The following is a 57671-nucleotide window of genomic DNA, read 5'->3' as shown; positions in this document are numbered from 1 at the left end:
GAATAGAATCAAAAATTTTAGAAGCCTCTTCAAGAGTTGGTGGAAGAATTCAAACCAAAAAAGGAACATTAGAAACACCTTTAGAGTTGGGAGCAACCTGGTTTTCGGATATGCACCAGAATTTATTGGCGCTTATAAATGAATTGGGTTTAGAAAAATATCCGCAATTTTCAAAAGGCACTTCCCTATTTCAAACTAAATCATTTGAACCACCGCAACAGTTTTTTGTTCCAGAATCAGAAAGTCCATCATACCGTTTAAAAGGAGGAACACAAAACCTAATAGATACATTAGCTCAAAAATTACCTTCTGAAAATATACGTCTGAATACAAAAGTTGTTGGTATTACTGAATTTGATAGCGAAATAATAGTTGAAATTTCCAATGGAGAAAAACTTTATGCAGATAAAGTTATACTCTGTTTACCACCACAATTAATAAGTTCCAACATTATTTTTTCACCTAAATTACCTGATGCTGTTTCGCTTATTTTACCAACGGTTCAAACTTGGATGGCAGGTGCTATAAAATTTGTGTTAGAATATGAAGCGCCTTTTTGGAGAAATAATGGGTTTTCTGGAATGTTGTACAGTCATTCAGGAATTGTTTCAGAAATGTACGATCACACCAATTTTGAAGAAAATAAATTTGGGTTTACCGGATTTTTGAATGGTGGAGCTACAACTTATTCACAAGAAGTAAGAAAAGAATTCGTACTAAAGCAATTAGCAGAACTTTTAGGAGCAGAAGCGTCAAATCCAGTAAATTATTTTGACAAAATTTGGACGGACGAATTTATAATAAGCGGAAATCAAATGATACAAAGACCGCATCAAAACAATGGGCATTCCGTTTTACAAAATAGTTATATGAATGGAAGAGTATTATTTTCAGGAACAGAAACAGCCACAGAATTTGGAGGTTATATGGAAGGTGCTGTTATTTCTGCTTTGAGAATTGCAGATGGATTTTAATATTTTAGTTTAATGTGCAGATATGCTATCATTTTAGTCCTTTAGTTGTTCTTTTAAGTAGATTTTGCCTAACCGACGTAAATCAGAAAAACTCACAATAACTCTGAAAAATATACATTTTTGAAAGTTCCAAAATTAGCTTGAATTTAACCTACTATAAATTATTACATTTAATGCTTTATATTTGCAGCCTATTTTTAAACAAAAAATAAAATTGCATCCCTCTACAATAAAACACCACTCGACCAATGATTTAGTTAGATTAATAGGCGATTTACCACAGGAATCAGAGGGGTTGCATGTGTATATTTCGAAAAACGAATTCAACGAAATTCCGGTTAGTTATCCCTTTCGAACAGACAATCATACTTTCCTATTAATCCTTAAAGGCGAAATTCACATTCAGCTGAATCTGATTCACTATGTGTTGGGTGCAAATGAAATGGTGGTTATAAAACCGCACACTGTAATGCATATTTTAAAAATGAGCACCGACTTAAAGTTGGTAGGCTTTAGTTTTTCGAATGAATTCATTCTTCAAAATAACTTTAAAAAGACAGATTATGATGCTTTGAATTTCTTCACAGCAAGCAATATACCGAAATTAAAATTATCTAAGGAAGAAAGAGTGGCTAACCTTTCGTTAGCTAAACTATTGGCAAAAAATAACAAAACAACAGAGATTGCTTTGCCTTTTCGAAAAGAAATAATTCGGCATGGATTTATCACCTTAATGTATCATTTAGCAGCAATATTCAGAACCACTCATCCTAATCTTGAAGCTGAATTTTCTCGACAAGAAGATCTTACGCTACGTTTTCTAGCTATTTTGAATCTTAATTTCAAAAAAGAACGCACCGTGCAATTTTATGCCGATGAACTTGCAGTGACTACTGGTCATTTATCCAAAGTGTTGAAAGATGTTTCTGGAAAAACAGCAAGCCAACTGATTGAGGACGCCGTAATTATGGAAGCCCGACTTTTATTGGAAAATCCCTCTATGACTATTGCGCAAGTAGCAGACGAATTGCAGTTTAGCGATCAGTCGTTTTTTGGGAAATATTTCAAAAAGCAAACCGGTTTTTCTCCATCTAAATATAAAAACATAGCCTAAAACTATTTTTAGACCAACCAAACACTTTAAAAACGCAATTTAAAGCAATTTTTGGAATATTACAAATTCTAAAAATAATCGATATTGACCAAAAACACCCTTCTTTAGACCTTTTTTAAAAGTTAGCATTGTATCAATTTTGCAGAGTAATTTTTTTTAAAACAAATACTCACATAATTGCCACTATGAAACAATTAGCTCTCTTAGCCACTTTTATTTTTTTACTAAATAGTTGTGCCGATAAAGAAGAAACAAAACAAGAAGAAACCGCTGCCAAGGTTAGCGTAAAAGAAATCACCACTACCTCTGAAAATGAAACGCTTAAATACAGCGGAACCATCGAAGCAGACAATACTGTTTCGATAGGGTTTGCCGTTGCAGGACGAATCTCATACGTAGTGGTTGATGAAGGACAAAGAGTGCAAAAAGGACAACTACTAGCATCAATTGATGCAACTACTTACCAAAATGCATTTGATATTGCCAATGCAGGCTTAGAACTAGCCAATGATAATTTTAAGAGATTAAATGGTCTATTCCAAAAAGGAAGTTTGCCAGAACGCGATTTTATCACAGTTAAAGTTGTTGTAGCGCAAGCAAACGCCAATAGAAATTTAGCAGCTAAGAATCTATCAGACACAAAATTATACGCGCCATTTTCTGGAATTATCACTGCAAAACAGACTGAAATTGGAGCGACAGCAGCTCCCGGTATTCCAGCATTTACCATTATGAAAACAGATAAAGTCTATGCTAAAGCTTCTATTACTGAGTCTGAAATCTCAAAGTTAAAAATCGGAACTCCTGCAACGGTAGAAATTGCTTCAATGGGTGAAACTTTTAATGGTCAAGTGGCTATTGTGAATCCAGTTGCTGACGCTTTAACAAGAACATTTAATGTAAAAGTTAGATTAAATAATTCTCAGAACAAATTGCTCCCAGGGATGATTAGTGATATCAAAATTGAAACGAATAATAAACAAAATATAATTGCAATACCAGCTGGCTCTATAATTAGAGATGCCAATAATATTAACTATGTGTTTGTCGCACAAAACAATAAAGCGATTAAAAAAAGAGTATCTCTTGGTGGTTTTAGTGGTAATGAAGTCATTGTTACAGATGGTTTAACAGCACTAGAACATCTTATAATTTCAGGACATAGAACTTTAAAAGACGGACAAACGATAAAACTGTCATCTAAATAAAATCCCATTTTAAAATGAAGAGCGTAAAAATAAATTTTATAGAGGCGGCAATGAAATACCGACAGGTAACCATTGTTTTGACTACATTATTAATGCTGTTAGGAATATATTCTTTAGCAACGATGGCCCGTAGTGAAGATCCGCATATTACGGTTCGTAAGGGATTGGTTATCGCTGCTTTCCCAGGAGCAGATGAAGAACAAGTCGAAAAACAATTAACCGATCAATTAGAACAATATTTATTTAGTTTTGAAGAAATAAGAAAAGAAAAAACAATTTCTGAAACTAAAGAAGGTCAAGTAATTATAACAGCTGAGCTAAATGAAAATGTAAAAGATACGGATCGTTTTTGGGCAACACTTCAACATGGCTTAAATACCACATTCAGACAAGATTTTGCAGTTCCACAAGGGATTGTTGGTCCTATGGTAAATAGTGATTTTGGAGATGTTGTGGCGCAGATGATTACAGTTTCGGCACCAGGCCGTAGTTATGCTGAAATAGAATCGTATTTAGATGTGTTAGAAGATGGGCTAAAAACCATAAATGAAACTTCTAAAATAAAACGATATGGCGGACAAAAACAACAAATATATGTGACGGTATTAGATGAAAAACTAAAACAATATGGTTTCGATTTTTCAACAATTGCCCAAGTCATACAAATGCAAAATAATACGGGCTACTCTGGCGGAATTACATTAAAAAATTCCGAAGTATCCGTTTTTACAAAAAACCAATATAAAAACGAAGCCGATTTAGGAAACCAAATTATATACAGTAACCCAGATGGTAAAGTAGTACGTTTAAAAGATGTGGCTATAATTGAACGTCGTTATGAAGAAACGTCGAGTTTCATTCAAGTGGACAACGATAAAGTAATGATGCTTACGGTAGAAATACAGCCGGGAAATAACATCGTTCAGTTTGGAGAAAAGCTTACCGAAAAAATAGACTTTATAAAAAAGCAATTACCACAAGATGTATCCATCAATACTATTGTAGATCAACCTGCAGTTGTAAAAGGTAGTATCAGCCACTTTATGCTGGAATTTATCATTGCTATTTTAGCAGTAATAATTGTAGTTATTATACTACTACCCTTCAGAGTTGCTTTTGTTTCTGCTATCGCCTGTCCTATAGCCATAGTGATCACCTTTGGCATACTAAATATGATTGGTATTGAAATACACCAAGTAACGCTTGCCGCATTAATTATTGTTTTGGGAATGGTTGTAGATAATGCTATTGTGGTAGTGGATAATTATATAGAAAAATTAGATGAGGGCTTAGATCGTTGGACAGCCGCATGGCAAAGTGCTACACAATTAATGGTGCCCATTTTTACAGCAACCATGGCAATTATTTTTGCTTTTTTACCATTGGCTTTTTTCTTAAATGGTATCGCTAAGGAGTTTATTCAAGCACTACCAATTGCTGTGGCAGTTGCCTTATTTGCATCTTTACTTGTGGCGTTATTATTAACGCCCTACATGTGCTATGTATTTATTAAAAAGGGATTAAAACATAAAGTAAGCAATCATCTAGAAAATAAATCATTGCTAGATAGATTGCAAACTGTATTTAACAAAGCGTTAGACTTTAGCTTTAGATATCCAAAAACTACATTACTAGTAGGCTTATCTTCGGTTGTATTAGCTTTTGGTCTTGCTACAGGCTTGGAACAAGAATTGTTTCCAACAGCCGAAAGAAATCAATTTAATATAGAAGTTTGGTTGCCAAATGGTGGAAGTTTAGAACAAACAGAAGCTGCTGTTAATCGCATTGAAAAAGAAATTAAAGGAGATAAAAGAGTCTTGGGTGTTGCTAGTTTTGTTGGCACCAGTTCACCTCGTTTTCATTCTACGTACGCGCCAGAATTTCCACGTAAAAACTTTGCACAAATTTTCATAACCACTACAGGAAAAGAAGCAACGCAAGAATTAGCAGATGCCTATCTAAAAAAGTTTGATGGCTTTATACCCGATGGTTATATTAGAATTAGACAATTGTCTATGAAAGATACACCTGCACCAATAGAAGTGCGTATTGTGGGAGAGGATTTAACCAAGCAAAAACAAGTTGCAGAACAAGTAACTTCTATATTAAATAATGAAGAAGGTACAAACTGGGTGAGATCTTCATATCAGGATGATTATTATGGTGTTAATGTCAATTTAAAAGATGATAAAGCAAATAGACTAGGCGTTACTAATACTATGGTTTCACAAACATTAGGTGCAGGATTAAAGGGGTATCCAGTTTCCACATTATATGAAGGTGATAAAGCAGTCGATATTGTATTGCGTTACAATGCCAATAATCGTGAAAATATAAGTGATTTGGGTGCACTTTCTATTTCTACTATGTTCGGTACTAAAGTGCCTTTAAAAGAAGTGGCAACCATTACACCAGAATGGCATACAGGAGTTATTACACATCGCAATGGTTTAAGAACATTAACTGTTCTTGCCGAAACGCAAATGGGATTAAAGGCTGCTACGGTTCAAAAGGATATTATGCCAAAAATTGCCAATTTAAAATTACCAGATGGTATAACTATTAATTATGGTGGCGAATATGAAAGCACCAACGAAACGGCTCCAGGCATGATGATGTCCTTAAGCATTAGTTTAGTATTAATATTCTTGGTATTACTATTTCAATTTAAAGATTTCACCAAAGTATTGGTTATACTAGCTACATTTCCGTTAAGTCTCTTAGGAGCCTTTTCAGGGTTGATTTTAACAAATAACCCGCTTGGTTTCACCGCATTTATGGGAATTATAAGCTTAATCGGTATTGTGGTAAGAAACGGAATTATACTGGTAGATTATGCAGATGAATTGGTGTTACAACATGGCTATACTATAAAAGCAGCGGCTAAAGCTTCTGGTAAAAGACATATGCGTCCTATATTCTTAACTTCTATTGCTGCTGCCGTGGGAGTCGTGCCAATGATTGTTGGCAAATCTCCGCTTTGGGCTCCTTTAGGAAGTGTATTAGCAGTTGGTTTAATTGTCTCTATGATTTTAACCTTATTTATTGTGCCTGTTTTGTATTATAAGTTTGTGAAACCTAAACCTGATGCTATACATCCACATTCAGAAATTAATGAATTTGAACCTATACTTTACAAACCTAAGAAAAGTAGAACATCAAGAAAAATAGGGGTCTTACAACACAAATTCAAAAAACGATTTAAATAAAAAAACCGCCGACTACCGCTTCCTTTCTTCATAGCAATTTTAGCCTAAAAGTGAAGTGGTAGGCACTATATTTTAAAAATTAATAATGAAAACATATAAATACATCCTTTCTTTTGTTTTTCTATTGCTTATCACATTTCAAAGCTTACAAGCACAAGATCAAATATTAACCTTGGAACAAGCCAAAACCTTAGCAAAAACAAATAATAAAAAGACAAAACGTGCGTCACAAAATATAGCCGCAGCAGAAGCGGCAAAAGCTTCGGTTTATGCATCAGATAAACCATTTATAGACGCTAGTGCTTTGGGTTTGCACGTAGGCGAACCTTTAAGCGCCTTGTTGCCAGCATACAATGCCAATATATCTTTGGGGATAACCCAAGTGATCTATGCCGGTGGAAAAATAAATACTGCAAAAAAAATCAGTACGACAGCTGTAGATTTATACACCTCGCAAAAGGAACTCACCGAAGCCGAAGTTTTATTAGATGTAGAAACAACCTACTGGCAAATCATTAATACCAAAGGAAAAATTGAGCTTTCTTCCAAATACAATGCAATGTTGAATCAATTATTGAAGGATTTAAACAACACGTACAATGCAGGAATCATCTACAAAAATGATGTTTTGCGTGTACAAGTACAACTCAATCAAGCGCAATTAGATTTATGGAAAGCCAAAGATGCTTTGACTATTTTAAATTTAAAAATGGCGCAATTAATTGGTTCGAAAGAAACAGAATTTACCATTGAAGATGCTGAGATCGAGATTAATGCTATCGAAAGTCAGCTTTCACAGGAAAACGAGATTGCTAATCGTCCAGAAATTAAAATGTTGCAAAAAGCGGTTTCTATAGAAGAATTGAAATCAAAACTACTTGAAGGAGACAGAAAACCAACAGTCGCTTTGAATGTAAGTGGATTATATGGCCTGGGTAAAGGAATTAATTTTGCTACGGGCGATAATAACTTTGGTTCCTACTATGCCATGTTGAGCGTAAATGTACCCGTTTTTGATTGGGGAGGTCGCAAACAAAAAGTAAAAGAACAAGATTTTAAAGTAGAAGCACAAAAATTTGAATTGGAACAAACCCAAGAATTTGTAGCTATCGAAATTGCAAATGCAAAACTAGAAATGCTTCGTGCTAAAGAACGGATAGAAATCACCCGAAAATCATTGGCACAAGCAGATGAAAACTTACGCTTAAACAACGACCGTTTTGATGCCGGAACGGTAATAGGAAAAGATGTTCTAGAAGCACAAGTTTTATGGCAAACCGCTTTCTCTGATGTAATAGATGCCAAAGCATCGTTCAAAATTAGCGAAGCCAATTACAAAAAAGCGACTTCAAGTTTAGAATAACATAAAAACAGTTGGAATGAAAAACAAAACCAAAAATCTAATATCGAAAACCCTGCTGTACTTTTTTGTAGCAGCGCAATCAATCATTTAAAAAAGAAATCATTTGAGTTTGTAAGTTCCTTATTTCTCTATGGATTGGTGACACAAGTGGGATTGGATTATTTGCAAATACTATTGCCTTAGTTCCTATTAAACAAAAAAACAACTATATTTATAGGTGTCTAAAGGGTGCACGGATATCTTTTTTATCCGTTGTAGTCATTGGAGTACTGTAAAATGCTATTTATTAAAGAGTTCAAAATTAAAGAAGATGACAGAAAACAGTAAAATAACGTCAATAGTAGTAACTGATTTTGAAGAAAACGAAATATACTTAATGGCAAAGTACAAAGGTAAAAATCTGTTACTTATCATTTACCGAAATCAATGTTTGGGCTGCTCGGGAAGAGCCATTCCATTAGCCTATGTCTTACAAAAAGAGTTTAAGGATTTACAAGTTATTAGCATTCATACCAATTTTGGAAACACAAAAACTACTAAAGAAGAAATTCATAGCATTTTTACAATTGATGAACTGCCTTTTCCTATTTACATTGATGAAAAGCACCAAGTTTACGATCAGTTCAATTCAGAAGGAACACCGCAATGGTTAATTATAAATCATGAAGGTATTCTTTTTCGATCGTTGTTTGGCTCGCAAGAAGGAGCACAAATTAGGTTAAAGTATGCTTTGGAGGCCTTAATGAATTTTAAGTCTAATTTATAAAAGGAAAAGGATCATTTCACAATCCTTGCACTTATTATAGGTTGTAACTAATGTTAAAAGAGGTGTCGTTTACTGTTGCTCGAATCCCTTGGGTCAAAAATTAGCTACCAACAAGCTTCATTTCTCAGATTGGTGTTTCAGCAGAACATTTAAGTTGTATACGAAAAGAAATACATGATGCAATATGAAAGAAATACTTTCCCCGTCAGAAGCACAAAAGCTAGTGCTGCTCTCTCAACGCGTTTTGCCAGATATAGTAAACGGAACTGCTATAGATACTACGCTGGTTAGTATTGAACATCTTGGTTATGTGCAAATAGATACCATATCTGCTATTCAGCGTGCCCATCACCATACGCTATGGAATAGAAATCCTGAATACGAACTATCTCATATTGATACCTTAATTGAATCTAAACAGCTATTCGAATATTGGTCGCATGCTGCTGCATATCTGCCCATGCGCGACTATAAGTTTTCGCTTCCCCGTAAAGAGGCTATTCTGAAAAACGAACAAAGTCATTGGTTTCAGAAAGATGTCAAACTAATGGATTCTATACTAAAACGCATAGAAAACGAAGGGCCTTTAATGGCAAAAGACTTTGAACACAAGGCTAAATTGGGAGAATGGCAAAGCAAACCGGCAAAACAAGCATTGGAGAATTTGTTTATGCAAGGGGATTTGATGATTTCGAGTCGGAAGAATTTTCATAAAGTGTATGACCTAACGGAACGTGTCCTACCCAACAACATTGATACTACTTGTCCTAGTCAGCAACAACATATCCGGTTTTTAATTAGTAGCTATTTAAGGTCCAATGGTATTGGTCAAGCGAGTGAAATCGCCTATTTACTTAAAAACACCAAAACACTTGTCGCTTCCGAATTAAAGGAGATGCATGAAAGCAATGAAGTAGTGCAATTAAGCGTAAACGGACAACTATATTACGCCTTTCCTGATACTTTGAATTTGGTAAATACCCCTATCAAAAGTCAGCTGAAAATTCTTTCTCCTTTTGATAATTTATTGATTCAGCGCAAACGCATGCAGCACTTATTTGATTTTGAATACAAAATTGAAAGTTACACTCCCGAAGCGAAACGTAAATACGGCTATTTTTCATTACCCATTCTTTGGGAAGGTAAATTAGTGGCCAGAATGGATTGTAAGGCTGATAGAAAGAGTGCAATGCTTCATATTCATCATTTGTTTTTTGAAGAAAATTTTTCTTTTAATGATGCGTTTAAAGTTACCTTTTCAAAAGAGATAGCAGCATTCAAACGTTTTAATGATTGCTCAGAGGTAAAAATTCACAAAACGACACCAAGCGCGTTACTTCATACGATGCAATCCATTTCTTAGCAAATTGCAACGTTTATTTTCTTCCACTTGAACTATCTTTACATCAAATTTAAATATAGAATTGCAATGGAAAATAAAGTTTTTAATTTGAAACAATTTGTTATTATCACTCTAATAACCAGCATTTGGATAAATATTGCAGAAGTAGCAAGAGCGATGTTTGTTACCTTCCCGTTGATGGAAAAATTCTTTGCAGGCAGAATACCAATTGGCGCAATGGAAGTGAGTAATGCTTGATTTGGGGAATTTGGGATACTTTATTGTCTGCAGTTTTAGTATTTATATTTTGGCTTTGTTCCGTTGCTTTTGGGAATAACTTAAAATCAATTATTATTTCAGGTACAACTACTGCTTTTGCAACCATTGGTATTTTCTGGATTGCCAGTGTCAATACAGGTTTGGGGGTGTGGAGTACGGCTGCAATTTTATTTCCCATCGCTTGGGCTGAGATGATTATTGGAGCTTTTATAGCGTCAAAACTGTATTGAAAAACAAATAAAAATGGCTGTTTCAAAGGATTTTACACAATTTGTTCTGGACCAATTATCGGGTTGGAGTAATGTGCATATCAATAAAATGTTTGGTTGTGTTGCATTGTATCAGGATGATTTAGCTTTTGGAATTATTGCAAACGATATGGTTTATCTGAAAGTAGATGACACCAATAAGGCTAAATTTATTGAATCTGGTTCGGTTCCATTAAAACCTTTTAAAAGTAATGCAACCGTGCTTTCATTTTACAGTATTCCAGCTGCTATATTAGAAGATTCTGAGGCGTTTATTAGATGGGCAAAAGAATCATTGGAAATTCAAAAAAAACGAAACAAATAAAGTCGAATAATAGGGAAAATTAAACCTATTGTGGCTTAGTAAGGATAAGGATAGCTTTATTTTTGTTGTGGCATTGTAAGTGATTATTCAGTGGTTTGAATTGTAAACTAAAAAAAATTCTAGGATTCCCAGGATTTCTTTAGATACTTCGCTGTAGCGCTTGTATTTTATTCTATTCAAAAATTCGCCCGTTAATTAAATTACCAAGGCAAACTTTTAAGGATCTATGCTTTTATGATCTGTTCAGCTTTCAGTTGATAGTCTAGATATAAAGTTTTGTTCATTTCGAACATATCAATAAAGCCACCAACTTCGATCATTTTTAGCAAGCTAAGATTGCATTTTTGAATACGTGGAAACGCTTCGCCATTGTCAATACAAGTAATTTCATAATGACCTTTTGCGTGTAAAACTATTTTACCGTCTTGCACGTGCTGATAGATGTAGTTAAAACTTAATGAGGCTGTTGTATCATCAATAAGGGTAACTGTCATTTCAAATGGTCGGTGCGAATGTCCCCAATCTTTATTCAATTCGTTAAAGCTGTTTTCAAATGCTGCCACGCCTTCCAAGTTTCCACTCGGACTCAACCATTCAAAACCATCTTTATAAAGTAATTCACTTACCAAAGAAAAATCGGTATTCTTGCTTTCATACAATGAAAAGAAACGGTGCATCATTGCTTTGACTCTATAAATTCGCTGTTGTTCTAAAGCTTCCATATATTTTTATATTAATTTATATTCGCAAAGGAACCGTTTTTTTAAGTTAGCGGACTTGTCATTTGGCAATTAATACTAAATGATGGCAATTGATTTTCGAATTCTACTCAAAGAGAAGGGTGTTATTCCTAAAAAGGAAGCCACATGGTTTAAAGGTACTCTTTGTAAGATAGACGGATAGGTTTTTAAAAATTTTAAGTAAGAATCCTTGGCATCGAGATTAAGTAAGCTTCTTTGAAAATTGATTTTATTTACTAACGTTTCATTGACTATTTTTTGAAAAGAATTCTCCCATTCTGGTATTTCGGCACAAAATAAATCCCAAGAGGCTCTCGAAAACTGAATAACTTCGCAATTGGTTTCTGCTTGTATCGAACCCGAACTTACAGAAAATTCGAAAAAGCTAGTGATATTACTAACAAAATCGTGCTCTTTCATAAAATACGAGGTTATTTCATTTCCTTTATAATCCATAAAACAAAAACGAAAAACGCCACTTATTAAAAACGCCATTTGGTCGCATTTATCACCACTTTCAATAAAAAAATCGGAAGCTTTATAGTGATGCACTTCGGTATGATTAAGTATCAATGCGGTATTTTCATCAGATAACTTGATGTAATTACTCAGATGTTGGATTAGGTCGTTTTTCATAGTTAGCAACAAATCTTTTTAGGTAGTATAAAATCGTATGCAACCCTAAATATATTCTTTTTTGTTTAGAATAGTTAGGCAAGCGCTTATTTAAACGCTTCCTAGATCGTTATTCTTCAAAAATAAACTCTCCTTTGGTTTCTGCAGCCATAAGTCCCCATTCGATAATAAGGTTTAAAATGGGAACGAGAGTTTGACCAAATTCGGTTAAGGTATATTCTACTCGCAAAGGTGGTTTTTTGGTGAATACTTTTCTAACTACTAAACCGTCTTCTTCCAATTGTTTGAGTTGCAAACTCAAGGTTCGCTCCGTGATTCCTGGAATTTCTTTGCGTAATTCGTTGTAGCGTTTCGTGCCACTAATCAAATGAGTAAGGATTACACTTTTCCATTTCCCACCTATTAATTCCATTGCGGCACTAGTAGGACACCACGATATTTTGTCGTTGATCTTTATTTTTGGCTTTTTTTCGAAAAGTTCTTTCCTGTCCATAGCATTAGTTTTATATACATTATAAAGTGCAAAGATATAGCACTAATTATTAGTGTGCAACTATATTTTTTATAGTTAATTATTATTTTTTAAATAATTGAAATATAACTAGTTAAAAATTTATTTTATACTATACTTTATGACCGTTATTGTGTACATTATAAACTATACATACTTTTTCCACTATAAAAATGATAGTATAAATAAGTAACTAAATATAAAAATATGATTTTAAGTGACATTTTAAACAACCGTTATTCTGTAAAAGAATTTGATGCTACCAAGAAGATCTCAGAAGCAGATTTCCAACAAGTAAAAGATTTATTGCGTTTGAGTCCTTCTAGTATCAACTTACAACCTTGGCATTTTCTTATTGCAGATACAACAGAAGGTAAACAACGTATTGCAAAAGGTACTGAGGTCACTTTTCCGTTCAATACCCCTAAAGTTTTAGATGCTTCTCATGTAATTGTATATGCTGCGCGAACCAATGCAGACGAAGCCTATTTGACTAGTATTTTGGAACAAGAAGATAAAGATGGTCGTTTTGCGGCACAACAATTTAAAGACCAAATGCACGGTGGGCGTATGTTGTTTGCAGATATTCATAAATACGACCTTAAAGATTTACCACATTGGATGGAAAAACAAGTTTATTTAAATATGGGGTCACTTTTGTTAGGTGTTGCTGCATTAGGAATTGACGCTTGCCCAATGGAAGGTGTAGATGTAAAAGCTTTAGACGAAGAGTTTGGTTTACGTGAAAAAGGATATACTGCTTTAGCTGTAGTGTCTTTGGGATATAGAAAAGATACTGATTTTAATGCAAGCCTTCCAAAATCTAGATTTTCAGAGGAAGAAGTAATCACCATCTTATAAGTAATTTTTAAATCAAAAAAAAAACATCATGAAAAGCACCATAGTAAAATTCACCGCAAAACCAGAACACGCAACTAGTTTTGCAGCAACTTTAAAGGAAGCTCAAGCAGCAACACAAAAAGAAGCGGGTAATCACGAAATTAAAGTTTTTGTATCAAAAAGCGATGCCAATGTATTTTTTGTGTACGAACGTTGGTCAGACAAAGCAGCCATCGAATCTCATGACAAAGAGCCTCATACCCAAAAGTTAATGCAAATAGGTCAAACAGCCTTAGCGACCGCACCCGATTTTTACTTTTTGGGTGATACCAACCCTTTACCAGACCGTTCTAAATCTGCAAACGAAGACGACGAATTATTCATTATTTTCTTCATCTTTAAGTTCGATCCAACTTATAGAAAGCAAATTCTAACGCAATTTGAAGATCATATTACCAACACTCGAAAAGAGGAAGAAGGAAATATCCTTTTTGATTTATACACTGTTGACGGGCAAGAAGATACCTTGGCTGTTTATGAATATTGGAGAAAAGAATCTGATGTTTGGGACATTCATTTTAATCAACCGTACGCCATGAAAACAGGAAAATTGTTGGAAGAAACGGTAGATGGAGATTTGAAACAATACATGAATTTTGTAACAGAAATATAATCTTAAGCGACTTTTGCTCGAGAAATATTATTAAAATATATCATCAAGTTAAAATACAACTAACTTTAGTAGAGCGATTTAATATAAAATTAGCTTCAAAGACTACAGTTAATCAAAGCATAAAAAAATGAACATACTAAAAAAACAAATTGTCTTAATTTTTGCCTTAGGGATTAATTTACTGGCAGTAGCACAAACAACAAAAGAAGACAACTATGAAACAGGCGTAAAAATTGTAAACGAAGTTAATGGCGAAGGCGCTGCAAAAGGTCTAGAAGCGGCATTTAAAAGTGTGTCGCCAGATATGGCAGAATACATCATTCGTTATGGTTTTGGCGAAATTTACAACAGACCAGGTTTGGATTTTAAAACAAAAGAACTGCTCATCATCGCAAGTCTAACTACTCAAGCCAATGCAACATCACAATTAAAATCGCACATGAAAGCGGCTTTGAACGTAGGTGTAACTCCAAACGAGATTTCTGAAACCATGATTTTGTTAAGTCTGTACACAGGTTTTCCTGCTGCAAACAATGGGATATTTGCATTAAAAGAGGTGTTAAGCGAAGTGAATTATACCGAAACTGCAAAAACAAATGCTACCGATAAATTAACCAAAAACTGGGAACTGACAGGTTTCTCTATGCCAGAGTCCATTGTAGCATCGGCTACAGAAAATTGGTTGTATGTTTCTAATGTAAATAAAAACGAAAAAGGATACATCAGTCGAATCACAAAAGACGGAAAAGTTGATAATTACAACTGGGTTACGGGTTTAAATAATCCTGCTGGTTTGGCATTGTATCAAGACAAATTATATGTGGGTGATGGAACAGAGTTACATATAATTGATGTAAAAAAAGGCAAGATAATAGAGAGTATTGCTTCAAAAGAGGCAATGGCTTTAAATGACGTTGCAATTTCAAAAGAAGGGCAAGTTTTTGTTTCTGATATTGCTACTGGAAAAATTTTCACTCTCGAAAATAATAAGCTAGTGGTTTGGTTTCAAGCACCCGAAATTATGCATCCAAACGGACTTTTTGTAGACGGTGATTATTTAGTGATTGCCAATTTTGGTGCCGAATTATCGTTATCCTTAACTGCTGACAAATATGGAAGTATGTATAAAGTAAACCTAAAAGACAAGACATTTTCGATGCTTAAAAGTAGCTACCAACTAGGCGCTTTAGATGGATTAGCAGTTGTTAAAGAGGGATATTTGGTTACAGGTGGTACGGTTAGCGATTTGTTTTTTATAAACGACAATGCTAAAAAGTTAGTTGGAACTTTTCCAAAAGGTTTAGCAGATATAAGTATTCAAGGCAATACGCTATATGCGCCAATTCTTTTCAGTGATAAAATTGAATCTTTTTCATTGCCAAAAGACCTTAGTACTAGTAAAGTAGTTGATGAGAAGTAACAAAATGGAACCATCAAACTAACCATCTATAAATCTTTTGCCTTCGAAGATATGGCAAATGCGCATAGAGATGTAGAATTAGGAAGAACTGTTGGAAAAGTGATTGTAACTTTGTAATAGTTCAGCTTGTCCATTAGAAAATGACAGTATTATTCATCGAAAGCATCTCTATAATTATAGTTAGAGTACAAATTATTAATGCTTTAGAATATAAAAATCAGCTTAATTAATTCTGAAATTGAAAGAAAACATAAAATGGCGTTTGGATAACTATCAAACGCCATTTATTATTTAGAAAATTGATTAATAAGCATCAACAAAAAGTACTTGACCAGTGATGAAACCATCAACAGAACGCTCAAAAGCTTTCCCTACTAATCTACCAGGAACAGGTTCAAATCCAGGCATCATTTCACCATAAACATCCCAAGCTTCTTCTAAAACCGTTGGATTTATAGAGTTGATACGAATACCACGAGGCATTTCAAAAGCAACACATTTAACAAACGTATCTATTGCGCCACTTGTAGTTGCATCGGCAATTGCAAACGGAATTGGTTTTGTATTTAAAATCCCTGTAATTAGCGTGAACGAACCTTTATCAGCAATGTATTCTTGACCAATACGTACAAGATTAATTTGCCCCATCATTTTGCTCATAATGGTAGTCATCCATTGTTCTTCGGTCATTTCAGTGAAATTAGCATATTCACAAACTCCAACAGTATTTACTACGGCGTCAAAATGGCCTACATCTTTGTATAACTTTCTTAATGATTCCTCACTTGTGATGTCTACTTGAAAATCGTAGTCAGCAGCCGAACGTCCTGCAGTGATTACTTTATGTTTTCCTAAGCCGCTTAATGCTGCTTGACCCATTTTTCCTTTTGCTCCAATTAAGATTATCGTTTTCATATATTTTTTGTTTTAAAGTTATATGCAAATTTATGAAGGACGTAAAGAGTAGGACTAGGACATTTGTCTAATAAGTAATATTGGCCCTAATGCGGCTTAGATGTCTTTGGGTAATTCCTAAATAGGAAGCAATGTGTTGCAAAGGTATTTCTTGTATCAATTTGGGTTGCTTGTTCAATAAATCTAAGTAACGCTGCTGTGCCTTATCTTTTTGATGGTTGAAAATCCAACTCTCAAGATCAACATACTCTTTTTCTGCAATGATTTTTAAAAACTCCAACCATTTGGTATTTGACTTGGCTAACTCTTCCAACTTCTTTTTTGGGATCGAAATAATCTCAGAATCGGAAATAGCTTGCAAGTTTTCCTGAGATTTGTTTCCAGATATAAATGACGAGTACGCCATTAGTAAACTATTTTGAAAAGTAAAACAATAGGTAATTTGGTCGTCAGCATTCGAATAATAAAAAGACCGAAAAATTCCCGACACCACATAAGATAGATTGTCGCAAATTTCGTCTTGTTGTAAGAAAAAATTATTCTTTTTTATCGTTTTGTATTCACAAAGAGCTAAGAAGTGGGTGATTTCTTGACTGGTAAATAGATTAAAATTTTGTAGATATTCTTGCATTACAAATCGTATTATTCAGGTTTTTTATTTAAAGCTAAATTTTTTGCAAGGTACTTATTTAGTTTAGATTCACAGCTCCTTATGTAGTTGTCCTCAAATAGGTTTAAACTAAAAGTATAAAAATCAAAAAGCATACTAAAATTCAGTAATTTGCATACAACGAAAAGTAATTTGTATACAGATGCAGAATTTTATTCTTGTAATTTTGTACTTTAATAATGAATATCAAAATGTTAAAACGAATTTTAAAAAAAATAATGATAACAACACTTATAATAATTGGCCTTTTGGTACTCGCATATTTGGCATTTACCACCTTCTACCCTAGTTTTGGAGCAGATATTTCGAAAGAAAAACAGCTTACTTACCAAAACTCAGCACAATATAAAGACGGAAAATTCAACAATACCAAAGCAGTTCCGAAAGAGCTTAGTTTTAAAGAAAAATTGGATGTTGCTTATTATTTTTTCACTACCAAAGTAGAAAATGGCCGCCCAAAAGAAGATTTGAAAGTGCAAAAAATAGATTCCATTGACGTTGCCGATTATAAAGGTGAAGCACGGTTGGTCTGGTTCGGACATTCGGCTTTTTTGTTGCAAATAGACGGAAAAACAATTTTGCTAGACCCGATGTTTGGGAAAGTTGCCGCACCTCATCCTTTGCTTGGCGCAGATCGATTTAATTCGGAAATGCCGATTGCTATTGAAAAACTACCTTTTATTGATGCTGTTATTTTCTCGCACGATCATTATGACCATTTAGATTATGAAACCGTAATGAAAATTAAAGACAAAACGAAGCACTTTTATACACCTCTTGGAGTTGGAGAACACTTGAAAGCTTGGGGAATTCCAGCTTCGAAAATTTCAGAATTGGATTGGTGGCAAGAAATTAAATTCGAAACCTTAACTTTGGCTTGTACACCTGCACAGCATTTTTCGGGTAGAAAATTAAATAATGGTCAGAGCACTTTGTGGAGTTCGTGGGTAATTCAATCTAAAGAAGAAAATTTATTTTTCAGTGGAGATAGTGGTTACGCACCACATTTTAAAGAAATCGGAAATAAATATGGTCCTTTTGATTTGGCATTAATGGAATGTGGACAATACAACGATAAATGGTCGGATATTCACATGATGCCCGAAGAAACCGCGCAAGCTGGAATGGATGTTCGAGCCAAAAAAATCATGCCGATACATTGGGGAGGTTTCAAATTGGCAATGCACGATTGGAAAGACCCGATAAAGCGAGTGCAAGCAAAAGCAAAACAGTTCAATCTAGAAGTGATTACGCCAAAAATTGGACAAGAAATTTTGGTAAAAGAAAAAAAATCTTACAGCAATTGGTGGGAAAATTTATAATTTAATTCAAATGAAAGAGATCATCACCATAAACAGCATATCAGAACTGCATGACTTTTTTGGTTTAGAAAAGCCAAAGCATCCCTTGGTTTCGGTAGTTCGATTGGCAAAAGAGTTGAAAGATTTAGATATTGAAAAATTCAAATATTCTGTAGGATTATACCAAATTAGCCTAAAAGACAATTGCCCTTTTACCATCACTAATTATGGCAGAAATTCTTATGATTATCAAGAAGGTTCGATGGTTTTTATGGCGCCAAATCAGGTTTTGGAAGTCGAGAAACAAAATGTAAACCGCGAAGATACTGGTTGGAGCATCGTGTTTCATCCAGATTTAATTCGAAAATCAGAATTAGGTAAGAAAATTGGACAGTATTCTTTTTTTGAATATTCATCAAATGAAGCCTTGCATCTTTCCGACGAAGAACGTACAACGGTAACTGAAATCGCCTTGAAAATCGAACGAGAATTCAATAGCAATCTTGATGCGCACAGTCAAATTTTAATTATTTCAAACCTAGAATTGTTGCTCAACTATTGTGTGCGGTTTTATGACCGTCAGTTTTTCACTCGTACTAATCTGAATCAGGATTTTGTGAGCCAATTTGAGCAAGTAATTAAAGAATATTACAAAGCCAATAAACAAATTGAATTTGGAATACCAACAGTGCAATATTGCGGTGAAGCCATGAATATGTCGCCCAAATATTTAAGTGATTTATTGCGAAAAGAAACCGGTCAAAGTACGCAAGATCACATCCATCAATACATTATTGAAAAAGCAAAAAACCAATTGCTCAATACAACAGAAAGTGCGAGCGAAATTGCTTATGCATTGGGATTTGAATACCCGCAATACTTTAGTAAAATGTTCAAAAAGAAAACGGCAATGAGTCCGAATGAATATAGACACAGCATCAATTAACATCATCTAAAAATTAATTTAAAATGAAAAAAACAATTTTTATAACCGGCGCTTCTTCTGGTTTAGGAAAAGCAACGGCTTTACTTTTTGCTAAAAACGATTGGAACGTAATTGCAACCATGCGTAAACCAGAAAACGAAACCGACCTTACTGATGTAGAAAACGTTACGCTTCTACCTTTAGACGTTACCAATGCACAACAAATAAATGACACCATTGAAAAAGCATTGAAAATTTCAAAAATAGATGTGGTTTTTAATAATGCTGGTTACGGTTTAGCTGGACCTTTTGAAGGTGCAACTCATGAGCAAATAAGCAATCAAATCAACACCAATCTTGTGGGTGTGATGCACGTTATTCAGAAATTTCTACCTCATTTTAGAGAAAACAAAGCAGGTACATTTATTACGACTACCTCTATTGGAGGATTGGTTACTTTGCCATTTAATTCGGTTTATCACGCTACAAAATGGGCTTTAGAAGGCTTTAGCGAAAGTTTGGCTTTTGAACTTAAAGAATTTGGAATTAATGTGAAAACGGTTTCACCTGGTGGAATTGCTACTGATTTTGCGGGTCGTTCTTTGGTGATGACGCAACATCCTGCTTACCAAGAACAGATGAATAAAGTTTTATCGGTTTTTATGGATCCAGAAAGAGCCAAAGATTATTCTACTGCAGAACAAATTGCAGAAGTAGTTTATGAAGCTGCAACTGACGGAAAATCTACGCTACGATATGTTGCAGGTGCAGATGCAAAAGCGATGTATGCACAGAGATTGGAAGTTGGCGAAGAAGTTTTTAGACAAGGAATAGAACACACTTTTTATAGTAAATAAATTAAAAATGATAAGCAAACCAATACCTATGGAACCGATAATAGAATTTTTAAATAGTGAACGAAATTTGTACCTATTTGCAGGAATAATTGGTATTATTTCTTCGGTTGTTGGTTTGCTTTTCTTACTTTTCTCAAATCACAGGAGTTTTGCAATAACAATGCTTGTACTTGGCGTTTTAGAAATGGCAGTAATGTTTCCCACTTATATTAAATACCAACAAAAAATAGATGCTAAAATTACTATGTATAAAAGTGGCGTTCCAGAATTTATAAAAGTAGAAACTGTAACAACTGAAAAAGCTTTAATGTCATTCTTTAAACTAAAACTAATTTATGGAATTTTAATCATCCTACTTATTTTGGCAATGTATTTTATAAGTCCGAAGTCATTGTTTTTCGGAATATTTACAGCACTTATTTTACATTTAGCTTTGGCAATTACCATAGATAATTTTGGAGAAATCTATACCAAAAAATACTTAACCGAACTTATATTGGTGTAGAAACCTCATCTTTAATAATGATTTAAAAACCTTATTTCCGTTCTTTCTTTTAAAATTTTCCATCTTTTCAAGCGTAGAAATATATGGTCTTCCAGTAGCTATTTGGAATTGTTTGTATACTTTCTTATTGTGATTGTAGTTTACTAGCTTTTTTAGGATTAAAAGAGGATTTTCTCACAATGAGATTGGTTTTTATTTCGATAGTTTTAAAATTCAAATGGTCTTCAGATTTTATTTCTTCTATTAAATAATTTACTGCGGTCTCTCCAATTCTATTTCCGGGTTGATTGATACTGGATAAATTTGGTTTTATAATGGTGCAAAATATAGAATTACTAAAACCCACAACCGCTATTTCTGACGGAATTTTCACTTTGTTTTTTTTAAGCTCCTTTATTGCACCAACTGCAGCCAAATCTATGATGGTAAAAATTGCATCGGGTCTATTTTGCAAACTCAATAATACTTTGGTTTGCCGCTGTCCTTCTTCTATAGATAGATCTTCTGAACTCATAATAATGCTTTCATCTACTTCTATATTATGTTGGCGCAATGCTTTTAGATAACCATGATAGCGTCTTTCAGACACATTAGATTCATCCGTTTCTTTGATGATAGCAATTCTCTTTTTCCCAGTGTTTATCAAATGTTCCACTGCTTGAAAAGCAGCATCTTCATCATCAATAATTACTTGAGTACAAGCTACTTTATTAGAAATTCTATCAAATAAAATTAGTGGTACATGCTGTGTTAAATCTAGAATTTCATCTATGTTTTTGGTTTTTTTAGTTAATGATAATAAAACGCCATCCACGCCAAACTCAATCATTGTTTTTAGCTGCTCCACTTGTTTTTCGTCACTATTCATAGATTCACAGATGATGACTTTGTATCCGTTTTGCTCTGCAGTAGAAATTATACCTCTAAGCAAAGTAGCCGTAAATCTATGTTCTATATTAGGTATTACAACCCCAATTATATTGGTTTTATGAGATCTAAAACCTTTGGCAAATGCATTCGGAACGTATCTTACTTTTGCAGCGTGAGCTTTCACACGATCTTTAGTTTCTGTACTGATGTCAAAATGATCATTTAAAGCTCTAGAAACTGTAGAAATGGAAATACCTAGCTCTTTTGCCATTTTTTTTAAAGTAATATTATTGTTTTTCTTCATTTTTTGCTCAATTTTCACTAATATAATCGTAAAGTTATTGAAAAATTAATTACCGCAAACGTTTCCGCAAACGTTTGTGTCGATTTTTTGTTAATTTATGATAAAAGCAATTTGGTTTAAAGTATAGATTAGCCGATACATAAAAACAAAAATTTTTTAATAAAAATCTAATCAAAAAATTATGAAAAACTTTATCAGATTATTATTACTGGTGATTAGCACTTTTGCTTACTCACAAACTACCGTAAAAGGTACAGTAACAGATGAAAAGAACAATCCGGTGCCGCAGGCAAGTGTTGTTATTCAAAGTTCTGGAGTTGGTACTACTTCAGATGAAAACGGACAGTACGTCTTCACTACTGATGCTACTGGAAATCAAAAAATCAAAGTGAGCCTTGTTGGTTACAAAGATCAAACTAAAACTGTGAAATTAGAAGGCAGTGAAGTGAGTCTAGATTTTTCGATAAACGAAAACGTTTCTTCCTTGGATGAAATTGTATTAACCGGAACTTCGGTGAAGCGTTCACAAAAAGAGACCCCAGTTTCGGTAGTTTCTTTTACCGCAAAAGAATTAACAAAGCTAAATACAAGTAGCCAAGCGAATATCTTGAGAAGCGTACCTGGTATTACCACAGAAAATGGTGGTGGTGAAGTTGCATCCAATGTATTTGTAAGAGGTTTGCCTTCTGGAGGACAATTCCAATTTAACCCTATTCAAATAGATGGAATGCCGGTATTATCTACATTTGGATTAAATTCATCTGCGCATGATGTTTATTTCCGAACGGATATAGGAATGAAAAGTTTAGAATTTATTCGTGGTGGTTCTTCTGTATTATATGGTGCAGGTTCTGTTGCAGGTATTATCAACTATACCAGCGTAACGGGTTCAGCTACTCCAAAAAATATTTTGAAAACGGAAGTTGGAACTAATTCTAGATACAAAGCAGATTTCTTATCTAGTGGACAATTAGGAGGAAAAGATTCTAATTTATTCTATGCTCTTACAGGTTTCTATCGTTATGATGAAGGCCCAATAAAAACAGGTTTACCTACAGAAGGTTACCAAATACGTGGTAATATTAAGAAAGTGATGGACAAAAGCACCATTACATTCTCTGGACAAATGATAGATGATAAAGTACAATTCTTTTTGCCTTACCCATTGGTTGGTGGAAGCAGAACAAGACCTGTAGGAAATGATGGACAAACAATAAACACGCTACAAACAGCTGCAGTTTCTGATATTTCTTATGCTACACCAAACGGAATCTTTACATCAAATATTGCAGATGGAGTTGCTACAAAAGGTGGTTATTTCATGACTAATTTTGTTCATGATTTTTCTGACAATTTAAAAATTGACGCTACCGTTAGAAAATCTAACTATAAACATCAGTTTAATTTCTTTACAGATGGAAGCGGTGTTGCAGGTGCAAAAGCAGTAGAAACACAAGCACAATACAAAGCAGCAAGAGGAATTACTACAGGTAATTTCACAACAATAAATGGTGCAGCATTAGCAGCCAATGCACTTCTATATGAAAATAGAATTGTAGATAGAGTTCGTCCATTGGATGAATTGGTAGCTGAAATTAAAATAACCAACAAAATGGGAGTTCATACCGTTACTGCTGGTTCATTTATGTCTAGATCTTCTGCTGGAGATTTGAATATCACAACCAGTTACTTGAGCGAATATAACAACAGACCAGGTTTGGTAAATCTTTCTGGATATACTGTAAACGGTGTTACAAACACTGCAACTGGTTATTCTAATAAAAATATTACCAGTAATAAATTGGCTTTTTTCTTAACAGATCAAATCAAATTAGACAAATGGAATTTTGATATTGGTTTCCGTCATGAAACTGCTTCTGGAACAATTGAAAACGAAAAAACAAAAGAATACAATTTAGCTGGTACTCCTACTGCAACTGGTATTGCTGGAATTGACAAAGTAATTTGGGGAACTGGTGCTTACCAACGTGCAAATGTATCTACCAATGATTATGCTGTTTCTCTAGCTGCATTATACAAAGTTAGCTCTAGCTTAAGTGCTTACGCCAACTTTTCTAAAGGCTATTTCTTCCCAGAATTGCGTTCTGTGAAATTTGATGGTCTAGGAAATCCTAATACCTATTCCCCAGAAAAAATTATACAAGCTGAAGCGGGTATTAAATACGGACAAGGAAAATTATCTGGTACAGTAGCACTTTACTCTGCAAATTTATCTGATAGAAGAAACGTACAATTTATAAATGACCCAAACAATGCAGGAGCATTTATAGAAAAAGTAGATTTACAAGACACTAAATCTTATGGTGTAGAAACTACTTGGAATTATAGATTTATTGATGGTTTTGCGTTCAACGGAACATTTACTTATCAAAAACATGAGTTGACTAAATCTGAAAACAATCCAACTTTTGTAGGAAACAAATTGGCTAGACAACCAAATCTTATGACAAAATTGGGATTGGCTTATGATAAATCTAAAATTGATGCTAATTTGGATTTCAACTATGCAGGAGATAAATTTACCAATGATGCCAATACAATAGAATTACAAGGTTTTGGAATTGTAGATTTATCTGTAGGATATACCTTCACCGTAGGTTCTGAAAAAGAATCTCTTCGAATTGGTGTTCAAGGTTTCAACTTATTAAATTCTGAAGGAATCACAGAAGGTTCTCCAAGATTAGGTGATAATCAAACAGATGAGCAGTTTTTCGTAGGAAGACCTATTATTCCTAGAACTGGAGTAATGAATCTAACTTTAACTTTCTAATTAAAAAAAACAAATGCTTCTGCAATTTGTAGAAGCATTTTTTTTACCAAAAAATACATTTTATGACCACTGATTTATCTCAAGAAGCTCGGCAAATATTGAATGAAAATTTTCAAAATGGAGGTTATACTATTCCTTGCAAAGGTTTGTATCCCTTCCAATGGAAATGGGATTCTGGGTTTATAGCCCTCGGTTTTGCCCATTATGATATGGAAAAAGCTAAAACAGAAATGAAAACTCTTCTGGATGCACAATGGGAAAATGGTTTTATACCGCACATTGTTTTTCATGTAAATAGTGATACTTATTTCCCTGGTCCAGATTTTCATCAATCAGAATTGCATCCTCTATCCAACAAAAACTATCCTTCTACAGGAATGACGCAACCACCCGTTTTGGGTTTTACATTAGAAAAAATGTATCAAATTGCGGAAGATAAAGCAGATGTTCTTCAGTTTATTAAAGAAAATATAGACAAAGTTTACGATAATCATCATTATTTTTACACCAAAAGAGATCCTCAAAATGAAGGTTTAGTTTACATCTACCACAATTGGGAATCTGGAACAGATAACTCACCACTTTGGGATGATATTTGGGCAACGATGAACCCACCAACTTATACCTTCGTACGAAAAGACACCAAGCTTATTGATCCTTCGGAACGACCTTCTAATAGAGAATACGACCATTATTTGCACATCATAGATATCGCTAAAGAACATAATTATGATGACCAAAAAATTGCTGAACTTTCCCCGTTTTTGGTTCAAGATCCGCTGTTTAATGCAATGTTGATTAAATCGAATGAAGCAATGATTAATTTATACAAAATCATCGGTGGAAACGAAGATAAAATTGCACAATTGGAACAATGGCAAGCAAAAAGCAAAGCATCTTTTAATAAAAAATTATACGATGCAGAATTAGGTGCTTACATTCACTATGATTTAAGAAATGAAAAGCCGATTCGTTTTGTGAGTTCTTCTTCATTTTCGCCATTATTTGCGGGCATTCCTTCTAAAGAACAAGCAGCAACAATCATTAATACAATGATGACTAAATTTGGCGGAGACGATATGTATTTATGTGCATCTTTTGATCCTACGAACGAACGTTTCAACCCAAAAAAATATTGGAGAGGACCCGTTTGGATCAACCTCAATTGGATGTTGTATTTCGGATTAAAAGATTATGGCTACAACGAAATTGCAGAAAGAGTGAAATCTGACAGTACAGAATTATTATCAAAAGTCGGTTTTTATGAATATTTTAATCCTCTGAAATCTGCTTATGACACGGAAAACAAAGGTTATGGCGGCGGAAATTTCTCTTGGAGTGCCGCTTTGTATTTAGATTTAATAAATCAATAATTTAAAAAAAAAATTAATTATGAATTGGATAGATTATATCGTAATTATCGTTTACCTGATTGCCTTTTTAGGTTTAGGTGTTTACTTTAAAGAAAATAAAGATGCGAAAGATTATTTTTTAGGAGGCAAACAAATGGGTTGGTTTCCGTTGAGTTTATCTGCAATGGCTACCCAACTTTCTGCCATTAGTTTTATATCTGCACCCGCATTTGTTGGTTTAGCACAAGGAGGTGGAATGAAATGGCTGACTTTTGAGTTGGCAGTTCCACTAGCGATGATTGGTATTATTTTAATAATTGTACCACCATTATACAGAGCCAATATTGTAAGTATTTATGAATTTGTGGAAAGAAGATTTTCTACTTCTACACGAATAGTTTTGAGTATGGTTTTCCAAATAAGCCGTTCTTTATCTACTGGAGTTGCCGTGTACACCATTGCAATTATTTTACAATCTGTTTTGGATATTAGTTTTCACTACACCATTATTTTAATTACGGTAATCACCATTGTGTATTCTTATATGGGAGGTATGAAAGCCGTAGTTTGGGGAGATGCCATCCAAATGGTAATTTTGTTTGGAGGATTGTTAATCTGTATTTATTATGGTTGGGATTTACTAAAAGCAAATCCGAATTTTTCTGGGTTTGATAGTGAGCGATTGAAAGTAATAGATGTGCCTAATCTTGGTTTTGATGGTGGAACTTATGGACTTTTACCGATGGTTTTAGGTGGTTTGTTTCTATACATGTCTTATTATGGAACCGATCAAACTCAAGCACAAAGATTAATCTCTGCAAAAGACGAAAATGCATCCAAGAAAATACTATTAACCAAATCTGAAAGATGTAGATTTTACGGTAGTTTGCGATGTGAAAAACCCTTTATTTGGCAGCAATGGAGCCGCACATGTTTACGCCGCTCAAAAAGGTGCTTCTGTACATGAAATTGAACAACTGGATTTAGGTTTAAAAAACTTTAGCAAAAAAGTAGAACTATATCTAAATAAAAATGTTGCCAATCTACTTGGTGCAGGTGCTGCAGGAGGAATGGGAGCTGGTGCAGTTTGTTTTTTGAATGCCAAAATGCAATCTGGAATTGATTTTGTGATGGAGCAAACAGGTTTTGATGCTTTAATTAAAAATAATTTTGATTTAATAATAACCGGAGAAGGCAGCGTTGACAAGCAAACCATAGAAGGAAAAGTGATAAAAGGGGTAAGCGAAAGAGCGCATCAAAATAATATTCCTTTTTCGATAGTTTGTGGTGTTGTAAAAGATTTAGATTTAATAATTGATAATTTGAATCCAGAAAATATTCAGTCGATTATGCAGTTGGGAGTCACGGTAGAAAATGCGATGCAAAATGCGGCTGAATATTTAACTGAAATAAGCTACGAAATAATAAAATTAAATAAAACAATTGGTATTAAATGATTGATATAAATTTACCAAACGCCAGCAAAACAGAAGTTTTTGCTAGCATTACAAATTTTTTGAAAGAGAAAAATTTTAAAATAGAAAAGCAAGATACCACAAGACCATGGGGAGGTTTTTTTGTAATTGATGAAAGCCAAGCTGCAGATTTTGCAAAACTTTTTTTTCCGAATCTTGAGATGAATGATATTCAAATTACCAACAAATTAAGCCCTAAAATTCTGATAGTAGAACCAAATAAGAGATTATCTTGGCAATACCATTTTAGAAGATCTGAAATTTGGAAAGTAATTGGTGGAAAAGTAGGCGTAAAAACCAGCTTAACCGATGAAGAAGGCAAACTTCAAGAATTAGTTTCTGGTGCATTTATACAAATGGACAAAGGTGAAAGACATCGTTTGGTAGGTTTGGATTCTTGGGGAATTGTAGCCGAAATTTGGCAACACACCGATGCAGAAAATCCTTCTGATGAAGAAGATATTGTTCGATTACAAGACGATTTCGGCAGATAAACGAGCTTTACAGTAAAAAATAATAAACCCGCTATTGTTGATCAATGCGGGTTTTTTTATAGATTTTTTTTTGAACTACATTTTCTTTTTAAAATTTTCCATCATTGCAAGTGTAGAAATATGCGGTCTTCCTGCAGCTTTTTCAAAATCTGAAGGCACATCATTTGCACCGTTTTTAATGCCTGCATAAATGCCTGCAATTACGGTTCCTATAAAATCGCCTAATGCTGCTTTTCGCTCTGCTAAATAAGATTCAACGGAAACAGAATTAAAAACAAGATTTGTATTAAATTCTTGGTTGATGAAACTTACAAGTTCCGTTTGCGTAATCGCATTTCCAACTAGATTATAGGTATTTCCGTTATGTTTTTCTTCTACAAGCATTTTGGCGTAAGCAAAACCTAATTCTTCTCTACTAGTGTACGTACATTTTCCATCAGCAGCACAATTTCTAACTTCACCTTCCTTAAGATAAGTATCTATATATTCTAAATCGGGTTCGATGTAAATTCCGTTTCTGCCAATCACCCATTCTAATCCTGAAACTTTTATATCTTCTTCAGTTTGTCTATTCGTTTGCACAATCGGACTAAAAGCGTTGTTTTCTTCTGCTCCAACGATACTTGTGTACACTATTTTTTTAACACCATTTAATTTGGCTGCTTCAATTACGTTGCGGTGTTGTTGAATTCGCTTTTGAGGTTCATCCATTCCAGAAACCAATAATACGGCATCAATTCCTTTCAAGGCAAGTTCTAATTCTTGAGGATTGTTATAATCTCCTTTTCGAATTTCAACACCCAAATGAGCTGCTTTTTCTGGCGTTCGTGCAATACCAATTACATTTTTTGCTCCAATTTCGGCTATTAAATGCTTTACAATTGAAGATCCTAATTGACCACTTGCTGAGGTTACTGCTATTTTCATTTTACAATTAATTAATTTTTAAGGCACTTCTTTTTTTACGAATGCTGATGAATTTATTTTATACAATTGGTATTCTAATGATAAAACCAAGTCCGACAATGATGGCATAAATCAACCATGTTTTATCTAACAGAACGATGTGCAAAAGACTTAATAATACGATGATATAAACTAAACTTTGCAACTTTTTCCAATTCTTTTTTAGTGCGTTCATTGATTTTCTATTCGATGTAAAAAACAATGGAATCAATAGCAAAATAGCGATAAAACCTGCTACATAATTTACTTGAGTAAAGGTTTCTAAAAACCCGTCAAAAGCTAAAAATAGAATAAAATGAAGGAAACTCCAAACTGCAGTCGCAATTCCCATTGCTTGGCGAACGTAAAGTTTGGTAACTCCAAAAATAATAAAGACTGGTGTTAGCGTTAAAACTGCTGTCATCCAGCGAATAGCAAATTCACCCGAAATATGATACAGCATTTCTAAAGTAGTTTTGCCCTCCTCTCCTTTTCCTTCGATTAATGTGACAGCAAATCCATTAGAAAAATCGAAATTGAGCATATTTAGCAATATAAACATTGGCAAAATGGCTAATATTGCCACAATCATCCAACCGTAATTTATTTTCAAATAGTTCATTATCTTATAGTTAGTACATTTTGTTGCTATTCAAAGCCTCTTTCGGAATCTGCTGTATGCTATCCCAATGTTCTACTATTTTTCCATCTTCTGAAAATCTAAAAAAATCCATGGTAATATATTCATCATTATCTGGCCAAACTTGATGCGTGTGCAAAGCCACCAAATCACCTTCAGAAATGGCACGCACAAAATTGATGGTTTTTACAGGAAATTCTTCTTGCATTCTATCAAAATAATCTATAAAAGCTTGTGGTCCGTTTCCAACCATAGGATTGTGCTGAATGTATTCTTCGCCAACATATAATGCTACTGCTTTTGTGGGATTACCTTCGTACGCCATTTTGTAAAAAGCGATTGCATTTTTTTTATTTTCTTCTAAATTCATAAGCTCATTATTTAGTTTTTAATGCTTCTAATTCTTGTTCTAAAGCTTCTGCTTTGGTTTTAAATTTTTCCATCGCATTCTTTAACTGTCCTACTTTTTTAAGCAATTCATCATTTTGAATAGCTTGATAAGTAGTTTCTCCGTTGATTTCTTTTATTTTTGAACTCCCACCACAAGTTGGGCAATTGGCTACTTGACTCAAAACATTCATTTTATAAGGTACAAAGTTGCGAATTAAGGTAGAAACTTAAAAGGTTAATCTTCAGATAAAAATGGTAAATATGGGAAAACTGAAAAAAATTACGTTTTTTGTTCTCTAAATTCTTTCGGCGAAAGATGCACGTTTTTTTTAAAAAATTTAGTAAAATTAGTCACTTCATCAAAACCAGTTTCAAAGGCAATTTCTTTAAAACTTTTGTTGGTGGTAACAGTAGCTCTTTTGATTTCTAAGGTTACATAATCGTCTATGAAAGTCTTTGCCGTATTAATGGTAAATTCTTTTACAACTTGATTTAAATATTTTGTAGACACAAACATCGCATCAGCATAATCTTTTACATTTCGAGTTTCGGCGTATTTAGCTTCTACCAAATTTTTAAATTGAATAAAAACAGTATGATGTTTTGGATTTGAATTTTCCAATTTAGCTCCATTCGATTGACGTTCTAACTTCAGTAAATATAAATTCAACAATGCCGCAATTATATTTTCTCTGGCATACGTGTTTTCATTTTTTAATTCAGAAAGAAGTTGATTGATAAAGATTGAGTTTTCATTTTCTTCATTAAAAATAGGTGAAGTGATATGGTAATTATACAGATGAGAAATAATATTGATGGAAGATTGCGAAAAATGATTGAGTATAAAATCTTCGGTAAAGAGCAGTAAAAACCCTTCATATTCTGCATTTTTTTGAAAAGCATGCACTTGTCCTTTTGCAATTTTCAGCACTGTTCCAGCTTTTAATTGATAGTCTATTAAATCTACTTGATGAATTCCAGTTCCTTTTGTAACGATAAGCAAAGCAAAAAACGAAACCCTATGCGGCTGCGTTGGATTGTGATCTACTATGGTTGGTAATCTTGCAAATAGCTTTGCTAAATCTAAAAGTTCAAAAGATTGAGTGTTTTCAGAGCTTTCAAATGCGATGTTTGGTATTTTTTTCAAATCATTATTTTCAGCAGGTTCATTAAGCTATGAAATAAAAATAAGCAATCAAATGAGCTCGCCTTCAAAAAGCAAACCTCCTTTGTACATTCCCTTCAAAACGGGATGAATTTCGCTGCCTAATTTTGTTAAACTATATTCCACTCTTGGCGGAACTTCTGGAAAAACCGTTCTATTGATTAAGCCATCAAGCTCTAATTCTTTAAGCTGTTTGGTAACCATTCGCTCACTAATATCGGGCAATAATTTCACCAATTCATGGTATCTTTTATCCCCCTGAAAAAGATGCAAAATAATAGTTCCCTTTCTTTTTCCTTTGATTGTATTTATAAAGGTATCTATTGGGCAATAACTTTTTTTCATTTTTTTTATCCTTTAAAGTTTTATAAAGAGACGAAGCGGTACAAAATGTTCGTAGGTGCACAAATTGTAAGCTCTTGTACAGCAGTATATTTTCATCTAAATTTGAAGTAAATTTAAGTAATTCAATTAAAATATACACTATGAATACGCAATCTACCTACAAAGCTTTCCGAGTGGAAGAAAACGAAGGCAACTATATTTCTACAATTAAAGAGCTGGATTTTCCAGAATTATCTGAAGGCGAATTGCTCATCAAAGTAAGCTACAGTTCTTTAAACTACAAAGATGCTTTGTCTGCAACAGGAAATAAAGGCGTTACAAGGAATTTCCCACATACTCCTGGTATTGATGCAGTTGGAACCATTGTTTCCTCAAAATCTTCTAAATTTAATATTTCTGACGAAGTAATTGTAACCAGTTATGATTTGGGAATGAATACCGATGGAGGTTTTGCAGAATACGTGAAAGTTCCCGCAGATTGGGCCGTAAAACTACCACAAAATCTTTCTATGAAAGAGGCGATGATCTTTGGTACTGCTGGATTTACAGCCGGAATGTCTGTTTTGAGATTAAGCGAAAACGTGCAGCCAGAAGATGGACCCATCGTTGTTTCTGGAGCTTCTGGAGGTGTAGGTTCTGTGAGTCTTGGGATTTTACATCAATTAGGCTACAAAACTGTAGCTATCACTGGTAAAGAAAGCGAAATAGAATTTCTGAAAAATATTGGAGCAGATGAAGTAATAATGCGAGAAGATTTTGAAAAGATGGATCAAAAACCACTTCTAAAACCACTTTACGCTGGTGGAATAGATACTGTAGGTGGTGTAATCTTAGAAAATATCATCAAATCTACTTTTCCAATGGGAGCTGTAACTTGCTGTGGAAACGTGGCCTCTCCAAAATTAGATTTAACGGTATTTCCTTTCATTTTAAGAGGAGTTTCTTTGATAGGTATAGATTCCCAAAATTATCCAATGAAATATAGAGAAAAAGTTTGGGCAAAATTAGCCAAAGAATGGAAAACTCAAACATTAGCAGATACCGTTACAGAAATAACCTTAGACGAATTAGATGAAAAAATTCAACTGATGCTTAAAGGTCAATTGAAAGGTAGAACAATAGTAAATTTACTTCATTAAAACACACCGAAAATTTGGTATCCGTTTAAAAAAAGTAACGAAAGTTTTTAAATTAGTTACTAATTATTTTAAAAAATTTACTTTTAATACTGAAATTTATTGAAACAAATATTTTTTGGGCCAACCTAAAAATATATTCCTCAAAAAAAACCTTCACAAATTTGTGAAGGTTTTTTTTAGGCTAAATTTCTTTCAAAAATTCAAAATTAGCAGATATTTGCTCTATAAAATTAAAATTTAGTTTAATGTTTTATAATTAATTTAAAATTCGTTATCCCTTTTTTATTAATAAATTTCAAGAAATAAACTCCATTTGGAAAATCCTTTGTTGAAATATCTATTTCTCGTGAAGAAATAATATAAGCATACATTTTCTGACCAGCAACATTGTATATTTCAATACTAGCACTTTCAAAACTGTTTAATTTTACTTTTATAAAATCTGAGGCAGGATTTGGATAAATTGAGATATTTTCTAAAAAAATTGTAGGCTCAACGTTTAAGGTCAAATTACAATTTGCAGAAAGCGTATTTTGATTTTCAATTATAGTACCAGTAGACAATATTTTACCAGCAAAACCGCTGTAACTGGAAGGATAGAAAGTACTTTTGAAAACAGAATTCAAGCTTGGTATTGCACCTTGAGTGGTGATTCCTGCGTTGGATACGGGATTCACATATTTCCAGATTGTATTGCCACTCGTATTTACTTCGAAGAAATTTCCTGCAGGACCATCAGAAATTAATACATTTCCATTTGATAATTGTTGCGCACCAGAAATATTTTGCGAGTACAGATTGTGAGCATTTCCAGCATTATAAATATAAGAATTAGAAGTTGGTAAATAAGGTAAAGTTGCTGTATAATTGGCACCATTTACAGGCGGATTTATGATTTCTACCGTAGAATAATTGCCGCCAGTTCTGCCATTTCCATTATTAAATATCATAATTTGATTGGCAAAAGGATTTCCCGCTTTTATCCAACCAGCATCATGCTGACCAAATAATTTTTGATTGGCCACAGTTCCATTATTGTATGCTCTAGGATTGCCCCATCTGTACAATACATCTCCACCTTTTCCAGAATTTCCACCAGAATGTGATGCTGCTTGCGCTGTAGTCGTGCTGTGATCGATAATCCAAACCTCATCAAATTCATGAGCACTTACGAGAATTTGATTCAATTCTTCATTATAATCAATTGAATTTAAATGGATCCAATCCTGATTTGTCGCACTTGCTCCAAAATTCAAATTTAATAATTGTGGATTGCTGCTTATGGTTCCAAAATTAGGTTTAGTAGTATCAAAATCTTGAATTAAATGATCCCAAACGTGCCATTCCCAAACAATGTTTCCTGTTGTAGGTCCTGTTTGTTGTATTTCAATTATTTTTTCACTCCAGATTGTTGCTGGAATCAATGAAGGATTTCGGCCTTGCGAAATGGCTTCTGTATTTGTTTTAGATTCCCAAACTATGGCTAAAATATTTCCATTTGGTAGAGCTCTTACATCATGATGCTGACATTCTAATGCGCTAGAAATGGTATAATTCCAAGTTACATTCCCGTTCCAATCTATTTTTTGAATAATTCCACCCTTTCCTCCTGCTGTGAAAGTAGTGTTGTTGCTATTTCCAGATCTTAGCAATGTTCCATCTTGTAATAAATATGCAGATAATGCAGGTCTATTAGCACTTTGCCAAGTATTTATTTGTCTTCCACACTTATCTATTAAATAACTTGTGGTGCTAGATATTGGTGAAAACAATACATATCCATCATCCAAACTTCCTGCATCTTTTTGTATCAATCCTACCGTTTGAGCATTACATACATTAACAAATAATAAAAAAAATAAATATTTCATAAATTTATACTAAGTTGATAAGAGCTTAATTATTTCTCGGAAATCCAAATCTTGGATTGTACAGAAATTCTTTATCCGTTAAAGTTTTTAAAAATGCCACCAATTCTGTGCGTTCATTATCTGAAAAATTCATGGGTTTTTGCAATTCTTTGGATAGGGATTCACTTTTATTTATGGTAGAATTGTAATGTAAAATTACTTCATTTAAATTTTTAAATCTTCCATCATGCATATATGGAAAAGTGAATTGAATATTTCGCAAAGTTGGCACTTTAAACTTATACAAGTCGAGTTTGTTTTGAGATATTCGCATTCTTCCCACATCATTTAGGGTTGTATCTACGAGCAAACCATTATTTTCATACTTTCCATTGGTAAATAATGGTTCTTTATGGCATGAAGCACAATTTGTTTTAAATAATTCATAACCAGACGCTTCCATCGCATTAAAAGCTTCTTCTCTTCTCATTACTTTGTCATATTTAGAATTAGAACTGGTGAGATTGACCACAAATTGCGAGATTGCTTTTAAGGTTAATTGTCCCGTTATTTTTTCTGTACCAAAAGCTTCTTTAAATAATTTTCTATACTTCTCAGAATTTTGAAGTTTTGCAACCACATTTTCTAAAGTTTCGTCCATTTCTACTTCACTTGTTATTGGGTGAATGTATTGTACATCAAGATTGTTGATGCCACCATCCCACATAAAAGTTTTTGCCCACGCCAAATTCATTAATGTCATAGAATTTCTGGCACCAATTTTCCCATCAATTCCATGGCTCAAATCGTGATCTACATGCGTAAAACCCGTTTGTTGAAGATGGCAACTTGCGCAGGAAATCGTATTATCTCTAGAAAGAATGGGATCATAAAATAGATTTCTACCTAGTTGAAAACCTTCTTCCGTTAAGGGATTTTTTTTAAAATCATAAACTGGTTGCGGCCAATCTTTTGGTATTTCAAAAATAATAGGCGTAAAGAATATTTTTGTGAAACTAAAAATGATAAAAAACAAAATTCCGAATATCGAAATATTCAGAAAATTAGATAATTTAAAAAATTTAAATTTTCTCATGGAATAGAAAATATTTTTGTAGAATAATCAGCTATTTTCATCGCTTCTTCTCCGGGAATCATCACAGAATTAGTTTTGCTAAGGGAAATATTCTCAAATAATTTTGAAAAATCTGCATTGATATGGATGATATTATTTTTCACCTGTCCCTTTTCAACTTTTAATTCTATGGTTCTCATTGCATAATTTGGTGCTAAATAACCACCAACATGAAGGTGAAATTTATTCTTTCTGGTATTTGCACTTTTGCTTATGCCCTCTATTTTCATATTGATAAAACCACTTTGCCAAGCCCAATACATCCCTTTGGTAGCATCTAAATCGCCACTCATCGCACCAGAAACACTCGCCAAAGAATCTACACCAATATTAAATTTTATGGCTTTTATTTCTTTTTTAGAATTTACAGGAATTTTGAATATTAAACTTTCCTTATCTGATTGATCAATTAAATGATAACTATCTTTTTCAGAAAAAACCTCATCGTTTTTATAAATAATTTGAAAGGAAGAAATATAAAATCTCAAAGTTTCAAAGGATAAAGTGTCCTTCTTTTTTGAAATATAGGTTTCGCCAAAAGCAATGTCTTTTTCATTAAATTTTAAATGAAATTCCACATCGGTATTTTGTCCAAAATAGAGATTTTGAAATATTAAAACAAAAATTAAAGTGAAGAAATTTTTCATTTAAATTTGGGGAATTTAGCGCTGGGATTTCAAAGATTTTTACGAATAAAATCAATTATTTTCTACTATTCGTCTGAGTTCTATTATCTCTTTACTTATTAATTAAAACTTTAAAACTTTCAGATTCTTTTCCTGTGGATACTTTCAAAAAATACATACCATTGTAAACATCATCTGTAACTATAGTTGCCATTGTAGTACCTTGTTTTAATGTAGAAGTTTTTATCAATTTTCCAGAAACATCAATCATTTCAATTTTGAATTCTTTTTTTGCAAAATCTGCTTGAACGGTGATGAAATCTTGTGCCGGATTTGGGAAAACTTTGATGTTAGAATTTTTTATTACAGATTCATTAGTTGCCAAAACGTATGTGGTACTCGTAGGAACAGTTGTTACTTTTGCACCCGTTTTATTACCATAAAAAGTAGGACCAACTACATACGGATAAGCCGAAGATTGATCTGCATTTACTGTTGCATAATAGCAGTAAATTCCTGCAGGATATTCTGGCGTAACAGAAAATCTTCCATTATGAACATCTAAAACTGTAGGGTCAGAAGCATTGGCAACATATACATAATCTTCTCTGAAGTATCCATTGAACAAAGTTTGGTTACCAACAACTTGATTTACTGCAGGTCCGTTTGCTCTTGTGGTGTTTGTACTCAGTTGGTAGCCAGATTTCATTCTTGCAACTCCACCAGTTCCATTAGAATTGGTATATCCGTAAGCTCCATAGATTGGAAAACCATCATAAGCAAACCCTATTAACGGGGAATGTTGAGTTGTATTTATAGTATATAATCCTTCGGAATTGTAGGTATTGCAAATTGCGGAATAAGTATTAGAAGTGGTAGAATCATACTTAAAAGCACTTGGATTTTGATGGTGATGATAATTTGTGCCTGCAGGATGTCCTTTCGCACAATCAAAACCTAATCTTTCTGCAGGTATTGCATCTCTATTCCAAGCCTGTGAAGCTCCCATACCACCAGGACATGTACTTCCACCTGGTCCACCGCAAAGTGTACCAGTATTATTATTCCAAGAAACGCCATCTCTATAATCAAAGAGCGAAACACCATTAACGAAAATTCCAATATTTCCAGCAGTTGTTGCGGTTGCAGTTCCTGTATTTTGGGTCGGATTTAAAGGTAATTTGTAGATAGCATTTTGATCTCCCGCATTATTCGGATTTCCATCTCCAGAAAAAATTCCTGTTGGGTAAGCTGGAATTCCCGTCGCATTTACGTAAACATCTGTGGCAGTGTAACGCACTTGCTGGCAATTTGCTAAAATATTATTTGTAATAGCAGTCGAATTACCAGATACAAAATAAGATCCCATTACGGTGGTATTTTGCAACCATTTAGTAATAGCAGGATTGGTTTGCGCATTCATTATAAATGAAGCAAAAACAATCAATAATAGTGATAGTTTTTTCATAAGTTATTTTTGGTAACAAAAAATATTTGCAATTTAGATGTAATAAATTGCAAATAGTTAAATTATTTTTTTAAAATCTTCACGTGGTCTTTGTTATTGATTCTAATAATATACATTCCAACAGGATAATTGGTCATATCTACACCTACTTTTTTCTCTTTTTTATACGTACTTTTAAATATACTTTGAGAAGAGGTATTGAAAATCTGAACACTTTCTATTGGGCTTTCATTATTCTCCAAGTATACAATAGAAGTTGTTGGGTTTGGATATACTTTTAAGGTAGTTTTAGAATTAGCAATTTCTGTTGTTGCCAAAGATTGGTTGTTTGCATTAAAAGTTGCTGCTTGTATTACAAAATTCCCCGTTCCGTTCGGATTTCTAGCATAACTCATATCGGTAGTTTGTGCTCCAAAAATTACATTATCTACGATAGTTCCATTTGCGTAAGATAAAATACAATTTTCTCCACTTGCAGAAAATTTAAAATCTGCATGCAAACCAGCTTGCGTAAGATCTGAATCTGCCCAAACGATTAAATATGAATGTGGTGCAATGGTAGTTCCTGTAGGAAACTGCCATTTTAGTTTGTTCGTTTGTGAATCTGACGCATACAAATTATCTAAACTCAATGTATTTGCAGTATTGTTGTATAATTCAAACCAATCATCAAATTGTCCGTCTTGATCTGGTATCAATGTATTAGAAGCCATTATTTCATTTACAACCAATTGCCCTGCAGTTATGGTAGGATAAGTAGCATTAATAGTATAAAATTCGTGCTCTGCTCTTTCTGGCGAAAATTTTCCGGCATTGGTATTTTCTGCATAAATGTAGTATTGTATAGCAACATTATTCACGGGAATAGAAGCTCCATAGACATTGTCTCCTGCTACTCCATCGTTATGTGCTCCATCATCAAACATTTGAGTTTTTACAAAAATATCGTTTTTCAAGGAGCGGTAAGCCAAGGAAACAGACGAAGTAGTTGTGTTTGTTACGTTTGCAGTTATAGAAACATTTGCGCCAACTAAAGGACTCGTTGTAGAAGGTGTAACACTTGCAATGCTTGGCTGAATATTGGTAAAATCCGACAGAGCATTTAGGTATGTTTTTCTTCCATTCATCAAAGTGCTTAAACCTGGTGCCGTATTGTTCCCTACACTTGTATCGGTAGTCAAGCCATTTGCTATATTAGATTGGTAGGAAAATTTGTTTACATCTGTAGAAACTGCTGTTGCAATTAATGCTTGTAAATTTTGAGCATCTGTTAAATAGCTTCCGCTTACAAGTACTTCATTTAAAATCGTTTTGTAATGCGCCAAATATTTCTTTTTGTAGCTAGGAATTGCTAATAATTTTTGAACCAAAGGCCAAGTAGATTCTGTGGAGTGCAAAGTATGGGAAAGTTGCTGTTTTTGAGTAGATGTAAGCGATGTACTTCCACCTCCAGGTCCACCTGGTCCGCCACCAGATGTAGTAGATCCAGTATTTCCAAAAGTTCCGAAGCACATATTCAAATCCCAAACGATAGGATTGAATTGCCCATTGTTTGATTTGTATAAATAATAATTTTGCTTAAATTGGCCAATATAACTATCTAAATTTACAAAAATATTATCAAAAGCGAGCATCCACAACGTTCTATCAATATCTAAAACGCTTTCTATGCTTGCAGTGTTTGCAGAAGTTGTAGTTGATAAAGTGTTTGTTAAATTTATTAAATCATCCCAACCTGTTGTAGATTTCAAATCATACGCAGTTTCATAGCTTGTATAGTTTGTACCTAAATATTGTAATGTTGGAAGATTTGTGGAAGTTGGACCAGCTCCTGCAGGAGGACTACAATCAAAAAATGCGTTGGTTTTTGATCCAAAACGATTGTCTACAAATTTCTTAGAAATGGATTCTACATTAGTATACAAACCTATATAAACTCCGTTCACATACAATTTTGCGTAATTTGCTAAAGGAACATCCATATAATTACCCAAAACTTTGTAGGCTAAAGCTTCGCGTACAAAAGAGGGATCAAATATTACATTACTCAATTTAATATCGGTATAACCTTGGTAATTTTGATCTACATACTGATCTAATTCTAAATGCCAAGGATTTTTTACTTGATTAGCGTCGTAAGAACTATTTCCCTTGTATTTTGCACCAACATTTGGGAAAACCGTACCATTGATAGCTACAGATTGTGCAGAAATATAAGCATCTGAAGGCTCTGCAGCATCCAATAGTGCATCCCAATTGCTTTGCGCAAAGGTAATTTCTATAGTTTGGATGGTGTTTAAATCGTAAAAAGATTGCCCGAAAGAAAACGAACTAATAAAGATGAGTGAAGCGAGGAGTTTTTTCATATACATTGAATTGGTAGCTGATATTTATTAATATTTTTTTCTGCCTATTTTGTTTAGACAGCTATAAATTAAAAATCCCTTGTTTTGTTTAGTTATATTTTAAAAATTTATCTTCTTGGTGCATTTCCGCGTTCTCCTCCGTTTTGTGGTCCGCGACCTGATGGTTTCGGCATTTTTTCTAATTCTGCAAGAGTGATAAAACCATCTTCATTGCTATCTATTTTTGCAAAGTCATTGGCAAGAGGACCTTTTGCTTCATCTTTAGAGATTTTAGAATCTCCATCAGCGTCCAATTGCTTCAAAATATCTGCAGGATTTGGTTCTCCATTTCGGCGGGTACTTTCTGAAATTCTTCCTGTGTTTTCTGCACTATTTTGCGAATTGCAAGAAAATAATAATACTGTAAAGAGAATTGTAAGTGTTAAATTTTTCATTTTTAAATTATTTTATTTTAAAGTATAATTGGTGTTTTATTTACCGTAAAAGAATCAAAAGAGTTTTACTTTATTTGAATTTTGTAGTTGGAAATTGTGCTTTTTACAGCTTGTAAAAGCTTTCTCCGCTATGACAGAGTTTATTTTTTTTCAATTAAATAAACTTCTGAATCAAGGCGAAACTTTGACGCCCAATTTGAAAAGCATTTAATTTGAATCATCAAAACTCATTCTTCATTTTGGGAACGGACGGCATAAACAAGAGTAAATCGAAGGCTTTAATCGAATCTTACAAACGAAATTCATGCTGCCCAAATAATTACTATTTTCGTCCTAAAGTTCTTTTTTTAGAGTTTTAATATCTTCTACTAATTCTTTCACAGAAGTTTTATTCATACCATTGTAAATTCCGCGGATATGTCTGTTTTTATCTATGAGTACATAGTTTTCTGTATGTAAGAAATCTAAATCTGTCTTCTTTTCCCCCAAAGTTTCTTCTACGAAATAAGATTTTCTGCCCAGATTATAGATCTGCTTTTTATCTCCCGTGAGCAAATGCCAATTGGGTGACGTGATGCCTTTCGTTTTGGCGTACTCTTTCAAAACGGGAACGGTATCTGCTTCTGGCGTTACGGAATGCGACAGTATGGCAACTCCATCATCCTTAGAAAATTCTGAATCTATCAATTTCATATTTGCAGCCATAGTTGGACAAATTCCTGTGCATTTTGCAAAGAAAAAATCTACAATCACAATTTTATTTAGAAGGGTTTTTTGGGTGATAGAATCTCCATTTTGGTCTATTAAACTGAAATCTGGGATTTTATGAAAATCCTTCAAACTATCGCTATTTTGTGCAAACCAATGTGGCGTGAAAGAGGCTTCGCTGTAGTAAGGTAAATTCTCTACTCTGCTCTTATTATCCGATTTTTTGCAAGATGCCAAACTTAAGATAAGTAGGATAATTGCTGTATTTTTAATATTGTACTTTTTCATCTTCTAATTGTAAACATAATGTAGCTCTCTTTAAACCGAATATTCTTCCGTTTTTTGCCTGATAATTATTGTAAATTTTACCATTTTCCCGCCATGCTTTTTGCATACCGTCTTGCAGACCATTGGTAAAGTTCATTACTTTGAATATTTTTCCACTTTGGTAATATTGCTTTTGTTCGCCTTCTACCACTTCATTTCTATAGAAAGATTCAGAGCGCAGATTTCCATTTCCCCACCAAGATTTCGCAATTCCGTCTAGATTTCCATCTTTGTAATTGGCTTCATAACTTATTTTTCCATTGCCGAAAAATTTTTGATAAAGACCTTCTTTTCTGCCATCTCTAAATGTTGCAATTTCTGCATTGTGTAGATTTTCATATCGCAGCACAGATTTACCCGTAAAAAGTTCTTTTCTGTAATAGGTGTAATCTCCAATTGGTTGCAGCACCAAATCACTTTTAGCAACCATCAATTCTTCGGATTTTCCACAAGAAATGATGATTAACAAAAAGAGAAAAAATATTTTATTGTATCGCATTTGGCGTTCCTTGATAATTTCCTGGGAATAAAATGTAGTATTGATTTAAAAATAAATCACTCTGTATGTGGTAATGGTAAACTGGGGTTGTAGAATATTGTGTAGTTGTTGTATGACCACCAGATGCGTCTAATGCAGTAGCTTGCGCGCCTGTTGAATTACATTTTCTACCGTAAAGAAAAAATCCATCAGACATTATGCCTATCAGTTTATCATCATTGTTAGACCATGCTTTTGTTTCTAAATGGTAATGATAACTTTGCGGACCAGTATGCGCTCCTGTGTAATCCAAAGAAGAAACCGCATTATTTAAGGCAATTCCAGGACCTTCTTCATCATTATAAATCATCGCACCACTAATTGCTATTCCGATTGCGCCTAAACCTGTGGAAGAACTAGAAGTCGCTTTTGTAGGACTTGCATTAACCGTTAAAGTATAAGAACCATTAAAATTATCAATGTTTCCAGGTGCCATTTGTGCATAGTTATTATTTAAAGGTGCAACAAATAGTGGGTGATTAACCGAAGCAGCGGGTGTTGGTATTCCATCTAGAGTTCTGGCTGTTGTATTGCTCCAATATGGCGAAGTATGATTTGGTCTTCCATTTGAAACGATTTTCACTTTGCTTCCCGTTAAGGTAACGGTTACATTTGCTGCATCAAAAGCCGCAAATGCTGGGCTTAATGTTCCAGTTCCAGTGTCAATTTCTTCTGCACTATCTGTACTGCTACTTCTGCAAGAACTTGCAAGAAAAAGAGAGAATGTAATTGCTCCTAAAAAAAGCATTTTTGAATTTTTCATAACTAAAGAATTTTTTCGATTTCTCTTTAGACAATCACTTTTTAAAAATCCCTCGCTTTATTTAAAAAAAAATTCAATTAATAATAATATTCACAGCTTTATTTTTAAAATCTTGATAATATTGTATTTGATCTTTGTTTAAAATAGATTTAACTTCCTCAAAATGAGTATTGGTAAACTTAATTTTTTCTACTTCTAAGGCACAAATTTCATTTAAAAATTTTTTGTTGGAAGTAGCAAAATATTCTTCTGTTAACTTCTTTTGGTGATTTTGAATTTCTACCATTTTGTGTTGATGCGCTTTCGCAATGTTATCAAAATTACCTTCCTGATCCTTATTTAGATGAAGAATTTCGGTAGCATTAAATTTTGCACCTTCACCTCTTGGCGGACCGTGCAGAAAAAAAGGAATTGCTAATTGTACTAAATTTAAGATTAGCAGTGCGACTATAGCAATTAAATATAATCTCGTTTTTTTCATTTGGAGTTTTCTAATTTTAATTATTAAATGTAATGGGCAAACATTTTTCGTTTATTACATTCGAGTATGAAATCTGTGGTTTCATTATAAATTTTGGTATAAATTATAATTAGACAGCACATTATCTGTATTATTTATCGTCAATTTTTCACTACTATCATTGTCAGTAGAAACCGAGAGTATATTCAATCCTATCAGCAACGACGCAGCAATTGCTATCCATTTCAATTTATTAATAGGAACAATATCTGTTTCTTCGTCGATTTTCTCCATGATGGATTCAAACAAAAAATCTGGTGCTTTGGCACTTTCTATATTATTGGCAGACTGCCAAATATCTTCTGCAAATTGATCTGTTTTTTTCATTTTCTTTCGCATTATATTCTTTAGACACTATTTTTATAAAATTCCTTCGGGATAATCTGAATTTATTTTCTTTCTTAAATTTTCTTTTGCTCTTTGCAACAACCCTTCTACAGATTTTAAGGAAATTTCCATCACATCTGCTACTTCTTGCCTAGGCAAATCTTCTACCAAACTCAATATAAATGCTGTTTTCTGATTCTCTGGCAATTGATAAATAAAATCGAATAAAATTTTAGATTTTTCTTTATTTTCCAATAAAATTCCAGGATGGACAAAGTCGCTTTGAGAATCTAGGATTTTATCATCAAAATTAAAAAAAGAAAAATTTTTCTTTTTAATAGCGTTTAATGATGTGTTGACGGTAATTCTGTAAATCCACGTTCCTACTTTGGAAGTTCCTTGAAAACTATCTGCCTTCTTGAAAATTTTTAGAAATACATCTTGAGTTATTTCTTCTGCCTGTTCTCGATTTTGCGCATAACTAATCGCTGTATTATAGACTTTATCTTTATACAAGTTATAAATAGTTTGAAAAGCGAGTTTGTCGCCTTGCACTATTTTCGAAAGTAGGGCTTCTTCTATAAGTTTTCGGTTTATGGGTTTTGAATAAATTTGCTCTTTACTTTTTTTATCATCAATGAATTACTTAAATATTATTCAAAAATAGAGAATATTTAGTAGAAAATATACTAAAAAAATAATAGAATTGCCTTTAAACTAAAAAAAATACAATTAGAATTTATCGTTTTTTATTTTTAAAAAATAAATATACCAATGCAAACAATATTGCCAAAGCAATAAAACAAAAGAAAATTTGTGTACGATTAATTTTTAACTCTTGTTTCGTAATTCTTTGCCAAACCCCATCTTTAAATACTAAATTGAGCTGATAACCAACATCTTTGTTTATTTCAAAATTTCTGTTTTCTAATAAATCTTTTATGCTGAAAATAATAATAGATTGATTACTATGAATATCCTTAAAAATCTCGTTTTTTATGAAAATTGAAGTTGGGATTTTTGGGAAATTCTGTACTTCCGCAACGATTTTGGTTTCGTGACCAAGAATAACGAGTAGATTGATCAATTTTAATTCTGAACCATCAATTTTAATTTTAAAATTTTTCTGAACGTGCTTTTCTACTAATTCTTGAAATTCTTCTGGCGTGGCGTAGGAATTTTCTTTATTGTTATAATTAATTTCACTTTGAAAGGCTGTTAATGAACTGGTAATCTGTACAATTGTTTTTCCATCACCTGTTTTAGAAAAAATAATGCTCGCTATATCTATCTGGTGCGCAGATGAAAAACCACTGAATAAAACACCAAAGAATATCCAAAAAAATTTCATTTTTTTAGTAACTTTAGTTCGCATATTCACCACGTAAACCATTAATAAAATTATTATTTCCCGCTTTATCTACGTGATAATGATAACCTCGTATTGCATCATAATGTCCACGAGAAGCATCTAAATCTGCATATTCTTTTCCATTTGAGTCTTTATTTTCAAAAATTCCATAACCATCCATTGCGTAACCAATCATTGACGCGTGACCATCTTTTTGGGAAATTTTTGTAGAAACTCCAGTTGCAGCGTGGTAATGATAACCTGCAGCAAGATTAATGTGTCCACCCGCATCATCAAAAGGCGCTAAAGTATAGGCTTCCAAAATTCTATCTGTGGGAGCAGGAGCATCAAATACAACTCCATTAAAAGCTAGACCACGAGAAGAAGGCATGCTGTTTTGTGAATTGTGTCCATCTTCTGGTCTTCCACCTTCTGGTGGTGGTCCATTTGGTCTCGGTCCATTTGGTCTCGGTCCATTTGGTCCTCCTCCACCAGGTCTACCTCCAAAATTACCAAACGAATAGGCTTTAACTGCTTTTTTCGGTGAAACTGGAATGTAATAGGTGTGCGTTAAAGTAGAAACGTAGGAAGGCAAACATTCCACACAAAAATTTTTGTATTGCGGACCTACATTTGGATTGGCAGCTTCTTCACATTCTTTTTTGCTGGATGTTTTGGTTATTTTCCCAGTAGTTTTATCGTACATCATCCAACTGCTATCTTTATAAAATGTAGCTAAATTTTTCACAAAATCTCCGTCTACATCATAGACTTTACCTCCTTCCATCCAGATTCCTCCTTTAGAAGCATCATCAGAAATATTTGTAGGACACCATGGTCCCATTTGATGATCTACGGGAATAGATTTTACCACAATTTTGTAGCAATCTGCAGTAGATCCGTCTGATAAAGTTCTGGAAACAATGGTAATCGGACTAGCTAATCCGCCTTGTAGAAACAAAGATTTGTCTACAGAAATTTCTACATCATCTTTTGTTATTTTACTTTTCTGATTGTTCGAACATGAATTTATATTTAAAAATGCAAAGAGAATTGCGGTGCTAAAAATTGAGAATTTTAGATTTTTCATGTACTTTAAAAATTTTGTAATATATTTGATTTGAGCAATTATTTATTTAGACATCGTTTTTATAAAAATCCTTTGGTTTTATAATAAATTTTTGAATAAAAAAAAACGCACAATTTTGCGCGTCTTTAATTTTTTAGAATGAATGATGATTATTTCATTTTGCTCATATCGTCATTTACCTTTTTAATTTCTTTCAATTTATCTATAATTTTAGAAATTTCTGCTGGATTTGCGACCATAATTGGAACGGCAACTTTCGTTTTGTCCCAGTTAAATGTCATCATCACTTTTTCTTCAGATAGATTTTCAAAATCAATTTTAAACCATTCTTGCATTTCCATAGATTTCATTACTGGAACCATAGTAGAAGCTACATTCTTTTTTTCGTCGTAAGCGTATGCTCCCCATCCATCTGCATCTGAATTTAAAATAATTTCCCATTCGTTGCTTTTTGGTATGATAAAAAGTCCATAAGTTCCTTTTTTTACGATTTTTCCTCCGAACACGAAATCTTGGCCGAAACTTACTTTTGTAGTTCCATTTGCACCAGCTCTCCAAACTTTGTCAAAAGGTACTAATCCTCCAAAAATAGATCTGCCTTTCACAGCTGGTCTCCCATATTCTACGGTAATATTAGAAATTGAAAGTTGTTGCATTACCGTTTGTTTAGGACTTGCCGCAGGTAGATTGTAATTTTGTGCTGATAAAAGCATTCCAAAACTCATCATGCATGCTATTGCTAATTTTTTCATAAAATATTTAATTTTTTTAAAGATAATGTTTTCAAGATAAAATTTCATCTTAAAATTTAATTTGTTTAATAATTTTGATAGAATCAACCGTGATAAACCCTTGAAAATATAATTTTCCCATTCGAAAATTCTAAAACCTCCCCTATTATCATGTCATTTTCTCCATCTACTTTTCTTCTATATTCCATGAAAACTTGCTCAGAGTCTGCTGTTAATTTTTGCACTTCATATCGCAAACTTGGTAATCTTTGAAAACAATCTGCCCACCAAAATCGCAAAGCTTCTTTTCCTTTTATCAAACCATTAGTTTCAGGTTCTCTTATTTTTAATTTCGGACTGTAATGTGCTGCATTTTCATCGTATAAAGCGAGTAAATCTTCAAGATTTTGCTCATTAAATGCTTTAAACCAAAGTGTTGCAATATTTTTTAAATCTTCTGAAATCATTTTTTTTGAATTAAATTTTTATAAAAGTACAGCTTTTTCTAATGCCAAAAGTTTTTGTTTATTTTCAACACCACCGCTATAACCAGAAAGAAAACCATCATTTCTAATCACTCTATGGCAAGGAATTACAATACAAATAGGATTTTTTGAATTTGCCATAGCTACTGCTCTTGCTTTTTTTGCATCTCCCATATGTTCTGCTTGTTTTTTATAAGACCAAGTTTCTCCAAAAGGGATTTTAGAAAGCGATTGCCACACAGATTTTTGGAAATCGGTACCATTTAAAAATAAGGAAACAGAAAAATGCTTTAAATTCCCTTCGTTATAGAGAGTCATTTCTTTTTTTAAAATAGATATATGCATATTTTCCCTAAAAATTATTTTTGAACTTAGTTTTTTCGCAAAGTCCAATACTTTTAGAAGTAATTTTTTTTCTGTAGCAAATTTAATCATAGCAATACCTTCTTCATTTGCCATTACCAGCAACTCGCCCATTTTTGTATCCAGTATTTCTATAGATAGTATTTTTTCTTCGTAATGAGCAGAAGTTTCTAATGTGGCATTAAATGCAGTAATTCCATTAAATAATGATTCTTTACTTTCTGATTTTGAAAAATTCATTTTTTGAAAAATTTATTTAAAATTACAACAATTTGGAAAATTAATGATAAAATTTCTATTTTTGAATTAAAATAGAACGAAATGCGAGATATTCCTAAAAGTGAGATTTCTAAAAAAGCTAAAGAAATACATCATACATTACGAACGATTACAGATTTAATTCCCGATGACAATGAATATTTGAAAGACGTAAAGTCTCATATTCTTGAAAATATTATGATATTGCAAGCAAAGCTTTATAGCGCTGAAAGAATGAAACTTTGGGATTTGAAAATGGAAAATGCTGCCATCATCAGGAAAAATGCTAGAGAATTGATGGTGCAATACCATAGTTTGAAAATGTTTGGCTTTGAAGACGTAAAATATTACAAAATGGTTCGTGAACAGTTAGAAGAATTTCGATTATTATTCAGAGATTGGGTTTCAACTTTTAACCCTAAACATTTCATAGTAGATGAATGGGGACTTTTCAATCCACCAGGAATAGATCAAGACTACGAGCAAAGAGATGATGAACTCAACTTTTTAAATGAAGATGAAGATGAGTTCTAATCAAAAAAAAATCACTTAAACCTAAGTTTAAGTGATTCGTTAATTTTGATAAAAATTCTAAATTAAGGCATCAAAACAGTATCAATTACATGAATTACACCGTTTGATTGGTTTACATCTGCAATGGTAACTTTCGCTTTGTTACCTTTCATATCAGATACGTAAACATCTTTTCCATTCATCCAAAATGTTAATTCTTCACCTTGAACGGTTTTTGCCATGTATTTTCCACCATTTGCCTGGATCATTTTTACAAGATCTTTAGAAGATATTTTTCCTGCTACTACATGGTAAGTTAGTATAGAGGTCAATAAATCTTTGTTTTCAGGTTTTAGCACGGTTTCTATCGTTCCTTCTGGCAATTTTTCGAATGCTGCATTTGTGGGTGCAAAAACGGTGAAAGGCCCTTCACTTTGCAAAGTTTCTACCAAACCTGCAGCTTTTACAGCGGCAACCAATGTGGTATGATCTTTAGAGTTTACTGCATTTTCTACAATGTTTTTAGAAGGATACATTGCTGCACCACCAACCATTACGGTTTTTTCTTTCATTGCCATTTTTTGCGCGTTTGCATTGTTCCCGATTGCAAAAATCATTGTTAAGGCTAAAGCTGCTGTTGATAATTTTACTAAATTCATAATTAAATATTTAAGGTTTATAATTTTCTGTTACCCTTCCATATTCGAGAATGAATTGCAAATAGTTTTTGTAGTATGGAAATTTTATAAAGATTACAATTTATTATGAATACCTACTACTTTTAAAGGATAAATTAAGCTTTTTCGATGCTGAAATACCAGGAATTTAAAGCAAAATTTACTTTAAAACTGGCATATTTAATTATTTAAAAAATAAAAACCTCCAAGAATTGATCATTCTTGAAGGTTTAAAATAATTTAATCTGAAAATTCTACATCATTTCCATCTTAAAACTCATGCTTTCTATTACTTTCAAAATCGCTTCTACTGTATCCATTGATGTTAAACAAGGAACGCCATTTTCTACAGAAGTTCTTCGGATTTGGAAACCATCTCTTTCAGACTGTTTTCCTTTTGTCATGGTGTTTACAATGTATTGCACTTTTCCATTTTGAATTAAATCTATCAAATTTATTTCTGGATTTTCTTCAATTTTATAGCCAATTTTTGTGCGAACTCCGTGTTCTTCAAAATAATTGGCAGTTCCTTCTGTTGCCCAAATTTCAAAACCAATTTCTTTAAATCTTCTTGCTAATTCACAAGCTTCTTCTTTGTGTTTATCGGCTACTGTGAAGAGAATTGCGCCATGAAGTGGTACTTTTCTTCCAGATCCTATCAATCCTTTATATAAAGCTTTTTCCAAAGTGGTGTCTTTTCCCATCACTTCTCCAGTAGATTTCATTTCTGGTCCGAGAGAAATATCTACTCTCGTTAATTTAGAAAAAGAGAAAACTGGAACTTTTACAAAAACTCCATCTTTTACAGGTTGTAAACCATTTTTATAGCCTAAATCTTTTAATTTTTGACCTAAAATGGCTTTCGTTGCCAAATTTGCCATCGGAATTTCTGTAATTTTTGATAAAAAAGGAACGGTTCTACTCGATCTCGGATTTACTTCTATCACATACACATTTCCTTCAAACAAAACATATTGAATATTCATTAAACCAATAACATTCAAACCTTTCGCCAATCTTTCGGTGTAATCTACCAAAGTTACAATTTGTTCTTCACTAATATTTTGTGGTGGATAAACAGCGATTGAATCTCCAGAATGAACGCCCGCTCTTTCGATATGCTCCATAATTCCTGGAATTACAACGGTTTCGCCATCGCAAATGGCATCTACTTCTACTTCCTTTCCAGTCAAATATCGGTCGATTAAAATTGGATGTTCAGAATTTTCTTTCACCGCATTCGTCATGTAATGAGCGAGTTCCGTTTCATCATACACAATTTCCATCGCTCTTCCGCCTAAAACATAACTCGGACGAACCAAAACTGGAAAACCGATTTCGTTCGCTATTACCAGAGCTTCTTCTTTAGTGAAACAGGTTTTTCCTAAAGGTTGTGGAATTCCCATTTCTTGAAGTGCAGCTTCAAATTTATTTCTATTTTCAGCTCGATCTAAATCTTCCAATGAAGTTCCCAAAATTTGAACGCCATGAGCAGCTAATTTATCGGCTAAATTGATGGCGGTTTGTCCACCAAATTGTACAACAACGCCTTTTGGTTTTTCCAGTTCGATGATGTTCATCACATCTTCTTCCGTAATTGGCTCAAAATATAATTTATCGGATATTGAAAAATCTGTGGAAACCGTTTCAGGATTATTATTAATGATAATGGCTTCGTAACCCAATTCTTTTATCGCCCAAACTGAATGAACAGTGGCGTAATCGAATTCTACACCTTGTCCAATTCTGATAGGACCAGAACCTAAAACTATAATTTTCTCCTTGTTTGAAGGCACACTTTCATTTTCTTCTTCGTAAGTTCCGTAAAAATATGGCGTTTCACTTTCAAATTCTGCAGCGCAAGTATCTACCATTTTATAAACTGGCATTACTCCATTTTCTTTTCTAAAATTGAAAACTTCATGCTGCGAAATTCCCCAAGAATGAGAAATACTCATATCTGAAAAACCTAGTTTTTTGGCTTCTATGAGTGTTTCTAACCTTGTCAAGGTTTTGAACCTTGACAAGGTTAATTCCTCCTGCGTAGGTTTTCCATCAGCGATTACTTTTTCAAAATCGATGAGTTTTTTAATTTTCCAGATGAAGAATTTATCAATTTTGCTCCATTCAACAATTTTTTCCCAATCGTAACCTCTTCGCAAAGCATCACCAATAATGAATAAACGCTCATCATCACAAACTTTTATTCTTCTTTCAATTTCTTCATCTGTTAAAGCTGCGGCATCTTTGGTTTTTAAACCGATATGTCTTAAACCAGTTTCCAAAGAACGGATGGCTTTTTGCAAAGATTCCTCAAAATTTCTACCAATTGCCATCACTTCTCCTGTTGCTTTCATTTGGGTTGAAAGTCTTCTGTCTGCAGTTTCAAATTTATCAAAAGGAAAACGTGGAAATTTGGTTACGACATAATCTAAAGCTGGTTCAAAACACGCATAAGAAGTTCCTGTTACAGGATTCATGATTTCATCTAATGTTAAACCTACAGCAATTTTTGCGGCAATTTTCGCAATTGGATATCCTGTTGCTTTACTTGCTAAAGCCGATGAACGCGAAACTCTTGGGTTCACTTCGATGATATAATAATCAAAAGAATACGGATCCAAAGCCAATTGAACATTGCAACCACCTTCAATTCCTAAAGCTCTAATAATTTTTAATGAAGAGTTTCTCAGCATTTGATATTCTCTGTCAGAAAGAGTTTGCGAAGGCGCAACAACGATAGAATCTCCGGTGTGAACTCCTACCGCATCAATATTTTCCATATTACAAACCACAATGGCGTTGTCGTTTTTGTCGCGCATTACTTCGTACTCAATTTCTTTGAAACCAGCGATGGATTTTTCTATCAAACATTGGCGAACTGGCGAGTATTTCAATCCGAATTCTGTAATTTCTTTCAGTTGTTGTGCGTTATCTGCAATTCCACCACCAGTTCCACCCATGGTAAAAGCGGGACGAACAATTACGGGATAACCAATAGTTTCTGCAAATTCTAAAGCACTTTGTGCATTGTCAACTATGTCAGAATCTGGAACTGGTTCATTTAAATCTCGCATTAATTCGCGAAATAAGTCTCTATCTTCAGCTTGATTGATGGCGGAAAGTTTGGTTCCTAAAACCTCAACTTTACATTCCTCTAAAATTCCTGAATTTTGCAATTCTACCGCCATATTCAGTCCGGTTTGTCCGCCAAGTGTTGGCAAAAGAGCATCTGGACGTTCTTTGCGGATAATTCTGGAAACAAATTCCAGAGAAATTGGCTCGATGTAAACTTTATCGGCAATTTCTACATCCGTCATTATTGTTGCCGGATTAGAATTAATGAGTATCACACTGTAACCTTCTTCTCTCAAAGATAAGCAAGCTTGAGTTCCTGCGTAATCGAATTCTGCAGCTTGTCCGATGATGATTGGACCGGAACCGATTACTAATATTGTTTTTATGTCTGTACGTTTTGCCATCTTTAATTAGATAATTTTTTAGATTTAAATTCTTCCATCAACACAATAAATTCATCGAATAGGTAATTCGCATCTTCTGGACCTGGACTTGCTTCTGGATGATATTGTACGGAAAAACATGGGTGAATTTTGTGTTTCAAACCTTCATTTGTTTTGTCGTTTAAAGCAATATGTGTTTCTACTAAATCAGTGTTTTTTAAACTTTCTTGATCGACTGCATAACCGTGATTTTGCGAAGTAATCGCAACCTTTTGAGTTTTTAAATCTAGCACTGGATGATTTCCACCGCGATGTCCGAATTTTAATTTGAAGGTTTTTGCACCACAAGCTAAACCTATTAATTGATGCCCCAAACAAATTCCGAAAATTGGAACTTTTCCGAGTAAACCATTTATCATTTCAGATGCTCCCGCTACATCTTCTGGATCTCCTGGTCCGTTAGAAAGCATTATTCCATCAGGATTTATTAATAAAATTTCTTCTGCAGTTGTATCTTGAGAAACTACAATTACATCGCAATTTCTTTGGGTAAGTTCTCGTAAAATCCCCAATTTAGAACCGTAATCTACCAAAACCACCTTCAAACCTCGTCCTGGACTTGCATATGCGGTTTTTGTAGAAACTTGCTCCACTTGATTAATAGGGAAACTGGTATTTTTTAATGTTTCAATTACCAAATTTTCATCAGCATTTTCATTCACAATTTTCCCTTTTACAACGCCAGAATTACGAAGAATTCTTGTTAATCTTCGGGTATCAATTCCAGAAATTCCGGATAAATTTCTTTTTTTAAAAAACTCATCTAAAGACAATTGGCTTCTGAAATTGGAAGGGAAATCGCAAACTTCTTTAACGATTAAACCTTTTATTGCTGGTTCTATGCTTTCATAATCATCACGATTAATTCCGTAATTTCCGATAAGAGGATACGTCATGCACACAATTTGTCCGCAATAAGATGGATCAGAAATAAGTTCTTGATAGCCCGTCATTCCGGTATTGAAAACCACTTCTCCTTCAATCTCTTGATTAGCACCAAAACCTTTTCCGTGGAAAATTTCGCCAGATTCTAATATTAATTTTTTCTTCATTTTTACTTTTTATTCTTTAGAGTTATGAACAGAGCTTTAAAATATATATTTTAATTTCAATACCATGGTATTTATTCTTGATTCATTAAAACTCTTACTTACACTTATATCCTTTAATTTCTAACGCGCTTTTTAAAATGGCCATTCTTGCATAGACACCATTTTCCATTTGCTTAAATATTCTCGATCTTTCGCATTCTACAAGGTCTGAATCTATTTCTACACCTCTATTTATTGGTGCGGGATGCATTATTATTGAATTTTCTTTCATCATTTTTTCTCTTTCCTTTGTTAAACCAAAATTTTGAAGATATTGCGTCATATCCAAATCAGAATTTCCCTCGTGTCTTTCATGCTGAATTCTTAATAGATAAACGACGTCCATTTCTGCAATTAAATCGTCCATTGCAATATACTGTGCCTTGTTTTTTTCTTCCATCCAAATTTCTGGACCAGAAAAATAAACTTTGCTGCCCATTTTTTCTAAAGCAGATTGTAGAGAATGTGCTACTCTACTGTGCTGAATATCACCAATAATTGCTATTGTTAAATTTTCAAAGTTTCCAAACTCTTGTTGAATTGTCATTAAATCTAGCAAAGTTTGCGTGGGATGATTTCCCGTTCCATCTCCTCCATTGATGACTGGAATTTTTATATTTTCTAATTCTTTATAAAATTGATTTTTTGGATGCCGAATTACCACTGCATCTAAACCTATACTTTCCAAAGTTTTTACGGTATCATATAAAGTCTCGCCTTTACTTACAGAACTTTTAGAAACATCAAACGGAATTATTTTCATTCCTAGTCTGTGTTCAGCCATTTCAAAACTGCATTTTGTGCGGGTGCTGTTTTCAAAAAACAAATTGGCAACAAAAATATCTTTTAGAAAATTGCTGGTTTTTCCTTCTTTAAATTCATTAGCGACTTTTAAAAGTTCTAATAGTTCGGCTTTGGTATAATCTTCTGTTGTAAGCATTTCTAAATTTTAAACAAAAAAAAACGAAACTAAAAAAGTCTCGTTTATTTAAAAATATATTTGTGAACGGCAAAACCGCTTTCTCTAAAATCTGGCAATGGAAATTGTATTTTCATTGGCAGCAAAAGTAGGAAAAAATTCTGGTATTTGAAAATATTTATTAAAAATTTTGCAGAATGTGGATGTCTTCTTTGGTACCAAAAAATCAGTGAAACACAGAAATTAACCAGCAAATAGTACAATTTTGCTAATTTATTATATATTTGCTAAAAAGATATAGTTATGCCAAACTCTTGCCCAAAATGTACAGAAAAAAACGTTGTTAAAAGTGGAATTATCAACCAAAGACAACGGTTTTTATGCAAAGATTGCAACTACTATTTCACGGTGAAGAAACTGGGAAAGCAAATTGATGATTACGTAGTAACCAAAGTACTGCAACTGTACTTGGAAGGTTTGAGCTATCGTGAAATTGAAAGAATAATAGGTGTTTCTCACAACACGGTAAGCTCTTGGATCAAAAAATATAATATTACTAGACCACCGCATTCAGATTTTCATCCCGTTTACAAAGTTTTCAAGCAAAATGAACTAATTGAATATATGTCTAAAGAAGAAAATTTGAAAGGCTCTGGTTTAGTCATAACAGAATTTGGAGACAAATACATGATGATTAAATGGGAAAGGTTTAAAAAAAGTTAAGTATTTCTTTAGAACTCATTGTGTATATCTAAATTACATAAATATATATTAAATTTCTTTTATTGAATTAATAGTTTGAAATTCGTTTCATCAAAAAAACAAACTAAAAATTATTAATCTATGAAGAAAACTACATTTTTATTAGGAATCGTTTCTTCTCTTTGGTTTTCTAATCTGCTTATTGCACAGGAAGCAACAAATGCAGATTTACTAAAAAGAATAGAAGCATTAGAAGCTGAAAAGGCAAAAGTTAAAGATTGGGATGCAAGCATTTACGGTTGGGTAAGAACAGAATATAATTTTGATAGCAGACAATCTGCATACGCAAGAGAATATAATCTTAATCTCTATCCGCTTGATGAAAAATTAGATGCTAATGGAAAAGACATCAATGAAGCTGGAGCAAGCAATTTTTTAGCAATTACTACTAGAGTTGGTACCAAGTTTAGAGGTCCTGATGTTTGGGGTGCGAAAGCTTCCGCAAATATCGAAGCAGATTTTTTTGGCAACACAGAGCTTAATAAAACTTCTGGCGGCAGTGGAAGCACCGGTTTATTAAGATTAAGACATGCAACGGCAACTTTGGCTTGGCCAAAAACGGCAGTAACATTTGGACAAACATGGTATCCAGCTTTTGTACCAGAAGTTTATCCTGGTGTAGCCAATTTTAATACTGGAATTTTATTTAATCCATTTGGTTGGGCAGGACAAGTGAAAGTGGTGCAAAAATTAACACCAGAACTTAGTTTAAGTGTTGTTGCCTATAAAGACAGAGAATTTCAAACAGCAACTGCAACTGGAGCTTCTGCAAATAGTGCAACTTTCAATTCTTCTATGCCTACTTTCCATGGGCAATTACAATTTAAAAATAAAACGATAACTACTGGAGTTGGTGCAGAATACCAATCTTTAAAACCTGTGATAGAATCTGCGGGTTTGGTTTCAAATGAAACGGTAAATTCTACCATGCTTATGGGCTATTTTAAATATGCCAATGAAAAAATAATAGCAAAAGCGTATGGAATTACAGGTGGAAATCTTGCTCATATGGTTATGATTGGCGGTTTTGCAGGATATACAGAAGCAAACGGACAAGAATCTTATCAACCTACTAAAACCTCAGCATTTTGGGTAGATATCGCTAGTGCCAATACGAAAATTGCACCTGGAGTTTTCTTTGGATACACTAAAAATGATGGCGTAGATTCTGGGTACAAAAATTTATACGTTCGTGGAATCTCTGGAACACGCATTTTAGATAACATCTGGCGCGCATCTGCTAGAGTAGATTTTAAGCAAAACAAATTCGCAATCAGCCCAGAAATAGAATACACTGCTGCAAAATGGGGAGATATTAACTCAGAAGGAAAAGCCGAAAACAATCTAAAAGATGTAGGGAATTTCCGTGGATTGGTGAGAGTAATGTACTCTTTTTAATAACAAAAAAACTTTTAACAAAATAAATATGGATAATACAGTACAAAAAAAATCCTCAATTTTTAGCGTAATAACGGCTTCCTCTGTAGGAACGATGATTGAGTGGTATGACTTTTACATTTTTGGGAGTTTAGCAACCATCATTTCTATGAAATTCTTTCCACCTGGAAATGAGACCGCAGCTTTCCTTTCTACCTTAGCAACTTTTGCTGCAGGATTTGTGGTAAGACCTTTTGGAGCGCTATTTTTTGGAAGATTAGGCGATTTGATTGGTAGAAAATTCACCTTTATGCTCACCTTAATTTTAATGGGTGGTGCCACTTTTTTAATTGGTTGTATTCCCGCTTATGAAACCATCGGCTTTATGGCGCCAGTTTTAATTTTAACTTTAAGATTACTGCAAGGTCTCGCATTAGGCGGCGAATATGGTGGAGCTGCAACGTATGTTGCGGAACATTCGCCAACTGGAAAAAGAGGTTTTATGACGTCTTGGATTCAAACCACAGCTACAGTTGGGCTTTTTATCTCATTAATCGTCATCATGCTCACAAAATCTTCTATGAGTGCAGAAGCATTTTCAGATTGGGGATGGCGCGTTCCGTTTTGGGTTTCTATCATCATGATTATTATTTCTTTTGTAATTAGAAGAAAAATGTCTGAATCGCCAGTTTTTGCAAAGGCTAAAGAAGAAGGTAAAACTTCTAAAAATCCTTTGAAAG

Annotated in this window: 61 protein-coding genes (2 of these 61 cut by a window edge); 28 read left to right on the top strand and 33 right to left on the bottom strand. The window is 33.5% G+C overall.

What is annotated here, in order from left to right; translation table 11 throughout:
* The 10 genes from HNQ03_RS05940 to HNQ03_RS05895 form a co-directional block, all read left to right on the top strand.
* Positions 1-974: the 3' portion of a flavin monoamine oxidase family protein gene (locus tag HNQ03_RS05940; protein WP_173778750.1), read on the top strand. Its footprint begins 73 nt before the window's first position; only the last 974 of its 1047 coding nucleotides appear in the window; the start codon falls outside the window, past its left edge; it ends in the stop codon at positions 972-974.
* Between the two features lie 184 nt (positions 975-1158).
* Positions 1159-2088: a helix-turn-helix domain-containing protein gene (locus HNQ03_RS05935; RefSeq protein WP_226927438.1), complete on the top strand. Its 930-nt coding sequence runs from the start codon at positions 1159-1161 to the stop codon at positions 2086-2088.
* Positions 2089-2273: 185 nt separating this feature from the next.
* Positions 2274-3296, top strand: a complete 1023-nt coding sequence (locus HNQ03_RS05930) for an efflux RND transporter periplasmic adaptor subunit (RefSeq protein WP_173778748.1) — start codon at positions 2274-2276, stop codon at positions 3294-3296.
* 14 nt (positions 3297-3310) lie between these two features.
* Positions 3311-6505: an efflux RND transporter permease subunit gene (locus tag HNQ03_RS05925; protein WP_226927437.1), complete on the top strand. Its 3195-nt coding sequence runs from the start codon at positions 3311-3313 to the stop codon at positions 6503-6505.
* An 85-nt stretch (positions 6506-6590) separates the two neighbouring features.
* Positions 6591-7868, top strand: a complete 1278-nt coding sequence (locus HNQ03_RS05920; protein ID WP_173778747.1) for a TolC family protein — start codon at positions 6591-6593, stop codon at positions 7866-7868.
* 310 nt (positions 7869-8178) lie between these two features.
* Entirely contained in the window at positions 8179-8634 is a 456-nt protein-coding gene (locus HNQ03_RS05915; protein ID WP_173778746.1) for a TlpA family protein disulfide reductase, read from the top strand.
* 184 nt (positions 8635-8818) lie between these two features.
* Positions 8819-9997: a winged helix-turn-helix domain-containing protein gene (locus HNQ03_RS05910; protein ID WP_173778745.1), complete on the top strand. Its 1179-nt coding sequence runs from the start codon at positions 8819-8821 to the stop codon at positions 9995-9997.
* A gap of 66 nt (positions 9998-10063) precedes the next feature.
* Positions 10064-10234 (top strand): hypothetical protein, encoded by a 171-nt coding sequence (locus HNQ03_RS05905; RefSeq protein ID WP_173778744.1) that lies wholly within the window; start codon positions 10064-10066, stop codon positions 10232-10234.
* A complete protein-coding gene (locus tag HNQ03_RS05900) occupies positions 10231-10485 on the top strand; it encodes a hypothetical protein (protein WP_173778743.1) in 255 nt (84 codons plus the stop codon). The genes HNQ03_RS05905 and HNQ03_RS05900 overlap by 4 nt, the downstream gene beginning before the upstream one ends.
* 13 nt (positions 10486-10498) lie before the next feature.
* The gene (locus HNQ03_RS05895; protein ID WP_173778742.1) at positions 10499-10828 is read left to right on the top strand and encodes a TfoX/Sxy family protein; all 330 of its coding nucleotides are present in this window, start codon (positions 10499-10501) and stop codon (positions 10826-10828) included.
* A gap of 224 nt (positions 10829-11052) precedes the next feature.
* Here the strand turns inward: HNQ03_RS05895 and HNQ03_RS05890 are convergent, their stop codons facing one another.
* The 3 genes from HNQ03_RS05890 to HNQ03_RS05880 all read right to left on the bottom strand — a co-directional run bounded on the left by HNQ03_RS05890 (position 11053) and on the right by HNQ03_RS05880 (position 12697).
* Positions 11053-11508: a nuclear transport factor 2 family protein gene (locus tag HNQ03_RS05890; protein WP_173778741.1), complete on the bottom strand. Its 456-nt coding sequence runs from the start codon at positions 11506-11508 to the stop codon at positions 11053-11055.
* Positions 11509-11625: 117 nt separating this feature from the next.
* Entirely contained in the window at positions 11626-12204 is a 579-nt protein-coding gene (locus tag HNQ03_RS05885; protein WP_173778740.1) for a Crp/Fnr family transcriptional regulator, read from the bottom strand.
* Between the two features lie 109 nt (positions 12205-12313).
* Positions 12314-12697, bottom strand: a complete 384-nt coding sequence (locus HNQ03_RS05880) for a winged helix-turn-helix transcriptional regulator (protein ID WP_317170347.1) — start codon at positions 12695-12697, stop codon at positions 12314-12316.
* Between the two features lie 225 nt (positions 12698-12922).
* On the opposite strand from HNQ03_RS05880, the gene nfsB reads away from it, so the two are divergent.
* From nfsB to HNQ03_RS05860, 4 genes are all read left to right on the top strand, one after another.
* Positions 12923-13576 carry an oxygen-insensitive NAD(P)H nitroreductase gene (gene nfsB, locus HNQ03_RS05875; protein ID WP_173778739.1) on the top strand — a complete coding sequence of 218 codons (654 nt, stop codon included), beginning with the start codon at positions 12923-12925 and terminating at the stop codon, positions 13574-13576.
* Between the two features lie 28 nt (positions 13577-13604).
* On the top strand, positions 13605-14228 hold the full coding sequence (locus tag HNQ03_RS05870) for a putative quinol monooxygenase (RefSeq protein WP_173778738.1): 624 nt from the start codon (positions 13605-13607) through the stop codon (positions 14226-14228).
* A 127-nt stretch (positions 14229-14355) separates the two neighbouring features.
* Positions 14356-15648, top strand: a complete 1293-nt coding sequence (locus HNQ03_RS05865) for a carboxymuconolactone decarboxylase family protein (protein ID WP_173778737.1) — start codon at positions 14356-14358, stop codon at positions 15646-15648.
* A gap of 12 nt (positions 15649-15660) precedes the next feature.
* The gene (locus HNQ03_RS05860) at positions 15661-15765 is read left to right on the top strand and encodes a zinc-binding dehydrogenase (RefSeq protein WP_173778761.1); all 105 of its coding nucleotides are present in this window, start codon (positions 15661-15663) and stop codon (positions 15763-15765) included.
* Between the two features lie 186 nt (positions 15766-15951).
* Here HNQ03_RS05860 and HNQ03_RS05855 read toward each other — a convergent pair whose 3' ends face one another.
* Together HNQ03_RS05855 and HNQ03_RS05850 are read right to left on the bottom strand one after the other, a co-directional pair.
* Positions 15952-16563 (bottom strand): short chain dehydrogenase, encoded by a 612-nt coding sequence (locus HNQ03_RS05855; RefSeq protein WP_173778736.1) that lies wholly within the window; start codon positions 16561-16563, stop codon positions 15952-15954.
* A gap of 67 nt (positions 16564-16630) precedes the next feature.
* Positions 16631-17194: a Crp/Fnr family transcriptional regulator gene (locus tag HNQ03_RS05850; protein ID WP_173778735.1), complete on the bottom strand. Its 564-nt coding sequence runs from the start codon at positions 17192-17194 to the stop codon at positions 16631-16633.
* Between the two features lie 257 nt (positions 17195-17451).
* Here HNQ03_RS05850 and HNQ03_RS05845 point away from each other — a divergent pair, with 257 nt between their 5' ends.
* From HNQ03_RS05845 to HNQ03_RS05830, 4 genes are read left to right on the top strand one after another with little or no spacing between them, the layout of a single operon-like run.
* Positions 17452-18555, top strand: coding sequence for an MBL fold metallo-hydrolase (locus HNQ03_RS05845; RefSeq protein WP_173778734.1), 1104 nt, complete (start codon positions 17452-17454; stop codon positions 18553-18555).
* A 10-nt stretch (positions 18556-18565) separates the two neighbouring features.
* Positions 18566-19480, top strand: coding sequence for a helix-turn-helix domain-containing protein (locus tag HNQ03_RS05840; RefSeq protein ID WP_173778733.1), 915 nt, complete (start codon positions 18566-18568; stop codon positions 19478-19480).
* A gap of 23 nt (positions 19481-19503) precedes the next feature.
* Positions 19504-20316, top strand: a complete 813-nt coding sequence (locus HNQ03_RS05835; RefSeq protein ID WP_173778732.1) for an SDR family oxidoreductase — start codon at positions 19504-19506, stop codon at positions 20314-20316.
* A 28-nt stretch (positions 20317-20344) separates the two neighbouring features.
* A complete protein-coding gene (locus HNQ03_RS05830) occupies positions 20345-20821 on the top strand; it encodes a hypothetical protein (RefSeq protein ID WP_173778731.1) in 477 nt (158 codons plus the stop codon).
* A gap of 124 nt (positions 20822-20945) precedes the next feature.
* On the opposite strand, the gene HNQ03_RS05825 is transcribed toward HNQ03_RS05830, so the two are convergent.
* A complete protein-coding gene (locus HNQ03_RS05825; protein ID WP_382404993.1) occupies positions 20946-21962 on the bottom strand; it encodes a LacI family DNA-binding transcriptional regulator in 1017 nt (338 codons plus the stop codon).
* Positions 21963-22176: 214 nt separating this feature from the next.
* Here HNQ03_RS05825 and HNQ03_RS05820 point away from each other — a divergent pair, with 214 nt between their 5' ends.
* The 5 genes from HNQ03_RS05820 (at position 22177) to HNQ03_RS05800 (ending at position 28107) form a co-directional block, all read left to right on the top strand.
* Positions 22177-24786, top strand: coding sequence for a TonB-dependent receptor (locus tag HNQ03_RS05820; RefSeq protein ID WP_173778729.1), 2610 nt, complete (start codon positions 22177-22179; stop codon positions 24784-24786).
* Positions 24787-24848: 62 nt separating this feature from the next.
* Positions 24849-26159, top strand: coding sequence for an amylo-alpha-1,6-glucosidase (locus tag HNQ03_RS05815; RefSeq protein ID WP_173778728.1), 1311 nt, complete (start codon positions 24849-24851; stop codon positions 26157-26159).
* 19 nt (positions 26160-26178) lie between these two features.
* Complete coding sequence (locus tag HNQ03_RS05810) at positions 26179-27105, top strand: sodium:solute symporter family transporter (RefSeq protein WP_173778727.1); 927 nt, start codon at positions 26179-26181, stop codon at positions 27103-27105.
* On the top strand, positions 27032-27595 hold the full coding sequence (locus tag HNQ03_RS05805) for a glycerate kinase (RefSeq protein WP_173778726.1): 564 nt from the start codon (positions 27032-27034) through the stop codon (positions 27593-27595). Before HNQ03_RS05810 ends, HNQ03_RS05805 begins: the two co-directional genes overlap by 74 nt.
* Positions 27592-28107, top strand: a complete 516-nt coding sequence (locus HNQ03_RS05800) for a cupin domain-containing protein (RefSeq protein ID WP_173778725.1) — start codon at positions 27592-27594, stop codon at positions 28105-28107. The genes HNQ03_RS05805 and HNQ03_RS05800 overlap by 4 nt, the downstream gene beginning before the upstream one ends.
* A gap of 75 nt (positions 28108-28182) precedes the next feature.
* Here the strand turns inward: HNQ03_RS05800 and HNQ03_RS05795 are convergent, their stop codons facing one another.
* The 6 genes from HNQ03_RS05795 to HNQ03_RS05770 form a co-directional block, all read right to left on the bottom strand.
* Positions 28183-29034: an SDR family oxidoreductase gene (locus tag HNQ03_RS05795; RefSeq protein WP_173778724.1), complete on the bottom strand. Its 852-nt coding sequence runs from the start codon at positions 29032-29034 to the stop codon at positions 28183-28185.
* 58 nt (positions 29035-29092) lie between these two features.
* A complete protein-coding gene (locus tag HNQ03_RS05790) occupies positions 29093-29674 on the bottom strand; it encodes a ferric reductase-like transmembrane domain-containing protein (protein WP_173778723.1) in 582 nt (193 codons plus the stop codon).
* Positions 29675-29684: 10 nt separating this feature from the next.
* Positions 29685-30062, bottom strand: coding sequence for a nuclear transport factor 2 family protein (locus HNQ03_RS05785; RefSeq protein WP_173778722.1), 378 nt, complete (start codon positions 30060-30062; stop codon positions 29685-29687).
* Between the two features lie 7 nt (positions 30063-30069).
* Positions 30070-30273: a hypothetical protein gene (locus HNQ03_RS05780; protein WP_173778721.1), complete on the bottom strand. Its 204-nt coding sequence runs from the start codon at positions 30271-30273 to the stop codon at positions 30070-30072.
* 89 nt (positions 30274-30362) lie between these two features.
* Complete coding sequence (locus HNQ03_RS05775; protein WP_173778720.1) at positions 30363-31229, bottom strand: AraC family transcriptional regulator; 867 nt, start codon at positions 31227-31229, stop codon at positions 30363-30365.
* Between the two features lie 48 nt (positions 31230-31277).
* Complete coding sequence (locus tag HNQ03_RS05770) at positions 31278-31592, bottom strand: winged helix-turn-helix transcriptional regulator (protein WP_173778719.1); 315 nt, start codon at positions 31590-31592, stop codon at positions 31278-31280.
* A gap of 140 nt (positions 31593-31732) precedes the next feature.
* On the opposite strand from HNQ03_RS05770, the gene HNQ03_RS05765 reads away from it, so the two are divergent.
* On the top strand, positions 31733-32731 hold the full coding sequence (locus tag HNQ03_RS05765) for a YhdH/YhfP family quinone oxidoreductase (RefSeq protein WP_173778718.1): 999 nt from the start codon (positions 31733-31735) through the stop codon (positions 32729-32731).
* Between the two features lie 242 nt (positions 32732-32973).
* Here HNQ03_RS05765 and HNQ03_RS05760 read toward each other — a convergent pair whose 3' ends face one another.
* The 17 genes from HNQ03_RS05760 to HNQ03_RS05680 all read right to left on the bottom strand — a co-directional run bounded on the left by HNQ03_RS05760 (position 32974) and on the right by HNQ03_RS05680 (position 48053).
* Positions 32974-34602 (bottom strand): aryl-sulfate sulfotransferase, encoded by a 1629-nt coding sequence (locus tag HNQ03_RS05760; RefSeq protein WP_173778717.1) that lies wholly within the window; start codon positions 34600-34602, stop codon positions 32974-32976.
* Positions 34603-34627: 25 nt separating this feature from the next.
* A complete protein-coding gene (locus tag HNQ03_RS05755) occupies positions 34628-35677 on the bottom strand; it encodes a cytochrome-c peroxidase (RefSeq protein ID WP_173778716.1) in 1050 nt (349 codons plus the stop codon).
* Positions 35674-36363 (bottom strand): MbnP family protein, encoded by a 690-nt coding sequence (locus tag HNQ03_RS05750; protein ID WP_173778715.1) that lies wholly within the window; start codon positions 36361-36363, stop codon positions 35674-35676. Before HNQ03_RS05750 ends, HNQ03_RS05755 begins: the two co-directional genes overlap by 4 nt.
* Before the next feature lie 91 nt (positions 36364-36454).
* On the bottom strand, positions 36455-37810 hold the full coding sequence (locus tag HNQ03_RS05745; protein WP_173778714.1) for a YHYH protein: 1356 nt from the start codon (positions 37808-37810) through the stop codon (positions 36455-36457).
* A 62-nt stretch (positions 37811-37872) separates the two neighbouring features.
* Positions 37873-40176, bottom strand: a complete 2304-nt coding sequence (locus HNQ03_RS05740) for a CotH kinase family protein (RefSeq protein WP_173778713.1) — start codon at positions 40174-40176, stop codon at positions 37873-37875.
* 107 nt (positions 40177-40283) lie between these two features.
* A complete protein-coding gene (locus tag HNQ03_RS05735) occupies positions 40284-40610 on the bottom strand; it encodes a CREC-EF hand family protein (protein WP_173778712.1) in 327 nt (108 codons plus the stop codon).
* A gap of 333 nt (positions 40611-40943) precedes the next feature.
* Entirely contained in the window at positions 40944-41606 is a 663-nt protein-coding gene (locus HNQ03_RS05730; RefSeq protein WP_173778711.1) for an SCO family protein, read from the bottom strand.
* Complete coding sequence (locus HNQ03_RS05725; protein ID WP_226927436.1) at positions 41587-42144, bottom strand: toxin-antitoxin system YwqK family antitoxin; 558 nt, start codon at positions 42142-42144, stop codon at positions 41587-41589. Before HNQ03_RS05725 ends, HNQ03_RS05730 begins: the two co-directional genes overlap by 20 nt.
* Positions 42131-42946, bottom strand: coding sequence for a YHYH protein (locus tag HNQ03_RS05720; RefSeq protein WP_226927435.1), 816 nt, complete (start codon positions 42944-42946; stop codon positions 42131-42133). The genes HNQ03_RS05725 and HNQ03_RS05720 overlap by 14 nt, the downstream gene beginning before the upstream one ends.
* Positions 42947-43019: 73 nt before the next feature.
* Positions 43020-43427, bottom strand: coding sequence for a hypothetical protein (locus tag HNQ03_RS05715; RefSeq protein ID WP_173778710.1), 408 nt, complete (start codon positions 43425-43427; stop codon positions 43020-43022).
* Positions 43428-43511: 84 nt separating this feature from the next.
* The gene (locus HNQ03_RS05710; RefSeq protein ID WP_173778709.1) at positions 43512-43793 is read right to left on the bottom strand and encodes a hypothetical protein; all 282 of its coding nucleotides are present in this window, start codon (positions 43791-43793) and stop codon (positions 43512-43514) included.
* A 33-nt stretch (positions 43794-43826) separates the two neighbouring features.
* Entirely contained in the window at positions 43827-44348 is a 522-nt protein-coding gene (locus HNQ03_RS05705) for an RNA polymerase sigma factor (protein ID WP_317170346.1), read from the bottom strand.
* 184 nt (positions 44349-44532) lie between these two features.
* Complete coding sequence (locus tag HNQ03_RS05700) at positions 44533-45144, bottom strand: DUF6702 family protein (RefSeq protein ID WP_173778708.1); 612 nt, start codon at positions 45142-45144, stop codon at positions 44533-44535.
* Between the two features lie 13 nt (positions 45145-45157).
* On the bottom strand, positions 45158-46234 hold the full coding sequence (locus tag HNQ03_RS05695; protein ID WP_173778707.1) for a YHYH protein: 1077 nt from the start codon (positions 46232-46234) through the stop codon (positions 45158-45160).
* 149 nt (positions 46235-46383) lie between these two features.
* Positions 46384-46986: a DUF2911 domain-containing protein gene (locus HNQ03_RS05690; protein ID WP_173778706.1), complete on the bottom strand. Its 603-nt coding sequence runs from the start codon at positions 46984-46986 to the stop codon at positions 46384-46386.
* A gap of 83 nt (positions 46987-47069) precedes the next feature.
* Positions 47070-47432, bottom strand: a complete 363-nt coding sequence (locus HNQ03_RS05685) for a nuclear transport factor 2 family protein (protein WP_173778705.1) — start codon at positions 47430-47432, stop codon at positions 47070-47072.
* An 18-nt stretch (positions 47433-47450) separates the two neighbouring features.
* Positions 47451-48053 carry a methylated-DNA--[protein]-cysteine S-methyltransferase gene (locus HNQ03_RS05680; protein WP_173778704.1) on the bottom strand — a complete coding sequence of 201 codons (603 nt, stop codon included), beginning with the start codon at positions 48051-48053 and terminating at the stop codon, positions 47451-47453.
* Positions 48054-48134: 81 nt separating this feature from the next.
* On the opposite strand from HNQ03_RS05680, the gene HNQ03_RS05675 reads away from it, so the two are divergent.
* On the top strand, positions 48135-48605 hold the full coding sequence (locus HNQ03_RS05675; protein WP_173778703.1) for a hypothetical protein: 471 nt from the start codon (positions 48135-48137) through the stop codon (positions 48603-48605).
* 62 nt (positions 48606-48667) lie between these two features.
* Here the strand turns inward: HNQ03_RS05675 and HNQ03_RS05670 are convergent, their stop codons facing one another.
* The 4 genes from HNQ03_RS05670 to HNQ03_RS05655 form a co-directional block, all read right to left on the bottom strand.
* Entirely contained in the window at positions 48668-49243 is a 576-nt protein-coding gene (locus HNQ03_RS05670; RefSeq protein ID WP_173778702.1) for a fasciclin domain-containing protein, read from the bottom strand.
* A 272-nt stretch (positions 49244-49515) separates the two neighbouring features.
* A complete protein-coding gene (carB, locus tag HNQ03_RS05665) occupies positions 49516-52743 on the bottom strand; it encodes a carbamoyl-phosphate synthase large subunit (protein ID WP_173778701.1) in 3228 nt (1075 codons plus the stop codon).
* Positions 52744-52745: 2 nt separating this feature from the next.
* Positions 52746-53834, bottom strand: a complete 1089-nt coding sequence (locus tag HNQ03_RS05660; protein WP_173778700.1) for a carbamoyl phosphate synthase small subunit — start codon at positions 53832-53834, stop codon at positions 52746-52748.
* Between the two features lie 94 nt (positions 53835-53928).
* A complete protein-coding gene (locus tag HNQ03_RS05655; protein ID WP_173778699.1) occupies positions 53929-54813 on the bottom strand; it encodes an aspartate carbamoyltransferase catalytic subunit in 885 nt (294 codons plus the stop codon).
* A gap of 282 nt (positions 54814-55095) precedes the next feature.
* Between HNQ03_RS05655 and HNQ03_RS05650 the strand changes: the two genes are divergently transcribed.
* From HNQ03_RS05650 to HNQ03_RS05640, 3 genes are all read left to right on the top strand, one after another.
* A complete protein-coding gene (locus HNQ03_RS05650; RefSeq protein WP_173778698.1) occupies positions 55096-55515 on the top strand; it encodes an IS1/IS1595 family N-terminal zinc-binding domain-containing protein in 420 nt (139 codons plus the stop codon).
* A 120-nt stretch (positions 55516-55635) separates the two neighbouring features.
* Complete coding sequence (locus HNQ03_RS05645) at positions 55636-56952, top strand: hypothetical protein (RefSeq protein WP_173778697.1); 1317 nt, start codon at positions 55636-55638, stop codon at positions 56950-56952.
* 28 nt (positions 56953-56980) lie between these two features.
* Positions 56981-57671 carry the 5' portion of an MFS transporter gene (locus HNQ03_RS05640; RefSeq protein WP_173778696.1) on the top strand. Its footprint extends 887 nt past the window's final position, so the window shows 691 of its 1578 coding nt (coding positions 1-691); the start codon lies at positions 56981-56983; its stop codon lies beyond the right edge, outside the window.

This window comes from Frigoriflavimonas asaccharolytica, assembly GCF_013294015.1.
Taxonomy (GTDB): domain Bacteria; phylum Bacteroidota; class Bacteroidia; order Flavobacteriales; family Weeksellaceae; genus Frigoriflavimonas; species Frigoriflavimonas asaccharolytica.
Note: the sequence above shows the minus strand (reverse complement) of the source record. Positions and strands in the feature narration are given on the sequence as shown.

What these genes read in the sequence shown, in the direction of transcription:
- HNQ03_RS05930 (WP_173778748.1), top strand. Translation starts at nt 2,274, where the DNA reads ATGAAACAATTAGCTCTCTTAGCCACTTTTATTTTTTTACTAAATAGT.
- HNQ03_RS05925 (WP_226927437.1), top strand. Translation starts at nt 3,311, where the DNA reads ATGAAGAGCGTAAAAATAAATTTTATAGAGGCGGCAATGAAATACCGA.
- HNQ03_RS05920 (WP_173778747.1), top strand. Translation starts at nt 6,591, where the DNA reads ATGAAAACATATAAATACATCCTTTCTTTTGTTTTTCTATTGCTTATC.
- HNQ03_RS05915 (WP_173778746.1), top strand. Translation starts at nt 8,179, where the DNA reads ATGACAGAAAACAGTAAAATAACGTCAATAGTAGTAACTGATTTTGAA.
- HNQ03_RS05910 (WP_173778745.1), top strand. Translation starts at nt 8,819, where the DNA reads ATGAAAGAAATACTTTCCCCGTCAGAAGCACAAAAGCTAGTGCTGCTC.
- HNQ03_RS05905 (WP_173778744.1), top strand. Translation starts at nt 10,064, where the DNA reads ATGGAAAATAAAGTTTTTAATTTGAAACAATTTGTTATTATCACTCTA.
- HNQ03_RS05895 (WP_173778742.1), top strand. Translation starts at nt 10,499, where the DNA reads ATGGCTGTTTCAAAGGATTTTACACAATTTGTTCTGGACCAATTATCG.
- HNQ03_RS05890 (WP_173778741.1), bottom strand. Translation starts at nt 11,508, where the DNA reads ATGATGCACCGTTTCTTTTCATTGTATGAAAGCAAGAATACCGATTTT.
- HNQ03_RS05885 (WP_173778740.1), bottom strand. Translation starts at nt 12,204, where the DNA reads ATGAAAAACGACCTAATCCAACATCTGAGTAATTACATCAAGTTATCT.
- HNQ03_RS05880 (WP_317170347.1), bottom strand. Translation starts at nt 12,697, where the DNA reads ATGGACAGGAAAGAACTTTTCGAAAAAAAGCCAAAAATAAAGATCAAC.
- nfsB (WP_173778739.1), top strand. Translation starts at nt 12,923, where the DNA reads ATGATTTTAAGTGACATTTTAAACAACCGTTATTCTGTAAAAGAATTT.
- HNQ03_RS05870 (WP_173778738.1), top strand. Translation starts at nt 13,605, where the DNA reads ATGAAAAGCACCATAGTAAAATTCACCGCAAAACCAGAACACGCAACT.
- HNQ03_RS05865 (WP_173778737.1), top strand. Translation starts at nt 14,356, where the DNA reads ATGAACATACTAAAAAAACAAATTGTCTTAATTTTTGCCTTAGGGATT.
- HNQ03_RS05855 (WP_173778736.1), bottom strand. Translation starts at nt 16,563, where the DNA reads ATGAAAACGATAATCTTAATTGGAGCAAAAGGAAAAATGGGTCAAGCA.
- HNQ03_RS05850 (WP_173778735.1), bottom strand. Translation starts at nt 17,194, where the DNA reads ATGCAAGAATATCTACAAAATTTTAATCTATTTACCAGTCAAGAAATC.
- HNQ03_RS05845 (WP_173778734.1), top strand. Translation starts at nt 17,452, where the DNA reads ATGATAACAACACTTATAATAATTGGCCTTTTGGTACTCGCATATTTG.
- HNQ03_RS05840 (WP_173778733.1), top strand. Translation starts at nt 18,566, where the DNA reads ATGAAAGAGATCATCACCATAAACAGCATATCAGAACTGCATGACTTT.
- HNQ03_RS05835 (WP_173778732.1), top strand. Translation starts at nt 19,504, where the DNA reads ATGAAAAAAACAATTTTTATAACCGGCGCTTCTTCTGGTTTAGGAAAA.
- HNQ03_RS05830 (WP_173778731.1), top strand. Translation starts at nt 20,345, where the DNA reads ATGGAACCGATAATAGAATTTTTAAATAGTGAACGAAATTTGTACCTA.
- HNQ03_RS05825 (WP_382404993.1), bottom strand. Translation starts at nt 21,962, where the DNA reads ATGGCAAAAGAGCTAGGTATTTCCATTTCTACAGTTTCTAGAGCTTTA.
- HNQ03_RS05820 (WP_173778729.1), top strand. Translation starts at nt 22,177, where the DNA reads ATGAAAAACTTTATCAGATTATTATTACTGGTGATTAGCACTTTTGCT.
- HNQ03_RS05815 (WP_173778728.1), top strand. Translation starts at nt 24,849, where the DNA reads ATGACCACTGATTTATCTCAAGAAGCTCGGCAAATATTGAATGAAAAT.
- HNQ03_RS05810 (WP_173778727.1), top strand. Translation starts at nt 26,179, where the DNA reads ATGAATTGGATAGATTATATCGTAATTATCGTTTACCTGATTGCCTTT.
- HNQ03_RS05800 (WP_173778725.1), top strand. Translation starts at nt 27,592, where the DNA reads ATGATTGATATAAATTTACCAAACGCCAGCAAAACAGAAGTTTTTGCT.
- HNQ03_RS05795 (WP_173778724.1), bottom strand. Translation starts at nt 29,034, where the DNA reads ATGAAAATAGCAGTAACCTCAGCAAGTGGTCAATTAGGATCTTCAATT.
- HNQ03_RS05790 (WP_173778723.1), bottom strand. Translation starts at nt 29,674, where the DNA reads ATGAACTATTTGAAAATAAATTACGGTTGGATGATTGTGGCAATATTA.
- HNQ03_RS05785 (WP_173778722.1), bottom strand. Translation starts at nt 30,062, where the DNA reads ATGAATTTAGAAGAAAATAAAAAAAATGCAATCGCTTTTTACAAAATG.
- HNQ03_RS05780 (WP_173778721.1), bottom strand. Translation starts at nt 30,273, where the DNA reads ATGAATGTTTTGAGTCAAGTAGCCAATTGCCCAACTTGTGGTGGGAGT.
- HNQ03_RS05770 (WP_173778719.1), bottom strand. Translation starts at nt 31,592, where the DNA reads ATGAAAAAAAGTTATTGCCCAATAGATACCTTTATAAATACAATCAAA.
- HNQ03_RS05765 (WP_173778718.1), top strand. Translation starts at nt 31,733, where the DNA reads ATGAATACGCAATCTACCTACAAAGCTTTCCGAGTGGAAGAAAACGAA.
- HNQ03_RS05760 (WP_173778717.1), bottom strand. Translation starts at nt 34,602, where the DNA reads ATGAAATATTTATTTTTTTTATTATTTGTTAATGTATGTAATGCTCAA.
- HNQ03_RS05755 (WP_173778716.1), bottom strand. Translation starts at nt 35,677, where the DNA reads ATGAGAAAATTTAAATTTTTTAAATTATCTAATTTTCTGAATATTTCG.
- HNQ03_RS05750 (WP_173778715.1), bottom strand. Translation starts at nt 36,363, where the DNA reads ATGAAAAATTTCTTCACTTTAATTTTTGTTTTAATATTTCAAAATCTC.
- HNQ03_RS05745 (WP_173778714.1), bottom strand. Translation starts at nt 37,810, where the DNA reads ATGAAAAAACTATCACTATTATTGATTGTTTTTGCTTCATTTATAATG.
- HNQ03_RS05740 (WP_173778713.1), bottom strand. Translation starts at nt 40,176, where the DNA reads ATGAAAAAACTCCTCGCTTCACTCATCTTTATTAGTTCGTTTTCTTTC.
- HNQ03_RS05735 (WP_173778712.1), bottom strand. Translation starts at nt 40,610, where the DNA reads ATGAAAAATTTAACACTTACAATTCTCTTTACAGTATTATTATTTTCT.
- HNQ03_RS05730 (WP_173778711.1), bottom strand. Translation starts at nt 41,606, where the DNA reads ATGAAAAAGTACAATATTAAAAATACAGCAATTATCCTACTTATCTTA.
- HNQ03_RS05725 (WP_226927436.1), bottom strand. Translation starts at nt 42,144, where the DNA reads ATGCGATACAATAAAATATTTTTTCTCTTTTTGTTAATCATCATTTCT.
- HNQ03_RS05720 (WP_226927435.1), bottom strand. Translation starts at nt 42,946, where the DNA reads ATGAAAAATTCAAAAATGCTTTTTTTAGGAGCAATTACATTCTCTCTT.
- HNQ03_RS05715 (WP_173778710.1), bottom strand. Translation starts at nt 43,427, where the DNA reads ATGAAAAAAACGAGATTATATTTAATTGCTATAGTCGCACTGCTAATC.
- HNQ03_RS05710 (WP_173778709.1), bottom strand. Translation starts at nt 43,793, where the DNA reads ATGAAAAAAACAGATCAATTTGCAGAAGATATTTGGCAGTCTGCCAAT.
- HNQ03_RS05700 (WP_173778708.1), bottom strand. Translation starts at nt 45,144, where the DNA reads ATGAAATTTTTTTGGATATTCTTTGGTGTTTTATTCAGTGGTTTTTCA.
- HNQ03_RS05695 (WP_173778707.1), bottom strand. Translation starts at nt 46,234, where the DNA reads ATGAAAAATCTAAAATTCTCAATTTTTAGCACCGCAATTCTCTTTGCA.
- HNQ03_RS05690 (WP_173778706.1), bottom strand. Translation starts at nt 46,986, where the DNA reads ATGAAAAAATTAGCAATAGCATGCATGATGAGTTTTGGAATGCTTTTA.
- HNQ03_RS05685 (WP_173778705.1), bottom strand. Translation starts at nt 47,432, where the DNA reads ATGATTTCAGAAGATTTAAAAAATATTGCAACACTTTGGTTTAAAGCA.
- HNQ03_RS05680 (WP_173778704.1), bottom strand. Translation starts at nt 48,053, where the DNA reads ATGAATTTTTCAAAATCAGAAAGTAAAGAATCATTATTTAATGGAATT.
- HNQ03_RS05675 (WP_173778703.1), top strand. Translation starts at nt 48,135, where the DNA reads ATGCGAGATATTCCTAAAAGTGAGATTTCTAAAAAAGCTAAAGAAATA.
- HNQ03_RS05670 (WP_173778702.1), bottom strand. Translation starts at nt 49,243, where the DNA reads ATGAATTTAGTAAAATTATCAACAGCAGCTTTAGCCTTAACAATGATT.
- carB (WP_173778701.1), bottom strand. Translation starts at nt 52,743, where the DNA reads ATGGCAAAACGTACAGACATAAAAACAATATTAGTAATCGGTTCCGGT.
- HNQ03_RS05660 (WP_173778700.1), bottom strand. Translation starts at nt 53,834, where the DNA reads ATGAAGAAAAAATTAATATTAGAATCTGGCGAAATTTTCCACGGAAAA.
- HNQ03_RS05655 (WP_173778699.1), bottom strand. Translation starts at nt 54,813, where the DNA reads ATGCTTACAACAGAAGATTATACCAAAGCCGAACTATTAGAACTTTTA.
- HNQ03_RS05650 (WP_173778698.1), top strand. Translation starts at nt 55,096, where the DNA reads ATGCCAAACTCTTGCCCAAAATGTACAGAAAAAAACGTTGTTAAAAGT.
- HNQ03_RS05645 (WP_173778697.1), top strand. Translation starts at nt 55,636, where the DNA reads ATGAAGAAAACTACATTTTTATTAGGAATCGTTTCTTCTCTTTGGTTT.